Annotated in this window: 51 protein-coding genes, 1 tRNA gene and 1 pseudogene (2 of these 53 running past the window's edge); 31 read left to right on the forward strand and 22 right to left on the reverse strand. The window is 56.0% G+C overall.

What is annotated here, in order from left to right; translation table 11 throughout:
* Positions 1-173: the end of a Fe2+-dependent dioxygenase gene (locus tag FTW19_RS08840; protein ID WP_147647276.1), read on the forward strand. Its footprint begins 508 nt before the window's first position; only the last 173 of its 681 coding nucleotides appear in the window; its start codon lies off the left edge, out of view; its stop codon occupies positions 171-173.
* 161 nt (positions 174-334) lie between these two features.
* On the opposite strand, the gene FTW19_RS08845 is transcribed toward FTW19_RS08840, so the two are convergent.
* Positions 335-889: a fasciclin domain-containing protein gene (locus FTW19_RS08845; RefSeq protein ID WP_147647278.1), complete on the reverse strand. Its 555-nt coding sequence runs from the start codon at positions 887-889 to the stop codon at positions 335-337.
* Between the two features lie 281 nt (positions 890-1,170).
* Between FTW19_RS08845 and FTW19_RS08850 the strand changes: the two genes are divergently transcribed.
* From FTW19_RS08850 to murG, 11 genes are all read left to right on the forward strand, one after another.
* Positions 1,171-1,665 (forward strand): DUF2127 domain-containing protein, encoded by a 495-nt coding sequence (locus FTW19_RS08850; protein WP_147647280.1) that lies wholly within the window; start codon positions 1,171-1,173, stop codon positions 1,663-1,665.
* Positions 1,666-2,026: 361 nt separating this feature from the next.
* Positions 2,027-2,467 carry a division/cell wall cluster transcriptional repressor MraZ gene (locus FTW19_RS08855; protein ID WP_147647281.1) on the forward strand — a complete coding sequence of 147 codons (441 nt, stop codon included), beginning with the start codon at positions 2,027-2,029 and terminating at the stop codon, positions 2,465-2,467.
* A gap of 36 nt (positions 2,468-2,503) precedes the next feature.
* Positions 2,504-3,397 (forward strand): 16S rRNA (cytosine(1402)-N(4))-methyltransferase RsmH, encoded by an 894-nt coding sequence (gene rsmH / locus FTW19_RS08860; protein WP_147647282.1) that lies wholly within the window; start codon positions 2,504-2,506, stop codon positions 3,395-3,397.
* A 15-nt stretch (positions 3,398-3,412) separates the two neighbouring features.
* Positions 3,413-3,907, forward strand: a complete 495-nt coding sequence (locus FTW19_RS08865; RefSeq protein ID WP_147647283.1) for a cell division protein FtsL — start codon at positions 3,413-3,415, stop codon at positions 3,905-3,907.
* Between the two features lie 46 nt (positions 3,908-3,953).
* On the forward strand, positions 3,954-6,278 hold the full coding sequence (locus FTW19_RS08870) for a penicillin-binding protein (protein WP_147647284.1): 2,325 nt from the start codon (positions 3,954-3,956) through the stop codon (positions 6,276-6,278).
* A gap of 38 nt (positions 6,279-6,316) precedes the next feature.
* A complete protein-coding gene (locus FTW19_RS08875; protein WP_147647285.1) occupies positions 6,317-7,807 on the forward strand; it encodes a UDP-N-acetylmuramoyl-L-alanyl-D-glutamate--2,6-diaminopimelate ligase in 1,491 nt (496 codons plus the stop codon).
* Positions 7,804-9,180, forward strand: a complete 1,377-nt coding sequence (locus FTW19_RS08880; RefSeq protein WP_147647286.1) for a UDP-N-acetylmuramoyl-tripeptide--D-alanyl-D-alanine ligase — start codon at positions 7,804-7,806, stop codon at positions 9,178-9,180. Before FTW19_RS08875 ends, FTW19_RS08880 begins: the two co-directional genes overlap by 4 nt.
* Positions 9,181-9,300: 120 nt before the next feature.
* Entirely contained in the window at positions 9,301-10,437 is a 1,137-nt protein-coding gene (mraY, locus tag FTW19_RS08885) for a phospho-N-acetylmuramoyl-pentapeptide-transferase (protein WP_147647287.1), read from the forward strand.
* Positions 10,438-10,755: 318 nt separating this feature from the next.
* Positions 10,756-12,114, forward strand: coding sequence for a UDP-N-acetylmuramoyl-L-alanine--D-glutamate ligase (gene murD, locus FTW19_RS08890; protein WP_147650552.1), 1,359 nt, complete (start codon positions 10,756-10,758; stop codon positions 12,112-12,114).
* Positions 12,115-12,158: 44 nt separating this feature from the next.
* Entirely contained in the window at positions 12,159-13,253 is a 1,095-nt protein-coding gene (ftsW, locus tag FTW19_RS08895; RefSeq protein WP_147647288.1) for a putative lipid II flippase FtsW, read from the forward strand.
* Positions 13,254-13,280: 27 nt separating this feature from the next.
* Entirely contained in the window at positions 13,281-14,360 is a 1,080-nt protein-coding gene (murG, locus tag FTW19_RS08900) for an undecaprenyldiphospho-muramoylpentapeptide beta-N-acetylglucosaminyltransferase (RefSeq protein WP_147647289.1), read from the forward strand.
* Positions 14,361-14,394: 34 nt separating this feature from the next.
* Here murG and FTW19_RS08905 read toward each other — a convergent pair whose 3' ends face one another.
* The 4 genes from FTW19_RS08905 to FTW19_RS08915 form a co-directional block, all read right to left on the reverse strand.
* Complete coding sequence (locus tag FTW19_RS08905; protein ID WP_147647290.1) at positions 14,395-15,399, reverse strand: YXWGXW repeat-containing protein; 1,005 nt, start codon at positions 15,397-15,399, stop codon at positions 14,395-14,397.
* Between the two features lie 183 nt (positions 15,400-15,582).
* On the reverse strand, positions 15,583-15,855 hold the full coding sequence (locus FTW19_RS08910; protein ID WP_147647291.1) for a hypothetical protein: 273 nt from the start codon (positions 15,853-15,855) through the stop codon (positions 15,583-15,585).
* A 149-nt stretch (positions 15,856-16,004) separates the two neighbouring features.
* Positions 16,005-16,169: a hypothetical protein gene (locus tag FTW19_RS25770; RefSeq protein ID WP_187143379.1), complete on the reverse strand. Its 165-nt coding sequence runs from the start codon at positions 16,167-16,169 to the stop codon at positions 16,005-16,007.
* Between the two features lie 107 nt (positions 16,170-16,276).
* Positions 16,277-16,555 (reverse strand): hypothetical protein, encoded by a 279-nt coding sequence (locus tag FTW19_RS08915; RefSeq protein WP_147647292.1) that lies wholly within the window; start codon positions 16,553-16,555, stop codon positions 16,277-16,279.
* A 327-nt stretch (positions 16,556-16,882) separates the two neighbouring features.
* Between FTW19_RS08915 and FTW19_RS08920 the strand changes: the two genes are divergently transcribed.
* From FTW19_RS08920 to FTW19_RS08960, 9 genes are all read left to right on the forward strand, one after another.
* Positions 16,883-17,272 (forward strand): HesB/IscA family protein, encoded by a 390-nt coding sequence (locus tag FTW19_RS08920; protein ID WP_147647293.1) that lies wholly within the window; start codon positions 16,883-16,885, stop codon positions 17,270-17,272.
* Positions 17,273-17,401: 129 nt separating this feature from the next.
* Entirely contained in the window at positions 17,402-18,601 is a 1,200-nt protein-coding gene (locus FTW19_RS08925; RefSeq protein ID WP_147647294.1) for a type II secretion system F family protein, read from the forward strand.
* 31 nt (positions 18,602-18,632) lie between these two features.
* On the forward strand, positions 18,633-20,279 hold the full coding sequence (locus tag FTW19_RS08930) for a GspE/PulE family protein (protein WP_147647295.1): 1,647 nt from the start codon (positions 18,633-18,635) through the stop codon (positions 20,277-20,279).
* An 11-nt stretch (positions 20,280-20,290) separates the two neighbouring features.
* Positions 20,291-21,307, forward strand: a complete 1,017-nt coding sequence (locus tag FTW19_RS08935) for a hypothetical protein (RefSeq protein WP_147647296.1) — start codon at positions 20,291-20,293, stop codon at positions 21,305-21,307.
* Positions 21,307-22,131 carry a PilN domain-containing protein gene (locus FTW19_RS08940; RefSeq protein WP_187143380.1) on the forward strand — a complete coding sequence of 275 codons (825 nt, stop codon included), beginning with the start codon at positions 21,307-21,309 and terminating at the stop codon, positions 22,129-22,131. The genes FTW19_RS08935 and FTW19_RS08940 overlap by 1 nt, the downstream gene beginning before the upstream one ends.
* On the forward strand, positions 22,128-22,823 hold the full coding sequence (locus FTW19_RS08945; protein WP_147647297.1) for a GspMb/PilO family protein: 696 nt from the start codon (positions 22,128-22,130) through the stop codon (positions 22,821-22,823). Before FTW19_RS08940 ends, FTW19_RS08945 begins: the two co-directional genes overlap by 4 nt.
* Positions 22,807-23,454: a hypothetical protein gene (locus tag FTW19_RS08950; protein WP_147647298.1), complete on the forward strand. Its 648-nt coding sequence runs from the start codon at positions 22,807-22,809 to the stop codon at positions 23,452-23,454. Before FTW19_RS08945 ends, FTW19_RS08950 begins: the two co-directional genes overlap by 17 nt.
* On the forward strand, positions 23,451-24,266 hold the full coding sequence (locus FTW19_RS08955) for a type II secretion system protein (RefSeq protein ID WP_147647299.1): 816 nt from the start codon (positions 23,451-23,453) through the stop codon (positions 24,264-24,266). The genes FTW19_RS08950 and FTW19_RS08955 overlap by 4 nt, the downstream gene beginning before the upstream one ends.
* Positions 24,267-24,426: 160 nt before the next feature.
* Complete coding sequence (locus FTW19_RS08960) at positions 24,427-26,013, forward strand: pyrrolo-quinoline quinone (RefSeq protein WP_147647300.1); 1,587 nt, start codon at positions 24,427-24,429, stop codon at positions 26,011-26,013.
* Between the two features lie 51 nt (positions 26,014-26,064).
* Here FTW19_RS08960 and FTW19_RS08965 read toward each other — a convergent pair whose 3' ends face one another.
* Positions 26,065-29,169 (reverse strand): carboxypeptidase-like regulatory domain-containing protein, encoded by a 3,105-nt coding sequence (locus FTW19_RS08965; RefSeq protein WP_187143381.1) that lies wholly within the window; start codon positions 29,167-29,169, stop codon positions 26,065-26,067.
* 83 nt (positions 29,170-29,252) lie between these two features.
* Positions 29,253-32,228, reverse strand: a complete 2,976-nt coding sequence (locus FTW19_RS08970) for a sigma-70 family RNA polymerase sigma factor (RefSeq protein ID WP_147647302.1) — start codon at positions 32,226-32,228, stop codon at positions 29,253-29,255.
* A 263-nt stretch (positions 32,229-32,491) separates the two neighbouring features.
* Here FTW19_RS08970 and FTW19_RS08975 point away from each other — a divergent pair, with 263 nt between their 5' ends.
* A complete protein-coding gene (locus tag FTW19_RS08975) occupies positions 32,492-33,988 on the forward strand; it encodes a hypothetical protein (RefSeq protein WP_147647303.1) in 1,497 nt (498 codons plus the stop codon).
* A gap of 145 nt (positions 33,989-34,133) precedes the next feature.
* Here the strand turns inward: FTW19_RS08975 and FTW19_RS08980 are convergent.
* The 3 genes and pseudogenes from FTW19_RS08980 to FTW19_RS26430 form a co-directional block, all read right to left on the reverse strand.
* A tRNA-Gly gene (locus tag FTW19_RS08980) sits at positions 34,134-34,208 on the reverse strand.
* 58 nt (positions 34,209-34,266) lie between these two features.
* Positions 34,267-34,398 (reverse strand): hypothetical protein, encoded by a 132-nt coding sequence (locus tag FTW19_RS26345; RefSeq protein ID WP_348641847.1) that lies wholly within the window; start codon positions 34,396-34,398, stop codon positions 34,267-34,269.
* A 3-nt stretch (positions 34,399-34,401) separates the two neighbouring features.
* Positions 34,402-34,515: pseudogene (locus FTW19_RS26430) on the reverse strand (winged helix-turn-helix domain-containing protein); the annotation flags it as partial.
* Here FTW19_RS26430 and FTW19_RS08990 point away from each other — a divergent pair.
* Positions 34,498-34,686: a zinc-binding dehydrogenase gene (locus tag FTW19_RS08990; RefSeq protein WP_281292438.1), complete on the forward strand. Its 189-nt coding sequence runs from the start codon at positions 34,498-34,500 to the stop codon at positions 34,684-34,686. The pseudogene FTW19_RS26430 and the gene FTW19_RS08990 sit on opposite strands and share 18 nt — an antisense overlap.
* A 184-nt stretch (positions 34,687-34,870) precedes the next feature.
* Entirely contained in the window at positions 34,871-35,308 is a 438-nt protein-coding gene (locus tag FTW19_RS08995) for a CBS domain-containing protein (RefSeq protein ID WP_187143382.1), read from the forward strand.
* A 128-nt stretch (positions 35,309-35,436) separates the two neighbouring features.
* On the opposite strand, the gene FTW19_RS09000 is transcribed toward FTW19_RS08995, so the two are convergent.
* Positions 35,437-36,090 carry a response regulator transcription factor gene (locus tag FTW19_RS09000; protein ID WP_147647307.1) on the reverse strand — a complete coding sequence of 218 codons (654 nt, stop codon included), beginning with the start codon at positions 36,088-36,090 and terminating at the stop codon, positions 35,437-35,439.
* A gap of 121 nt (positions 36,091-36,211) precedes the next feature.
* On the opposite strand from FTW19_RS09000, the gene FTW19_RS09005 reads away from it, so the two are divergent.
* Entirely contained in the window at positions 36,212-37,576 is a 1,365-nt protein-coding gene (locus FTW19_RS09005) for a hypothetical protein (RefSeq protein ID WP_187143383.1), read from the forward strand.
* Between the two features lie 122 nt (positions 37,577-37,698).
* On the opposite strand, the gene FTW19_RS09010 is transcribed toward FTW19_RS09005, so the two are convergent.
* The 10 genes from FTW19_RS09010 to FTW19_RS09055 form a co-directional block, all read right to left on the reverse strand.
* Complete coding sequence (locus FTW19_RS09010; protein ID WP_187143384.1) at positions 37,699-38,796, reverse strand: GNAT family N-acetyltransferase; 1,098 nt, start codon at positions 38,794-38,796, stop codon at positions 37,699-37,701.
* A gap of 160 nt (positions 38,797-38,956) precedes the next feature.
* Entirely contained in the window at positions 38,957-40,057 is a 1,101-nt protein-coding gene (locus FTW19_RS09015) for a glycosyltransferase family 4 protein (RefSeq protein WP_147647310.1), read from the reverse strand.
* A gap of 8 nt (positions 40,058-40,065) precedes the next feature.
* On the reverse strand, positions 40,066-41,529 hold the full coding sequence (locus FTW19_RS09020) for an O-antigen ligase family protein (RefSeq protein WP_147647311.1): 1,464 nt from the start codon (positions 41,527-41,529) through the stop codon (positions 40,066-40,068).
* Positions 41,526-42,884 carry a polysaccharide biosynthesis C-terminal domain-containing protein gene (locus tag FTW19_RS09025; protein ID WP_147647312.1) on the reverse strand — a complete coding sequence of 453 codons (1,359 nt, stop codon included), beginning with the start codon at positions 42,882-42,884 and terminating at the stop codon, positions 41,526-41,528. Before FTW19_RS09025 ends, FTW19_RS09020 begins: the two co-directional genes overlap by 4 nt.
* A complete protein-coding gene (locus FTW19_RS09030; RefSeq protein WP_147647313.1) occupies positions 42,881-44,005 on the reverse strand; it encodes a glycosyltransferase in 1,125 nt (374 codons plus the stop codon). Before FTW19_RS09030 ends, FTW19_RS09025 begins: the two co-directional genes overlap by 4 nt.
* 26 nt (positions 44,006-44,031) lie before the next feature.
* A complete protein-coding gene (locus FTW19_RS09035; RefSeq protein WP_147647314.1) occupies positions 44,032-45,318 on the reverse strand; it encodes a glycosyltransferase family 4 protein in 1,287 nt (428 codons plus the stop codon).
* Positions 45,315-46,853 (reverse strand): sugar transferase, encoded by a 1,539-nt coding sequence (locus FTW19_RS09040; protein WP_147647315.1) that lies wholly within the window; start codon positions 46,851-46,853, stop codon positions 45,315-45,317. The genes FTW19_RS09035 and FTW19_RS09040 overlap by 4 nt, the downstream gene beginning before the upstream one ends.
* A 96-nt stretch (positions 46,854-46,949) precedes the next feature.
* Positions 46,950-47,597 carry a polysaccharide biosynthesis/export family protein gene (locus FTW19_RS09045; protein ID WP_187143385.1) on the reverse strand — a complete coding sequence of 216 codons (648 nt, stop codon included), beginning with the start codon at positions 47,595-47,597 and terminating at the stop codon, positions 46,950-46,952.
* 35 nt (positions 47,598-47,632) lie between these two features.
* On the reverse strand, positions 47,633-48,298 hold the full coding sequence (locus tag FTW19_RS09050; RefSeq protein WP_147647317.1) for a CpsD/CapB family tyrosine-protein kinase: 666 nt from the start codon (positions 48,296-48,298) through the stop codon (positions 47,633-47,635).
* A 14-nt stretch (positions 48,299-48,312) separates the two neighbouring features.
* Positions 48,313-49,899 carry a GumC family protein gene (locus tag FTW19_RS09055; protein ID WP_147647318.1) on the reverse strand — a complete coding sequence of 529 codons (1,587 nt, stop codon included), beginning with the start codon at positions 49,897-49,899 and terminating at the stop codon, positions 48,313-48,315.
* 536 nt (positions 49,900-50,435) lie between these two features.
* Between FTW19_RS09055 and FTW19_RS09060 the strand changes: the two genes are divergently transcribed.
* From FTW19_RS09060 to FTW19_RS09085, 6 genes are all read left to right on the forward strand, one after another.
* The gene (locus FTW19_RS09060; protein ID WP_147647319.1) at positions 50,436-51,884 is read left to right on the forward strand and encodes a hypothetical protein; all 1,449 of its coding nucleotides are present in this window, start codon (positions 50,436-50,438) and stop codon (positions 51,882-51,884) included.
* A gap of 892 nt (positions 51,885-52,776) precedes the next feature.
* On the forward strand, positions 52,777-53,982 hold the full coding sequence (locus tag FTW19_RS09065; protein ID WP_147647320.1) for a hypothetical protein: 1,206 nt from the start codon (positions 52,777-52,779) through the stop codon (positions 53,980-53,982).
* 67 nt (positions 53,983-54,049) lie between these two features.
* Positions 54,050-54,538, forward strand: coding sequence for a RidA family protein (locus FTW19_RS09070; RefSeq protein ID WP_147647321.1), 489 nt, complete (start codon positions 54,050-54,052; stop codon positions 54,536-54,538).
* Positions 54,539-54,777: 239 nt separating this feature from the next.
* Complete coding sequence (locus FTW19_RS09075; protein WP_187143386.1) at positions 54,778-55,215, forward strand: DUF1772 domain-containing protein; 438 nt, start codon at positions 54,778-54,780, stop codon at positions 55,213-55,215.
* Positions 55,216-55,244: 29 nt separating this feature from the next.
* Complete coding sequence (locus tag FTW19_RS09080; protein WP_147647323.1) at positions 55,245-55,580, forward strand: winged helix-turn-helix transcriptional regulator; 336 nt, start codon at positions 55,245-55,247, stop codon at positions 55,578-55,580.
* A 277-nt stretch (positions 55,581-55,857) separates the two neighbouring features.
* Positions 55,858-56,667 carry a 3-keto-disaccharide hydrolase gene (locus tag FTW19_RS09085; protein WP_147647324.1) on the forward strand — a complete coding sequence of 270 codons (810 nt, stop codon included), beginning with the start codon at positions 55,858-55,860 and terminating at the stop codon, positions 56,665-56,667.
* 54 nt (positions 56,668-56,721) lie between these two features.
* Here the strand turns inward: FTW19_RS09085 and FTW19_RS09090 are convergent, their stop codons facing one another.
* Positions 56,722-57,671: the 3' portion of a VWA domain-containing protein gene (locus FTW19_RS09090; RefSeq protein WP_147647325.1), read on the reverse strand. Its footprint extends 112 nt past the window's final position; 950 of the gene's 1,062 nt are visible here — the last part of the coding sequence; its start codon lies off the right edge, out of view — the gene reads right to left on this strand; the stop codon is at positions 56,722-56,724.

Genomic DNA, 57,671 nt, shown 5'->3' on the forward strand with positions numbered 1-57,671 from the left:
TGAGCTCGTTCTTCTGGCTGCAGAGCATGGTGCGCCAGGATGCGCAGCGCACACTGCTCTTCGACCTCGATACCTCAATCCAGAGGCTGGCTGCCGATCATCCGGAGCATCCTTCAACCGTGCAATTGACCGGTGTGTATCACAACCTGCTGCGGCAGTGGGCTGAGCTGTAGACAGAGTTCAGGATGGGTGCGCCGGCCTTGCCTCGGAACATGGCCCGTGCGCCCGGAAGGGTCCGAAGCAAACACACACGGTGCTTCGGGCAACACGCAGGTGGAGCTGGTCGCCCTCACGACCAGGCTCCATCTGCCGTGGCACGAGTTTGATGACAGGCCTAATTGGGCATCACGACCATGTCGATTACATGGATCACGCCGTTCTTCTGGAAGACATCCGCTGTGGTCACCGTGGCCATGCCTCCCTTTTCATCAGTCAGCATCACCTTGCCGTTGCTCATCCATGCGGTCAGGGTTTCTCCTTGAACGGTCTTCATGGAATACTTCCCGCCGTTCTTCTTGATCCATGCGGTCAGTTCTTTCGCAGTGATCTTTCCAGGGACAACATGGTAGGTCAGGATCTTGACCAGCATGTCTTTGTTCTCTGGCTTCACAAGATGTTCTACTGTGCCGGCAGGAAGTTTGGCGAAGGCATCGTCTGTGGGAGCGAAGACGGTGAAGGGACCGGTGCTGTTGAGTGTGTCTACGAGTCCCGCTGCTTTGACAGCGGCGACCAGCGTCTTGTGAATCGGAGAGTTCATCGCGTTCTCGACGATGGTCTTTGCGGGAAACATCGCAGCTCCGCCGACATCGGGATTCTTCATCTCTCCCTGCATGGAGAAGGTGAGTCCGGCGAGCACCGTGGCAAAACAAGCTTTCAGAAGTGTCTTCATGGGGTGTCCTTTTCTCGAACGGCCTTGATGGCGTGTTCATGCAAAGGACGAGGCAGGAGAACGCGCCAGATTGGTGTTGCCCCTCGGTTGGCTTGCGCAGGATGAAAGGCATATTTGCGCTCTGCGCAATCCAGAACTGGTTGTCGTGCGTAAAGGTCTCTCTAGAAATGGCCGATAACCGGTGCATGAGGACGCGTGCGTATTTATCGTCTGTTCTCTCGCGTGGGTTTGACAGGCCGGTAGTCTTGCCTCGAAGCTGGAAGTCAGGCCTCCTCGCGCGTATGAACGGCACGCAGTCCCATCCTGTAGCAAAACACCATGACTCTGGTCTGCTGGCCATCGGCATCCTGAAGGTGTTGGAAGCGGCACTTTCCGTAGCCGTCGGGCTTGGCGTGCTTCATCTGCTGAATAAGGATCTCAACGACGAGCTCACGAATCTGGTTCGCTATCTCCACCTGAACGAAGATGGCCGGCTGGTCTCGCTCGCCTTCGACAAACTCGACCTGATCGACAACCACCGCCTGAAACAGATCGGCGCCTCCGCTTTTGCGTACGGCGCTCTGAAGCTGGTAGAGGGCGTGGGGCTGGTGCGGGAAAAGGTTTGGGCAGAGTATCTGACTGTGATTGCCAGCCTGGTCTTTCTGCCCTGGGAGATCTATGAGCTGGCACGTCACCCCAACATCTGGAGGCTGGGGATCCTTATAGCAAACCTGCTCATTGTGGCCTATCTGCTGTGGGTTCTGTCGCGGATGAGGCGGCGGAAACATCAGGATTGACGCGGTTCTAGTTCACTTTCGCCTAATTTTCGCTTACCACGGATTTCCTCAGCCGCGCCACCCTCCGGCACCAATCTTCTAAACACTATGGGTAGGGGTATACCCTTTGGTTACCCCCACAGCGTGAGTTTTCCACAGCCCATTTTGGAACTGCCAATGTTTTCCGCAATTTAGGGACTTGTATTAGGGCAACTTATGGGCGATTCTGTGGGTCGAAGTGGTAAGAAGTGGAGCAAAAGGGATGAAGATTGCTCCGATGGCATGATTCTAACCCCGGAACGGAAGCGAACGGCAAGATTCGCACCGTAACCAACTTTGGGCTCCTGGTTAGCTCTTGGGTTCTTGCTGGCAGTGAGGAACGATGTTTCGCGGAAACCATCCAGCGCGTGTTGACGAAAAGGGCAGGCTTAAACTCCCTGCCGAGTTCATGCGCCGTTGCAAGGATGTGTATGGCGATCAGTTCTACATCACCAGCAAGGACGGGAAGCGGGCTGAGATTTATCCGCTGAAGGAGTGGGAAAAGATCGAGGAGAGGCTGGCGCAGATCCCCTCTATGAATCCCCACAAGAAGAAGTTTCTGGACGTAACCAACTATTACGGCCAGATGGCGCAGATGGACGAGCAGGGACGAGTTCTGATTCCGGCCATTCTGCGGCAGGCGGCAAGTGTGAAGGGCGAGGTGGTGGTTCTGGGATCGCAGACCTACCTGGAACTGGTGAACCACGATGCCTTCAAGGCTGAGCTTGAGAGCCAGCCGCTCACTATGGACGACCAGGCTGCACTGGCCGACCTAGGTCTGTAACGGTTTGAGCTCCCAAGGGAGCCACATGGGGGATGAATGATTGCATCGCTTCATGTGCCGGTTCTTTTTGAAGAGGTTTTGAACTTCCTGAATGTGCGGCGCGGCGGTAACTACGCTGACGCAACGCTTGGACTTGCCGGGCATACGAGCGGAATTGCTCGCCGCCTGGGGCCACACGGAACGCTGCATTGTTTCGATCGCGATCCGGACGCCATGAAGCTGGCGAAGGAGCGGCTGGAACATCTGGCAGCGGAGCTGAAAGCGACGATGCCGAAGGTGGAGTTTCATGCACGGGCTTTTAGCGAGGCGGACCAGGTGATTGCCCCTGGAACGCTGGATGGCATCCTGGCTGACTTTGGCGTAAGCAGTCTGCAGTTGGACACACCGCACAGAGGATTCAGTTTCAGGCACGACGGTCCGCTTGATATGCGGATGAACCCAAAGGTAGGGGTGAGTGCCGAACAGGTGGTAAATCAGATCGACGAAAACGAGCTCGCCGACCTGATTTACGAATTCGGAGAGGAAAGGAGTTCGCGGAGAATTGCCAGAGCCATTGTCAGGGCCCGGCCGATTACGACGACGGGGGAATTAGCCCGAGTGGTAGCGGCCGCGGCCCCAGCAATGAAAGGCGAGAAGATTCATCCCGCGACCAAGACCTTTCAGGCGCTCCGGATTTACGTGAATGACGAGCTGGGGGAGATCCGGTCGCTGCTTGGAAGCGCGCCATCTCTTCTAAAGCCCGGTGGCCGGCTGGCGGTGATCAGTTTTCACTCGCTGGAAGACCGGTTGGTGAAAGACGACTTCCGCGAGCGATCGCGGACGGGCGAGTACGAGGTTTTGACGAAGAAGCCGGTAACGGCGACTGAGGACGAGATGGAACGCAATCCGCGGGCACGCAGCGCCAAGCTGCGGGTAGCGGAGAAGAAATAAGAAGGGAGCACGGCAATGGCAAGCGTGGCGCAGACAATTGAAGGAATGGGACGGCGGAAGTGCCGCACCGAGTCGCCGGCCGAGCGGAATCGCCGTGTCTATGAGACACAGCGCGCGGCGCGCCGCGGACCGACGCCCGAGGTTCTCTTCCACAAGTACCTCGACAACTCGCGCATCGTGAAGGCCGATGATCCGGTCCGCAAGCGTGAGATGCGTACCTTCGGCTCCGCCTGCGCGGTGCTGTTCGTGCTGGTGATGGTGTACGTTTGGCAGCACTTCAGCGCGATTGAAGCGGGTTACAAGATCGAGGCCGCCAAGCAGCAGGTTGGGCAGATGCAGGAGCAGAATCGCCAGCTCCGTCTGCAGGAGGCCCAGTTGACCGATCCTGAGCGGATCCACACCATGGCCGCGCAGCTTGGCCTGTCAGCTCCGCTGCCCGGTCAGGTGGTTCGTCCGGATGGTGTGAACGATCCGAACGCTCCGGTCGTGGCGCAGGTTGCTACGCATTAATAGGTTTGTTGTTTTGTTGTTTCTCTGGATGCTGAGGTTGAAGTAGATGCATACTGTGGCGCCCCCACGTCAGACGCTAACCGCACCGATCAAGCGTGTCCGGTTCGTCTACGTGGCGGCGTTCTTTCTTTTCTGGACGGTGGTCATCTCGGGCCGCCTGGCCTGGCTGCAGATCATCCGCCATTCGCACTATGTAGAGAAGGCTGCGAGCCAGCAGGAGCGCAGTGTGACCGTGGCTCCGCGGCGTGGTCTGCTGTATGACCGCAATTTGCGTGAGCTGGCGATGACTGTCTCCGTGGATTCGATCTACGCGGTTCCCAAGGAGCTCGGCAGCAACGCCGGCGATGCCGCCAGTCTGCTGGCCCATGTCGTACACGACGATCCGGAAGACCGCTTCACCTCCGAACAGAGCATCCTGGCGCGTTTCACCGCCTCGCATAACTTCGCCTGGGTTGCGCATCGTGTGACACCTGAGATCGCTGAGCGGGTTAAGGATCTCAACCTCAAAGGCGTCTACTTCCAGAAGGAGTTCAAGCGCTTCTATCCGAACAACGATCTGGCTTCGCAGGTACTGGGCTATGTCGGTGCTGAGGATATTGGTCTGGGCGGTCTGGAGCGTGAGTTCGAGGAAGATATGCACGGCACGCCGGGTAAGGTGCGCACTGCGCTCGATGCGCGTCGCAAGGTGCTGGGCAGCATTGAGCAGGAGCCTCTTCCGGGTGAGAACCTGGTCTTGAGCATCGACGCTAACATCCAGCACATCGCCGAGCGTGCCTTGGATGAGCAGGTGGAGAAGACCAAGGCGCTGCATGGTGTTGTCGTAGTGCAGGATCCACGTTCGGGGCAGATTCTGGCACTGGCGGTGGCGCCGCGCTTCAATCCGAATGAGACCCGGCATCTCGATCCGAAGGCTTTGTCGAACCTGGCAGTGAGCGATGTCTATGAGCCGGGCTCGACCTTCAAGCTGGTGACGTATGCCTCGGCGCTCGATGGCGCCAACGTAAAGCCGGAAGACCTGGTGGACTGCCAGGGCGGCGCGATTACGATCTTTGGCCGCACGATTCATGACGACATCTCCGATCGCGGCATGGGCGTGGTTACGGTGCAGCGTGCTCTGGAGAAGTCCAGCGACGTCGCCGCGGTAAAGCTTGCCATGAAGCTCGGCAACGAGCGCTTCTATAAATACATGCGCGACTTCGGTTTCGGCGATCGCTCCGGTATCGAGCTGCCGAGCGAGACTCGTGGCCTGTTGCGTCCGGTCCGTAAGTGGGACCCGGCATCGATCGGTTCACTGGCCATCGGTCAGGAGGTGGGTGTGACGCCGATTCAGCTGGTCACCATGGTCTCTACGATTGCCAACGGCGGCATGTATCTGCCGCCGCACATCATCCTCTCCGAGACGGAGAAGATGAAGGGCGATGCTGAGCTGAAAGCGACCCCATTCCGTCCCCAGAATGAGCTTCCGAAGAACCTGCCGGATGGCTCGCATCGTGTGATCAGTGAACTGACCGCTGCGAAGATGCGCAGCATGATGCAGGCCGTCGTGGTGAGTGGAACTGGAGGGTCGGCTGCGCTGAACGGATATTCCAGCGGCGGCAAGACGGGAACGGCGCAGAAGATCGATACGGCAACGCATACCTATTCCAAGACCAAGCACGTCGCCAGCTTTGCCGGCATTGCTCCGGTGAGTACGCCGGCGATCGCGGTCGCGGTGGTGATCGATACTCCTACAGCAGGGCCTTCTTACTACGGTGGTTCGGTCTCCGCGCCGGTCTTCGCCGAAGTGGCTCAGCAGGTGCTGGAGTACCTGGGCATACCGCACGATCAGCCCTTCAACCCGAAGAAGCGCGTCGAGCAGATGAACGTGGCTAAGGTCGAGCACGACGATCATCCCGAGGACAGCAATGCCGATTTGAATGCCATGTTTGCTGAGGCCAATGCGCTTCCGGATGATGACCCGCTGAAGGGCACGGCTAACGCCGGTCCTGCCAAGCCCGAGCCTGAGCCCGTGGCGTTGCAGCCGGCAAAGAAGTCTGTGCTGAACCTGTTACCGGAGAAGGTGCTGGCAGCCTTCCGCGCCAACGGAGGAGCGAACACCATGGCCGACGCGGCGGATAATAAACCGCTGACTGCGCCGAAGGTTGCTCCACTGTCACAGCGTAAAGAAGATGGCGGCGTGATTGTCGACGCGACCAAACGCGTGGCGGTGCCGGCGTTCAATGGCGCTGCGCTGCGTCAGGTCGTGCAGCAGGCGAACTCGGTAGGTTTGCGTGTTCAGCCGGTCGGCAGCGGTCTGGCAAGGGAGCAGGTGCCGTCTGCAGGTACCATGGTTCCTGTGGGGACGCAGGTGGTTGTGCGCTTCCTGCGCTAGGCCGTACATCGCTAAGATCCTTTTCTCAGTCTCTCTATATGCTTTTTTCCGAAGTAGTTGCAGGTATCGAACTCGACGAGCAGACGCATGGCTCGTGCGAGATTACGGGTGTCGAATATGACTCGCGCCGTGTGCGCGAAGGCTCGCTGTTTGTGGCGATGCGCGGCGGCACGACCGACGGCAATAAATTCATCCGCCAGGCAATGGATAAAGGCGCGGGCGGAGTTATCACCGACTCCCGGGAGAGCTTCACCAACGCGTTGTCGCGCTGGCCACATCTTTGCATCGGATTGATGGAGCATGGACGTCGCGCTCTGGCAACGGCAAGCGCCAACTTCTTCGGGCATCCCGAACAAAAATTGAAGCTTACAGCCGTTACCGGGACGAACGGAAAGACGACAACCACTTTCCTGGTAGAGGCGATGCTGCAGGCTGCGGCGCGCAAGAGCGTTCTCGTTGGCACGATCGAAGTGCATCTGGCAGGCGAGGTGCGTGAGTCTCCTCACACCACTCCCGAAGCGCGCGATCTGTTGGCGCTGTTTACCGAGGGTGTTCAGGCGGGAGCAAGCGAGGCTGTGATGGAGATGAGCTCTCACGCGCTCGATCAGGAGCGCGTGTGGGGCATGCCCGTGGATGTGGCCATCTTCACCAACCTGACGCAGGACCATCTGGACTATCACGGCACGATGGAGAAGTACTTCGCCGCCAAGCAACGCCTGTTCGCGGGCGTGGGTGCGCCGCCACCGCGTGTTGCTGTTATCAATGCGGATGACGAGTATGGTCATCGTCTGGAGAAGTTCGCTCTGCGGGAAGGGGCGGTCGTAGCCACCTACGGCATGACAAAGGGCGAGTGGCGTGCGGAAGAGGTTGTATTGCGTGCCGGCGAGACGAGCTTTTTGCTGAAGTCGCCTGCAGGAGAGATTCTGCTGCGGACGAGTCTGACCGGACGTGTGAATGTCTTGAATACCCTGGCTGCCTCTGCTGCGGCGTATTCACGCGGTATTTCGCTGGAGCAGATTGCCGCGGGCGTGGCGGAACTGCCGTTTGTCCCGGGCCGCTTCCAGACGGTGCCTAACGATCGAGGCGTTACGGTGGCAGTGGACTATGCACACACCGATGATGCACTGCTGAACCTGATCAGGCTGGCGAGGGAGCTGGCCGGAAAAGACCATCGTGTGATCACGCTCTTCGGCTGCGGCGGCGATCGCGACCGCACGAAACGGCCGAAGATGGGGCGTGCCGCCGGCCGGGGGAGCGACCTGGTGGTGCTGACCAGCGATAATCCACGGACGGAAGATCCCGGCATCATCATCGAGCAGGCGCTTCGTGGTGTGGAAGAGACGGGAACAGACTGCATCGTTGAGGCCGATCGCGAGCAGGCCATTCGCCGGGCGCTGGCGACAGCGAAGACAGGTGACATTGTGCTGCTGGCAGGCAAAGGACACGAGAAGACCCAGGTGCTGGCCGACCGCACGATTCCGTTCGATGATGCCGAAGTGGCTGCACGCGTACTGAAGGAGATGGCATGAAGCTGACGCTCGGCCAGATTGCGGATTGGATTCACGCCGAAGGCGACTTCGATGACGATGCCGTGGCCTACGGCTATTCCATCGACTCGCGCACCATCGCCGCCGGCGACCTCTTCTTTGCGGTCAAGGGAGAACGGCTGGATGGTCACGACTTCGTAGAGACGGCGTTGAAGGATGGCGCCGTAGCTGCCGTGGTGAGTATGCACTGGGTCGTTCCCTCGACTGTCGAGGAAGGTAAGCTGCTTCGCGTGCCCGAAGGCGAAGACTGTGTGCTGGCAGCGATGCAGAAGCTTGCAACCGCTGTCCGGCGACACTGGGGCAAACGGGTCATCGGCGTTACCGGCTCAGCGGGCAAGACAACCACTAAGGAAGCCGTGGCTGCCGTTTTGGGAGCGAAATTCAAGGTGCTGAAATCCGCGGGCAACCTCAACAATAACTTCGGCGTGCCGCTGCAGGTGCTGCGCCTTGAGCCGGAGCATGAGATGGCCGTCCTTGAGATGGGCATGAATCATACCGGTGAGATCGCCCTGCTGGCTAAGATTGCTGAGCCCGATTGGGCCGTGGTGTCGAATGTAGCTCCGGTGCACCTGGAGTACTTCCCGGATGGAATTGCCGGCATTGCCCGCGCCAAGTACGAGCTAGTGGAGGCATTGCCTGCAGACGGCATTGCGATTCTGAACGCCGACGACGAGTATGTCGGCACCTTCGGTAAAGGGATGGGCGGCCGCGCCGTCTTTTATGGCCTGGGTGAAACAGCGACGGTACGGGCAGAGAATGTGCACGAAGCCGGCGAAGAGGGCATGACCTTCACCGTGGTTGCCGGAGGAGAGCGTGCCGAGGCCAAGCTGGCGCTTTTGGGACGACACAACGTCTACAACGCACTGGCCGGTATCGCCGCCGGACTGCAGTGCGGTATGACTCTGGCGGAATGCGTGGAAGGGCTGCGCGAGCTGCAGCCATCGGACAAGCGCGGCGAGGTTTTGCACTGGCGTGAAGCGACGCTGATCAACGATTGCTACAACTCCAATCCGCGGGCTCTTGACGCGATGGTGGAAGCGCTGCTGGCGGTAACGGCTGAGCGATATATCGTAATCGCCGGCGAGATGCTGGAGCTGGGGCCGGATGGCCCGGCACTGCATGAAGCCAGTGGACGGACGATGGCGAAGCTCGGTATCCGGCATGTGATTGGAGTGCGTGGTCTGGCCGAGCACCTGGTTGCCGGGGCAAAGGCGAACGGCGCAGAAGCGACTTTTGTCGCCACGCCGGAAGAGGCGGGCCAATGGCTGCAGGCCAATCTGCGAGCCGGTGACGCTGTGTTGTTGAAGGCATCACGCGGGGTACGTCTGGAACGTGCATTGGCGGGGATACACTAGAGCAATTCTCCCAATACTGTGGTGTTGGAGAAATCTGCGAATGCCGTTTTCTTCGAAGGAAAACGGCGCAAACTGCAAACGCTTCGCTCTACACCTTTAGGAGAACTGCTCTAGGCGCACATGCTTTACTGGCTGCTCTATCAGAAGTTATTCCCGTATTTCCGGCTGTTCCGGATCTTCCGTTACCTTACGTTCCGGACGGTCTTTGCCTCCCTGACCGCCCTGTTGATCGGCCTGATCATCGGCCCCTATGTCATCGAGCGGCTGCGCGAGTTCCAGATCGGCCAGTACATCCGAGAAGAAGGGCCGCAGAGCCACCAGAAGAAGAAGGGCACTCCGACGATGGGAGGCGTGCTGATCTGCATCTCCATCCTGGTGCCGACACTGCTGTGGAGCGATCTGTCGAATCCGCTGGTCTGGATCACCATTCTTTCGACGTTTTTCTTTGCGGCGATCGGGTTTGCGGATGACTACATTAAGGTTGTCCATAAGCGGAACCTTGGCCTCACCTCGAAGCAGAAGTTTGCGCTGCAGTTGCTGGTCAGCCTGGGAGTCGCGCTGGCGCTGTGCGTGCTGCAGCATAAGGGTTTCTACTCCACCCGGCTGGTAGTTCCGTTCATCAAACGCTGGAGGCCCGACCTGATTATCGGAGCCTTGATGCACAACCATTCGTTGTGGTGGCTGGGGTTTGCTCCGTTCGTGATCTTTGTCATGCTTGTCCTCACCTTCAGCTCTAACGCGGTGAATCTGACGGACGGCCTGGACGGTCTGGCGATCGGGTGCACGATCATTGCCGCCGGGGCGCTGACGGTGCTGACGTATGTCAGCGGTCATGCAGTGTTTTCGGACTATCTGGAGCTCTCACGTATGCCGCTGGCCGGAGAGCTGAGTATCTTCTGCGGCTCCATGGTGGGCGCATCAATCGGATTTCTTTGGTACAACGCGCACCCAGCCGAGGTCTTCATGGGCGACGTGGGTTCGCTGGCGCTTGGAGGGGCCATCGGGACGGTCGCAGTACTCATCAAGCAGGAGCTGCTGCTTCCCTTTATTGGTGGTGTCTTCATCCTGGAGGCACTAAGTGTCATGCTGCAGGTGGGCAGCTATAAGCTGCGTAACGGAAAACGCATCTTCAAAATGGCTCCGCTGCACCATCATTTCGAGCTGCTGGGGTGGAGCGAGAGCAAGGTGATTGCCCGGTTCTGGATCGCAGCCCTGGTCTTTGCTCTATTCGCTCTTACGACCCTGAAATTACGATAGAGCATTTTTTCCTGTCGATGTGATGTAGGGTTTCCGCATTATGGGCGTTTTCCGCAATGAAAACGCTGCTGCACGGCGCCTTCCGGGAAACCCAGCAACAGGGAAAATGCTCTAGTGTGCTCTCCGGGACGGGAGTTCATCGTCCATTCTTTTGGCAGCCGGTAAATGAGGCGGCCGGATGTCCCTTTCGTCTTTGATACCCGAGGCTTAGGTGAGGTGGTAGCCTTGATTGCATCTCCCGACAGACCGCACAAGGAGCGGATTTTTGCTTCATTGCGGAATGACAGACAAGAAGAGCGAGCTTACGTAGAAACGATGATCGAGCTGAAGAATAAACGTGTCCTCGTGGTTGGTCTTGGGAAGTCAGGCCTGGCCGCTGCTCACTTTCTAAAGGAGCAGGGAGCTCTTGTCACCGTCTCGGACTCGCAGTCCGCGTCGGCGTTGTCGGCCGAGCTGCCGGCGCTGCTGGAGGCAGGGATTGCGGTAGAGACGGGCGGGCATGGAGTGCTGACCTTCCGGCGGCAGGATCTGCTGGTAGTTTCGCCCGGTGTCCCGCTGAATACTGAAGAGATCGCATACGCCATGGCTGCCGGCGTGCCGGTGATTGGTGAGGTAGAGCTTGCCTCGTACTTCCTGAAAGGGCAGATCATCGCTGTTACCGGGTCGAATGGGAAGACGACCACCACCTCGCTGATCGGTCACATTCTGAAGACCGCCGGTCTGCCGACTCTGGTGGGCGGTAATATCGGAACGCCGGTCCTGAACCTTCGCCGCGTCTCCACGCACAAGCACTGGGTGGTTTTGGAGGTATCGAGCTTCCAGTTGGAGACGGTGACCCACTTCCATCCGAAGATCGCCGTGGTGCTGAACATCACGCCGGACCATCTGGACCGCCATGGCACCTTTGAGGCCTATGCCGCGGCAAAATACCGCATCACCATCGCGCAGGACCCCTCGGACTGCCTGGTGCTGAACGCCGAAGATGTTCCTACGCAGCTGACTGCATCGCACACCAAGGCCGGTATTTATTGGTTCTCGCCCTCGCGGCCGATCAAGCAGGGAGCGTTTGTCCACGGCGACGGTATCTACTTCAAACAGAAGGAAGGTCATCGGCCTGAGCCGATCATGCCGATCAGCGAGATTCCTCTCAAGGGCGCGCACAATATCGAGAATGTCCTTGCCGCCATTACCGCGGCGAGGCTCGCGGGTGTTCCCAAGGAACAGGTCCGTGCCGGTGTAGCCAGCTTCAAGGCGGTAGAACACCGCCTGGAGTTTGTGCGCAAGGTGAACGGCGTGGACTACTACAACGACTCAAAGGCCACAAATGTAGATGCGACCGTGAAGGCGCTGGAGTCCTTTCCAAAGGGAATCCACCTGATTCTCGGAGGCAAGGACAAGGATTCGGACTACCGTACGCTCGTGCCCCTGCTGAAAGACCGGGCTGTCGCTGTTTACACCATTGGTTCAGCCGCGGAAAAGATCGAGTCGCACCTTAACAAAGTAGTCAACATAGTTTCAGCGGGAACTTTGGAAAACGCGCTTGTACAGGCGAAAGAAGTGGCCCAACCGGGTGAGGTTGTCCTGTTGGCGCCGGCATGTGCCAGCTTCGATCAGTTCCAGAGTTACGAACACCGCGGCCGCGTCTTCAAGGAGACGGTAAACGGCTGGGCGGAGTAGGCCGGCACGACGGCGAGCCTGCCTGCTCCGGATGAAGGCAGGAAATGGCAAAGCGCGTCGGTGTCGATAAATGGTTGTTCTTTGTGGTGGTGCTGCTGGTCCTAATCGGGCTGGTGATGGTCTTTTCTGCTTCGGCTGTGATGGCCAAGGAGCGCTACGGCTCACCTTATACCTTCGTCAGCAAACAGGCGATGTGGGCCTTAACAGGCCTGGGCGCGCTGCTGGTACTGATGCGCGTGGACTACCGCAAGTTCAATAACCCCAAGATTGTTCTGCCGTCGGTCGCGATCACGATGCTGTTGTTGATCGGCGTCTTTGCGATGCGCGACTCGCACAACACGCATCGCTGGTTCAAGATCGGTCCGTTCTTTGGCTTTCAGCCCTCTGAGATCGCCAAGCCCGTGCTGGTGCTATTTCTGGCGTGGTTTTTGCAGAACCGCATGCATTGCATGGACGACCTGAAAGGGACCATTCTGCGGGCGGTGACGCCTCCGCTGTTGATGATTGCTCTCGTCCTGAAGGAGCCGGATCTTGGTACAGCCATGGTGTGTGCCGCGGTGCTCGCGCTGATGCTGTATCTCGCCGGCGCGCAGATGCGCTACTTTGCCATTGGAGCAGCGCTGGCTTCGCCGGTACTGTACTTCATGCTCTTTCATGTTGCCTGGCGCCGCGCCCGCATGCTGGCGTATATGGATCCGGAGAAGGATCCGCGCGGAACAGGATTCCACATTCTGCAGTCGCTCATTGCCGTGGGCACCGGCGGCTTCCATGGACTTGGCCTGATGGAGGGCCGGCAGAAGCTCTTCTATCTGCCCGAGCCGCACACTGACTTTATCTACGCCAATGTCTGTGAAGAGTTAGGGCTGCTGGGGGCGTTGTTTGTGGTCGCGCTCTTTGTTGTCCTTGGGTATCGCGGACTGCGTACGGCGTTTCTCTCAACCGATCCGTTCGCCCGGTTCCTGGCGTTCGGGATTACCTGCGCGATCATCATCCAGGCCTTCTTCAATATCAGCGTGGTGCTGGCGCTGCTGCCTACCAAGGGCATTCCGCTGCCGTTTATCTCCTCGGGAGGCACGAGCGTGTTTATCACGCTGGCCAGTATGGGCGTGCTGCTGAACATCTCCCGTGAGACGGATTAGTACCGATATAGGGATATAAGGATAGGAATGAGAGTATTGATTGCCGGTGGCGGCACGGGCGGACACGTTGTTCCGGCGCTCGCCATCGGGCGTAAGTTACGTGATTCGTTTGGAGCTGACGTGCGTTTTGTCGGCACCGAGCGTGGGCTTGAGACAAAGCTGATTCCGGAGGCTGGCTTTCCGCTGGAATTGGTGAAGTCTGGCCAGTTGAAGAATGTCAGCGTGATGACTCGTCTGAAGACCTTTACGGATCTTCCCCTTGGAGTGCTGCATTGCATTCGGCTCATACGGAATTTCCGGCCAGTTGTCGTCGTGGGTGTCGGCGGCTACGCCAGTGGCCCGGCGATGGCGGCAGCGGTCTTGTTGAGGGTTCCCACGCTGGCCTATGAGCCAAATGCCTTGCCCGGCATGACCAACCGCCTGGTGGGCAAATACGTCAGCGCAGCGGCCGTTGCCTACGAGCAGACGACACACTATTTCCGCAACGCAACTGTGACCGGAGTGCCAGTCAGGCCGGAGATCTTCGACCTTCCGCGGAAGCCGGAAGGAGCTGCGCCACGGCTGCTGGTAACGGCTGGAAGCCAGGGAGCCGCAGTCTTCAATGAGTTCGTTCCTAAGATTGCTGCACGCCTACTGGGCGCGGTCTCTGGGCTGACGATTGTGCATCAGGCCGGTGCTCGGAACCTGGAGAAGACACGAGAGGCTTTTACGGCGAGCGGAGCGGATAGTTCACGCATCGCCGTGGAGGCTTTTCTGAACGATATGCCACAGCAGTATGCGGCAGCGGATGTAGTCCTGGCCCGTTCGGGGAGTACGGTTTCGGAATTGTGCGCGGCGGGCAAGCCGTCGTTACTGGTGCCTTTTCCGCAAGCGGCTGACGATCACCAGAGGAAGAATGCCGAAGTGCTTGGAAATGCCGGCGCCGCAGTCGTGTTGTTGCAGAAGGATGTTACCGAACAGAGCCTGCTGGAGGCTCTGACGGGGTTGCTCTCCGATCGGGAAAGGCGAGAGAGGATGAGTGCAGCAGCGCGATCGCTGGCAAAGCCGGGAGCGCTGGAACGAATTGTCGGGATGATACGAGGACTGGCGGACAGCAAAAAGGGCTGAGACGTTGTGTCTCAGCCCTTCGGTCTTGTAGGGATTAGCGATGTCCGCCACCGCCGTGGAAGCCGCCACCGCCTCCACCACCATGGAAGCCGCCACCACCGCCGCCGGAGAAGCCACGGCCACCGCCGAAGCCTCCACCGCCACCGAAGTTACCGCCGCTGCTACGGGGAGCGCTGAAGCCGCCGCCGCCAAAGCCTCCGCGATTGCCGCCGAAGCTCGGCTGGCTGCCGCCGAAGCTGCCACGGTTTCCGCCAAAGCTGGGCTGGTTTCCACCAAAGCCGCCGCGGTTTACGTTGCCTCCGAAGTTCTGGCCGCCGTTGAAGGCCTGACGGTTTCCGTCAAAGCGCTGCGCTCCACTACCGAAGTTGCCACGGTTCTGGCTGAAGTCGCGGTTGCTGTTGAAGGACTGACGGCCACCATTGAAGTTCTGGTTGCCATTGAAGCGCTGCGCTCCGCCATTGAAGCCACCGCGGTTCACCGAGACATTGGTCCGGTTGAAGTTGTTCACCGTCGTACCGCCGTGGAAGTTGGCGTACCGCGCGGGCGGATTGCGCTGGAAGCTGGCGCCACCGGGATGGACGGGAACTCCACGATAAGGCTGGTTATAGAACGAGCCGCGGAAGCCGGGCCTGAAGTTGCAATAGGCGCGGTTGTACCAGAAACGGCCGCCATTCCAATAACCGCCATAGAAGCCGGTGCCAAAGTAGCCGAAGCCGTAGTTAATGCCGCCGTAGTAGCCAATTGTGGATCCCCAGTAACCGGGATGCCAGAAGTAAGCGCTGTCACCCCAGCCCCACCAGCCGGGAGTCCAAAGGGCGCCCGCATAAGGAGGAAGCACCCAGGCGCCGTCGACCCAGTAATAACCATCCGGACCGTAAGCCCAGTAACCGGGAGTCCAGATATAACCATCACCCGGAGCTACAGGCTGCGCATACACAGGGATAGGAGGTGGGGCAATGCCCACAGAGACAAATACGGCAGCGTGCACCGCCGTTGGAACGATCGCCGCTCCGAGGGCAAGGGCCGAGCCTAAGATCATCTTTCCAAACGACTTACGAATTGTACTTGCTACATCCATCGGGTCACCTTGCCGCTGTTCACGCCTTCGCTGCTTCATCCTTGCGCGGTGTGTGCGGCGAGCTTCCGGCCTAAAGGGAAAGGTCCGGGACTCGTTTTAAGAGACACCGGACCCTGGGGAAAGTTGCTTGTTGGCGGGGAGCTGCTAGTGCGTTAGGGCCTGCCAGGCGCTATATACATAGACGCCGATGATGCCTGCGGTCGCCAGACCGGCGGCGCCACCCAGGACACGCAACATGGGTTGCAACCTATTGACTTTCCGAACGATTTCCATTTGTTCGGTCTTTTCGACAGTGTTGGAGTCGCTGAGAAAGAGCTGGTCCTCCTCATAACGGGTAAGCGTTCCGCGATATGCCAGAAGCGCGAGAAAACAGGCGGTGAGCGCCGCCCATATGATCAGCATCAGTTGCATGGACATGTTGAAACCCTCCGAAAGGCTGCAATAGCCGGCTCGGGATACCGGGCGGGTCCGCTTTTATTTCGCGGGCTCTCGGGGTAGGCAGGGCCGTTCGCGCGGAATGATACTCCTGCCGATAACGGACGCACTATAGCTTTCAGAAAATAAATTTATGGGCGAACCAGATAGAAAAGCACGGTGGCGATCCCACCGAGGACGGCCAGAGTGGCTGTCATCAACCCGACAATGAACCAGGCTGCCATGCGTTTCTGCCGTTCAGTCGGGTGGGTAATCCCGAAGAAGTCGATAAACCAGTTGGCGATGAAGCTGATCACGATGTCACCGCCCTCTCATTATGGAAGATGCTGGGCTAAGCAGAAAGGGTTCGCAAACGAACACCGGCCGCCAATTCTGGCGGCCGGCTTTGTACCAAAGCGCGATCTCATCCACGCAGAACCTGGATGGCATTTACGACATAAATTCCCAGCAGCGCGGCAGAGAGGGCAATAGTGGTTCCACCGGCGAAGGCAACAAAGGGTTTAAGGAACTGGATTCTCCGCTGGATGTCGTCCTGACGGCGTTTTTCTTCGCCGAGGATATTTTCATCCAGGAAGATCTGATCTTCTTCCCCGCGGGTAAGAAGACCGCGATAGACCATAAGGGCAGTCGTAGAAAGAAATAGGAAGGCCCAAACGGTCCAGAGCAGGGTTATGGTGCTCATGGGGGTTACACCTCCTGAGAGAAATCACTGCAGGCGTAACTAAGCTGCCGCCGTCTGTGCGGGATATTTGATTTCGCAGCAGTCCACACGAAACGACGGTCAGGCCTACCGGCGGGTCTGCGAAAAGCGCAGTATGCAGGCTCGGACGGTAGAAAAGGCCGCCCACACGAAAATATACGCCGGTTTTTGGAGCACTGGTGCAAAATGCATCCATTTGGGTACGACGGCATCCATTACTTGTGTAGCGGGCGCGAAAATCGCCCCTTGCCCGGCCTTCCGAGGGGGCATACACTTAGATAGAGATCGACTGAATAGGAGTTTCTTACCATGGCCACTACTGCCGCTACCCCCGAGGTTGTTGAGGTTGTTTCCTCGCCGATGCCCTCGTCGCAGCCCGTCAACCTGACACCGGCGGCGATTGCCAAGGTGAAGGAGATCATGGCTACCCAGGATCCAGTGCCGGCTGGTCTGCGCATCGGTGTTGTGGGCGGCGGGTGCTCCGGCTTTCAGTACTCCATGAGCTTTGAGAACCAGCAGGGCATGATGGACAAGGTTGTCCGCTACGACGACCTGAAGGTCTTCATTGATGCCACCAGCGCCATGTATCTGAATGGCTGCATCGTGGACTACGTTGAGACGCTGGAGGCTGCCGGCTTCAAGTTCGACAATCCCCAGGTGAAGAGCACCTGCGGCTGCGGATCGAGCTTCAGCGTGTAAGTTTCTGATTTCCGGTGAAAAGACCTCGCTTCGGGCGAGGTCTTTTCTTTTGTATGAGTTTGATGGAAATGGACCTCCGAAAAGGGGTACGCGGCGTCTAAACTCATACAGGGTTACCCCGCCGGATTCATGACTGAGTTTGTCATCAAGTTGGCCGATGAGCGCGGCCGTATACAGGAGCAAATCCACGCCGCTGCCACGGCCGAGGAGCTACGTCTGCGTTTCACGCAGGCGGGCTACCTGGTCTACTCGGTCAAGCCCCGCTCGGTGCTGGCAAGCGGGCGCAAGAAGAAGATCAAGCTCGACACCTTTCTCATCTTCAACCAACAGTTCTTGACCTTGATACGAGCCGGTCTGCCAATCCTGAGCGGGCTGGATCTGCTGACAGCCGGTCAGAAAGACCTGAATCTGAAGGCGCAACTGGAGGATGTCGGAACGCGCGTACGGACGGGTGAGTCGCTGTCGTCGGCGTTCGATGCGCAGAGCGGCGTGCCGATCATCTATACAACGACGCTTCTGGCTGGCGAGCGGTCGGGCAACCTGGAAGAGGTGTTACAGCGGTTTGTCGACTTTCAACGGATGTCGTTGAGCTTTACGAAAAAATTGAAGTCGGCGATGGTGTACCCCATCGTTCTGGTGCTGATGGTGATCGCCATCATGATCTTTCTGCTGACCTTTGTGATCCCTCGATTTGCAGAGCTGTATGAGCAATTGAATACGCCGCTGCCCGCAATTACGGTCTTTCTGCTGAATCTCGGGAAACAGGCGCAGCACTATGGCATTTACGCCGCCGCGGTATTCGCGGTTGCGATCTATATCTTCTTTCGCTGGCTGAAGACGGATACCGGGAACCAGTTGGTCGACCGCATCCGGATCAGGCTGCCCCTGATTGGGCCGGTGTGGCTGAAGTACCAGGTAGCGCTGTTTTCCCGCACGTTGTCGACGCTGCTGACCGGCGGTCTGCCGCTGGTGCCGTCACTGGAGACGGCCGCAAAATCGATTAACAGTCGGCAGACGGCGTTGGCCGTGTATGCTTCGGTGGGCTCGGTCCGCGAAGGTAAAGGATTGGCGTATTCTCTGCGACAGACCAAGATCTTTCCGAACCTGGCGACAGAGATGATTGAGGTCGGTGAGTCCACCGGCGCCTTGCCGGCGATGTTGAACTCGGTGGCCGAGTTCTTTGAGGAGGACGTACAGCTTTCCCTTGCGGCAGCCATGAGCCTGATTGAGCCAATCCTGCTCGTTTTTATGGGCATTGTGATTGCCGTTATTCTTATCTCTCTCTATCTACCGATTTTCTCGCTGGGCGCTGGCGGGCTCGGTCAGTAAACCCTTGGCGCAAACCGGAGTCCAATAAACCATGGCACAAGCTCCCATCGCGATCCCGATTCCCTCGACCAACGGCCTTGAGCTGAACGAGGTAGAGCGCGCGCAGATGCTGGCGCGCCGCTATCACTCTGAGTTTGTTGACCTGAAGAACTTCAAGATTCAGCATGAGCTGTTCCGGACAGTGCCGGTGGAGCTGATGTTCCGCTATAACTTCGTCCCGCTCGAACAGAAGCCCGATGGCCGCCTGGTGATTGCGGTAAGCGATCCATCGAAGCTGATGGTTCTGGATGAGATTGCTTCTTTGTTGTCGGCGCGGCTGGTGACGCGGGTGGCGACGCTATCGCAGATCACGGACCTGCTGAAGAAGAATGAACAGTCGCAGCGTGTCCTGGAAGAGGCGAGCGAAGGGCTGACCTTCGATGTGGTGTCGTTGGACGAGAATGCGGACGAGAACATCTCGATTGAGAAGCTGACCAGCGAAGAAGATATCTCGCCGATTATTCGTTTGGTCGACACGACGATCTTTACGGCGCTGGAGCGTCGGGCTTCGGATATCCACCTTGAAACCTACGACGACTCTCTACTGGTGAAGTACCGTATCGATGGTGTGCTGACGCAGGCCATGGCGCCAATTGCGCGTGAGCATCATCAGACGATCCTGTCGCGTATCAAGGTCATGAGCGAACTCGATATTGCCGAGCGGCGTGTACCGCAGGACGGACGTTTCCGCGTGCGGTACAAAGGACGTCTTATCGATTTCCGTGTCTCGATCATGCCGACCGTTCATGGTGAGAATGCTGTGCTCCGTGTGCTCGATAAGGAGTCGATGAGCGAGAAGTTCACCAAGCTCTCGCTGGACGTGGTGGGCTTTGCGGATGATGATCTGCGCAGGTTCCGGCGTTACATCAAGGAGCCATACGGCATGGTGCTGGTTACAGGACCTACGGGTTCCGGTAAGACGACCACGCTGTACGCCGCGTTGAATGAGATTAAGAGCGAAGAAGATAAGATCATCACGATCGAAGATCCGGTCGAGTACCAGATTCGCGGCATCACCCAGATTCCGGTCAATGAGAAAAAGGGCCTGACCTTTGCCCGCGGTCTGCGTTCGATTCTGCGTCACGATCCCGACAAGATTCTGGTCGGTGAGATTCGCGATGCTGAGACCGCACAGATCGCCATTAATTCGGCGCTGACGGGTCACCTTGTCTTTACGACCGTGCACGCGAATAACGTTGTCGATGTGCTTGGCCGGTTCCTGAATATGGGAGTGGAGCCGTACAATTTTGTCTCTGCCTTGAACTGTATTCTGGCGCAGCGGCTGGTACGCCAGATCTGTGATTTTTGCGCGCACTACGTTACGTACGACGATGAGACGCTGCTGCAGAGCGGTCTCGAGCTCGAGGATTGGCGAGGTTTCAAATTCCGCGAAGGCGCCGGCTGCATGGAGTGTGGCGGTACCGGATATCGCGGACGTTCGGCCATTCATGAGTTGCTGGAGCTGGATGATGAGATTCGCGAGATGCTGCTGGCCAAGAAGCCGGGCTCGGAGATTCGGCGTGTGGCGCGTGAAAAGGGAATGGCATTTCTACGCGACTCGGCGCTGCAGCGTGTGCGCGCCGGTGTGACTACCTTGAAGGAGATCAACAAGGTAACCTTTATCGAGGCGACCCGGTAACAAATCAACACATGTCCTTTCTTTCCAAGTTGAGCGGCACACATCAACGTCCCCGCCTGGCGGCAGAGTTACGTGGCGAACTGGTGGTGGCCGCAGCGGCTGATGCAACCACGGCACCGGTGCGTGCAGTCGCGCAGGTATCGCTGCGCGCGGGCGCTTTGCAGCCTTCGCTGAAGGTTCCTAACCTCGTAGACCGTGTTGCGGTTGCCACCGCACTACGTTCGGCGCTGGAACGGGTAGCGGCACAGAGTCGTGATGTCACGCTTGTTCTTCCGGATGCGGCGGTCCGCGTCGTGCTTCTGGACTTCGACACTATGCCTTCTCGGGAAGACGACGCCGAGAGCGTGGTGCGGTTCCGTCTGAAGCGCATGCTGCCCTTTGATTCTGATACCGCTGCGGTCAGCTACCAGGTGATGAGCGAGGCCAGGGGGAGCGTGAGTGTCCTGGCTGTCGCCATGCCCGCGGACTTGCGCAGCGAGTATGAGCAGGCTGTGCGCGAGGCAGGATACGAGCCCGGCGCGGTGGTGCCGTCGACGCTGGCTGCCGTGGCAGCGCTCGACCCCGCGGAGCCAAAGGCGCAACTGCTCTTGAATATCGATGAAGCCAGCATGACCACCGCGATCGTGCGCGGCGGCAACCTGGTGCTGTACCGTACAGTAGAGTTTGCCCACGAGACGGTTAATGCGGAGCCGCCGGAACCAGCGCCTGTAGCCAGTGATTCGACATCGGCTCTAGCCATGGAGCAGGCAGACGTCCTGTTGGCTGAGGTGGAGCATTTGAGCCATGCCGATGAGATTGCCCGCGCCATCTCGGTTGCTACGGCCTATTTTGAAGATACGCTGGGTGCACTGCCGGAGGAGATTCTGGTCGCCGGGACGTGGCCTTCGAACGAACTGCAGCGAATCGCATCGGAGACGATTGGAGAAGGGGTGCGACTGCGTGAGATTGTACGTGCCGAGGACCTGCTGACCGGATCGACGGTGTCGCGCAATCTGCTGGCTGGTGTGAGAGGAGCGTTGAAAGGCTGATGCGTATCCAGATCAATCTCGCGTCGAAGCCTTTTGTCGAACTTGGGCAGGTCTTCAAGCGGCTGCGTGTTGCCATGGCTGCCCTGGGGGTAACGGCAGCTGCATTGGGTGGTTTGCTGTATATGGAGTCGTCCAAGGCCGATGTCGCACAGGGACAATTAGCAACGTTGCGGAACAAGACTTCAGATCTGCAGCGAGAGCGCTCCCGGAATGAGGCACGTATGCATCAGCCGGTGAATGCGGCGGCGCTGGAGCGCTCCCGGTTTTTGAACGAGCTGTTCCTGCGCAAGAGCTTCAGTTGGACCGCTGTGATGATGGACCTGGAAAATGTGCTTCCGGCAGGAGTACAGGTGTCATCGATCGAACCTCAAATCGGAAGCGACGGCGAGGTGCATATTCGCCTGCGCGTGATGGGAGACCGCGACAAAGCGGTAGAACTGATCCGTAACCTGGAGCATTCGCGGAGGTTTGCCGCGCCACGTCTGGCCAGTGAATCGTTGCAGACGTCAGGCAATCAGCCTGCCTATCAGCTGGCAGCGATGGGCAATGTAGAGTTCGATATCCTCTCCGGCTATAACCCGCTGGCTCCGCGTACCGAAGCGAAGAAGGAAGCAGAGAAGGAAGATAAGGCGAATTCGAAGAAGGACGCTATCACTCCGGTGAAGCCGGTAGTTCGCACTCCTGGAAAACTTCCCGCAAAGCCTATGAATGCGCCGGGCGGGCCGGGGATGCCGATCAGGTCAGGTCCACCTGCTGGGCCGGGTACAGCGATGCCGCCGAAAGCAGCTACGCCGGGAATCAACCAGGGAGGGGTGAAGCGATGAGTACCTCCACCGTGACTCCCAGCATGAATTCGCGCCGCGTTGCGGCGGCCCTGTCTCCTGTGAATCTCCATATTGCAGGTGTGATGGTGCTGCTGGCTCTGAATATCTATCTTGCTGTGCATCTCTTCCTGGCATGGAACAAGCTGCGTCAGAGCGGCAGCGAGGCAGTGAGTCAGCAACAGGTGGCGTTGAAGACTGCCGATATTGCGGCGCAACCGCTACGCGGGCTGGATGACAAACTGAGCACTGCGCGTGCCGATGCTGACAAGTTTACGGAGCAGCGCTTGTCCTATGCGTGGTCTCAGGTATTGGCGGAGCTGGGGGCACTCGCGAAGAAGCAGAATGTCCGTCTGACGCGGGTACAGTACACCGAGACTGCTGCGGAAGATTCGCCTGATCCTGATCTGGTCGAGATCAGGATGGATATGACGCTCTCAGGAGACTATCGTCCTCTGATGCAGTTCCTGAATTCAGTGGAGCGCGACAAGACTTTCTTCGTGATCGGTGCAGTGACGTTTACAGGACAGGCGGGCGGAGGGAATAACAACAATGCGCTGGCAACCTCTGTGGTTAACCTGCGCCTGCGCTTGACGACGTATCTACGCAAGCCACTGCCGTCCGATTCCAAACAGGAGACAAGTACGAAAGAGGTTAGCACCAGGCAGGAGGCAGGCCATGAAGTCCGGCGCTGAGGATAAGAAGAAGGTCGCCATTGCCGGAACGCTGGGCGCGGTTGCGGTGATTTGCCTGGGCTATATCATCTGGGACAACTTTCTTAGTTCGCCGGCAACTACTGCCGCCCCACCTGCCGCTCCGGTAATTCGTGATCTGACGCCTAACGGCGGTACAGCTGCGAATACAGGCCGTAAAGGTGGAGGAGCCACAGGCGGTTCTACCGCGAAGAAGGTTGGTACCACGGCGGCGCAGCTTGATCCCACGCTTCATATGGAAGCGATGAAGGTGGCGGAGTCCCTGGAGTACTCGGGCTCTGGGCGAAATATCTTTTCGATGACGTCAGCGCCTCCACCGATGGCGAACATTCCAAAGCCCATTGCTCCGCCGCGTCCCATAACGCAGCCGGTGAATGTTGTTCCTGTTGGGCCACCGCCGCCTCCGCCGATCAACCTGCGTTTCTTCGGAGTAGCGACACGGTCAAATGGGCAGCGTCAGGCATTCCTGTTGCAGGGGGATGATGTTTTTCTGGCGGGATCCGGCGATGTGGTTGCGCGTCGTTATAAAGTCGTGACGGTCAATGCCACCTCTGCGGTGGTGATGGACATGACCAACAATAACCAGCAGACTCTTCCTCTGGTGACGCAATGACGAAGCGGCGGACCAATGAAGACGGTTATCTTCTGGTTGGTCTGCTGGTGATCATCTTTATTGTGCTGCTGACGCTCGGGGTGGCCGCGCCCACGATGCTGAAATCATTGCGGCGCGATCAAGAGCTTGAGTCCATGCATCGCGCGCAGCAATACCAGCGTGCGATTCGGCTGTACTACCTTAAGCTCGGACATTATCCGGCCTCGATCGATCAGCTTGAGAATACAAATAATCAGCGCTTTCTGCGGCGGCGTTATGTCGATCCGCTGACAGGTAAGGATGATTGGCGTCTGATCCACTTCGGTCAGGCGAAGGCGCAGATCAAGGGCTTCTTCGGCAAGCCGCTTGCGCCTACAGGTGGTGGTCTGGGGGCAGCCTCAGGAATGGGCTCGAATATCGGGGGCATCAACACCACTGCCAATCCAGGAATTGGTGGAAGTCCAGGACTTGGCGCGACGGGATCGAGTGGAGCCACTGGGAGTACGGGAAGCACAAGCCCGTTCGGTGGTATCGGCAGCCAGAGCGCATCTAGCCTGCAGGGAACCGGCGGTGTGATCGTCGGTGTAGGGACCTCAAAGACCGGACCGTCGCTACTGGCGATCAACGGGGATGAGGTGAAATACGAGGACTGGGAGTTTACCTACGATCCCAGGCTGGAACAGCTGCGGGCGCAGGCAAGCCTTCTGGGAGGCGCGCCGAGTAGCGGCTCCTTGGGAAGCCTGGGTTCTTCCGGGGCCACCGGTAGTACGGGAAGCAGTGGGTCTAGTGGAAGCAGCGGCGCGACCGGAACCTCAACGACGCCGCAACCGTAACAAGTGTCCCGACAGATCTTCTTGGACTCGCTTACATCTCGTTATGTTCATACCCTATGTAGTATATTACTTATTGGGACATCAAGTTCGCCTACTCTGCAGATGCGTCGATCGCGGTAAACGCTAAAACTACAACGCTTGATCCTGGAGAAAGTTGCTTATGGCGAAGCGTCGTTTCATCCTTTCCTTGCTCATGCTGGTTGGTTTGCAATCGGCAAATCATGCGCAGGTTCTGACTGCGCAGTACGACAATTTCCGAACCAGCGCAGACCTCCACGAGACAATTCTGAAACCATCGAATGTGAACTCTCGCGAGTTCGGGAAACTATTTTCCAGGACCGTGGATGGGGATGTTTTTGCCCAGCCTCTGTACATGCCCTCGCTTGCGATTCCTGGAAAGGGAAAGCGCGATGTGGTCTTTGCCGCGACGGCGCACGATAGCGTCTATGCGTTTGACGTTAACGGTAAGAACGATGCTCCTTTGTGGAAGACCACGTTTATCAACCCACAGCGTGACATTACCGCACTGAGCGAAGGAGATGCGTCCTGCCCGTTCATTACCCCGGAGGTGGGAATCACTCCAACTCCTGTCATCGATGCAGGAAGCAAGACAATGTATGTACTCGCGCGGACGAAGGAGCATGGCGCGTTCGTACAAAAGCTGCATGCGCTGGACATCACCAACGGAAAGGAAAGAGCGGGCAGCCCGGTAGTGATCTCGGCAACAGTGCAGGGCTCGGGCGATGGCGCCGTGAATGGGAGGGTTAGCTTCGATCCGCTCAAAGAGAATCCCCGCGCCGCGCTGCTGCTTGTCGGTGGCGAGGTGTATGTGACCTGGGCTTCATCCTGCGACGTCGGCCCCTATCACGGCTGGATTATGGCGTACGACGGCCACACCCTAAGACAGCGCGCCGTGCTGAATACCTCTCCGGACGGCGCGAAGGCTGGAATCTGGCAGTCCGATGCAGGACCTGCGGCTGATGAGGAAGGCAATATCTATGTTGCTACCGGCAACGGTGACTTCAACGCGGCGAACGCGAATGGCAGAAACTTCGGCGATAGCCTCTTGAAGCTGCGCCTGGAAGGTCCGAACTTTGTGGTGCGTGATTTCTTCACACCCTTCAATCAGAAGATTCTGGATTCTAAGGATCAGGATCTCGGAAGTCAGGGACCTGTCCTGCTTCCGGCGCAAACTGGAGCTCATCCGCATCTGCTCGTAATCGCCGGAAAGGAGGGCAAACTCTACATGCTCAATCGTGACAAACTTGGAAAGTTTCACGAAGGTTCCGACACCGACGTTGTGCAAGCCATCATCAATGAGAAGGGCGCGTATGGAGCCGCGGCATACTGGAACGGCCACATCTTTTTGACAGATCGAAGCTACATAACCCGCGACTTTGCGCTCCAAGCGGGCCAACTCGTTCTGAAGGGAGCGACGACCAAAATGCCCTCACCGGCGGCGACACCAATCATCTCGGCCGATGGAACGAAGAATGCAATTTTATGGGTCGTCTCCACAAAGGAGTGGAACGAGGCACACACGGACAGGGCCGCGGTTCTGCATGCATACGATGCGAATGATATTTCGCATGAGCTCTACAATAGCGAACAAAACAGCAACCGCGACCGTGCCGATATGACCGTTCGTTTCTGCATACCTACGGTTGCGGATGGCCACATATTTATCGGAGCTCGCGGCCGATTAGATGTTTATGGGTTGCTCAACACAACTACTTCTCGGAGGTAAGCTCGGCATGCTGGTCGCTTTGACCTGGTCGCGTCTCGCATTCGTCATAGGTTAAAAGTGAAGCCGGAGTGATATCTGAAGGGACCGTGGTCCGCCCGGTTCATAGAGAGAACCTGTGGAGCCGAAGCTCTGATTCAGCATCAGCGTCGCCTGTCCGAATAGGGTGTCCGTCAGCGTCGGATCGATATACCCGAATTCGGGATGATTGAAGATGTTGAAAGCGTCGAGCCGTACCTGCAGCTTTGCCTTCGTTCGGAGAGCGAATTCTCTTCGAAGAGCGAGATTGGTTTGATAGGCTCCGAAGCCTCGTAAGAGATTGCGCGGAGCAGTTCCGCCACGAGCACCGTCGGGAAGTGCAAACGCCGGCGCCGCGACGTTGGGACCACCATTGATCATGCGCCCTCCGGGATACTGCGTTCCATATAGATAAAGCTGACGGCCGGGGATGAGGTCTACTCCACTGTAGTAGCGATTTCCGGATGCCGGATCGGAAAAGATATTTCCGAGCGGTTGGATTGGAAAGGCGGTTCGAATAGCCAGCCGCGCGTCTACACCCCACCCGCCGATCAAAGCCTGAGACATCTTTCCACCTGGGCGAAGATTTTCGTCCCACGAGAGAGCTGTTTGAAAGTTTTGACGAACATCAAGATCAGAGTTTCCGCGCGTGAGCGGAAAAGCCGGATCTGTTGAGCCGTAATCGAGTGTATGTGACCATCCGTAATTTCCAAGTACCTGCAGTCCGTGGGAAATAGCGCGTTGAAACTTTATCTGTAATGCCTGGTAGCTGGAGGTGAGATGCCCCGGGAAGAAATAAACCTCCCCGAACATAGGATTCTCGCTGCTGATGTTTGTGCGCTGCTTTTGAAGCAATCTGCGACCGTTGGTGCCGACCCAGGAGATATTGAGTGTCTGGCGCTTTCCCAAGGACTTCTCTATCCCAATATTCCATTGAAGTGCATAGGGCAACTGCAGGTGCGGAGGAAATGCGAAGGCAGCCGTATTTATATAGGGCCCGGGGGGCGTGGCGGAGAAATCAAGTTGCGCGGGCGTGACGGGGACTGGAACGTTTATTGGATGGTTTGTTGCTGAAAAACCCAATGCGGAGAAAGCTTCCGCGGCCGGCCGATTAGCGGTAGCGAAAAAGATACCGGCTCCTGCACGTATCAATAGTTCACCGCCCGGTGTGCTTTTCAAAGCCCACACACCGCCAACACTGGGTGCGATATTAAACTTCGCCGTATGCCAGAGGGGAGTGCCGCGAGGCGCCAACGTTAGCCTCGATGGATCCGCTATATCTCCTAATAGGGTGTAGGCATCCAAGCCATTTTTGCCGTGCGGTGGAGGGGAGGCCTCCCACCGTAGACCAGAGGTGATTGTGAATGACTGGGATACTCGCCATTGGTCCTGAAGAAAGGCGGCGAATTGCTGGAATATGGGTGTCGCAGGGACGCTTCGGGTAATTGAGATGGCTGAGGCTCGGTTCTGCAACAACGAGTCCGTCGAGAAGAAATCTGCTTCGATACTCAGCGCCGGTGGCTTGATCGTGGAGACGATCTGTCTTTGATCAATCCCAAATCGCAATAGGCGCCGGCCTGCCTGCGCGTTGAAGGTATCGCGGATATTCCATTGCCGAAGAGCGCTCGAAGCCCGATCCGTTTTAATTTCGGATGGACCGGCACCTGGAATCTGAATGAAGACAGCTGCGCTAGCCGATTCCGAAGAGGGAGGAATTCCGATCAAAGGGTTTAAACGAGTTCCAAAATTCAGATCCAAAGAATAGTAATAATTGTCCAGCGTGGTGGTTAACGACGAGTGGCTTGCTGCATACCCAATTCGAAGCTCATTGTTGATACGGGAAGCGAGCTGTGCGGTAGCACCGAGAGTGAAGGTGCGTGTATCAGCATGGACTTGAGTGAGCGATGAGAGATTGCCGGCTTCACTTCGGCTCGGGGTTTCACCATACCGCAGAAATCCGGAGAGCTTCGACGAAAGAGTGTGGTCGAGACGGACACTCGTCGCGTTGACAATCCCTGGGTAAGAAGTTGCGCCACCCGGGTAGGGAGCCAGCCCCGTGGAGATTGCCGAAGGAAGACTAAAGGCGTGATTGACCTGCGGAAATAGATTGAGTACTGCCTGCAGTGGCAACGCGTCTCCGTGCAGTGTTACGTCTGGGACGAATTGTACTTGTGGAGCGGATGGTTGCCGAACATTGAGGCCCTCATACGAGAGGAAGATGAACGTCTTATCTATTCCGCGATAGATGCCTGGAAGGATTATCGGTACACCGAGTGTGCCTCCGAAATCATCCTGATGATAAGCGGTCCGTCTATCCGCCTTGTTGAAGCTGGTGTACCAGTCGGTCGCGTCAGCCGCGTCCGTCCGGACATAGTTAAATAGGCTGCCATGCGCCGTGTTAGTTCCAGAGTGTGTGAGGAACGTGAATTGTCCGCCGGGCAGACGACCGTATTCCGGCGGATAGGTTGAAGTCATCACCCGGAACTCCTGGAGCGCATCGACCGCCACAAGGCTCTGCGTGGTGCCGAGTGCTGTAAGCGCTGCAAGACTCCCATCACTCGGAATTTTCTGGTGTCCTGTGAGTAGACCTGCGCCGACATTCGCGGAGACGCCGTCTACGAAGTATCCATTCCCGTCGATTCGCTGGCCATTCACGCTGAATGATCCACGAGCTCCAAAGGACTCACCTGTGGTTTGTGGACTCTGTGTAGTGACGCCTGGAGTCATCGCGATGAGATCCTGAAAGCTTCTCCCATTCAATGGCATGTTTGCTACGAAACCTCTGTCGACTACGGTACCGACCGATATGTTTCCGGTATCGAAGGAGGCTTCGCTCTGATTTACATCCACTGTCTGGGCTACAGGCCCCACCGGCATCCGGATGAGGAAGTTCTTAGTATCGCCGACGTGAAGAGTAAGCCCTGTGATCTGTATGGCGGCGAAACCACTCCGGTCGATCTCAAGCGTGTAGTCTCCTGGGATCACACCAGGCAAGAAGAACATGCCGAAGTGGTTGGTTCTGGAGTTGCTTTCTGCACCGGTCAAGATGTTCAGAAGCTTGACGTTCGCATCCGGAATTCGTGCAGTGGTCACATCGACCACCGTTCCGGTCACGTTCGCCGTGCTGGTTTGAGCAAACATACGAAGTCCCGCAAACAAGCAGAGACTGAATATGCGTCGAAGCAACGGGTCACAGCCTCTTCGAGGTATTTGCTTTAGACAGCTCATTGCTCATCGCGATGCCGCAACGGGCCTTTAGAGTCACTGGGTCTGACTTCGTGTGCATCGAGATGAGAAAGGCGTTGAGTAAAGCTAACGATTGCTGCGGCCTCCCGCAACGGAATGGAATTTCTTGCGTGAGTTAGAAGTGGTTCACCATTCCGATCAGCACTCTTTACTACGCCAGATGCAAACGCACCGCCGATAATACGACTCAACTCCTGTGTCTTGTGCAGTAGTCGCTCGGTGGCACGTGCCAAAGTTGCCGGATCGTCGATATTCGCATACTCTCCGCCGTGCGCCGGGAGCGATTCGTGATCATCCGGTATTATTCTGCTCAGCTGATCATTGAGTGCACTTAGCTCAATTTCCAGCGCGAATGCATGCGCTGAAGCCATCCTGGCCCATTGTCGCTGGTACGCCGGGTTTGCTGCGCTCAATTCACGCGCAGTGAAGCTTGTTCCGAGACGATTCAAGGCATAGGCACGCTGTAATGCACGCTGAGCGTGTTCGCGAGCTTCTTGCGAAAACTGCGAAACGGCAGACTTTTCGCGATCTCCCGTCCAACCTTTGGATTCGAAGTATTGCTTCAGAACAACCTCTGATGGCGCCTCGGTACGCGTGACGCTATATACGCTTGTGGTGGGAACTGTGCTTTTTGGCGCCGAAGGAGCTGCGCTGCGTAAAGAGCTCTGTGAATTTAATTGAATGGTCAGAAGTTGCTGATTCGGCAATGTCTCCAATCGCGCCAGCAACTGCGACCTACGCGCATTGTCCGCAACCGTTCCATAGATGCGTATCCGCCCATCCGGTGCGCGGACAACGTCGATGGGATCACCGATGTCGGCTCCCATCTGGTTGAGCTCATAGAGTGCTCCAATCTCCAATTGCACCAACTGCGTGTTAGTGTTTGGCTTCGATCGGTCGCGCATGGAAGCATCACCCTTGTCGACCGGGCTTCCTCCCATACCCTCTTCCTCGTTAGAGAAGACGGAGTCTGGAACGTTGGAAGATGGTTGGTAGTCTTGACCTGTTTGTAGCAGCTGCAGCTCACGGATCGGCGAATCCTTATGGAGGTATAACTCTTCACCGACCGCATTCAGGTGACTATCGAGCACAAGTACTGCTGATAACAGACGAGGCTTATTGTCGTCTTCCATTGTTGCGGATAGCTTGTATTCCCCGTTGACCACGGATACTCGTATGGATTTTCCGCCGAGTGCACGGAAGTCCGCGGAAGAGAGGTCTTGTTTCCATAGATCATTCATGGCCAGCTGACGAGCGGGAGCGTCGATCTCCGTATTTGACGGGGCGATCGATACTCCGGATCTTCCGTTCTTATCTTTCCATTCGGACGCGATGACATGGTGGTGCAAATCATAGAGCCGCCGGATGTGGCGCCCCGTCTGGCCTTCCTGCCAAGTCTCAACGATACCCCGAAGGACGAGTCCGTCTGAAGTTGTCTCGATCAGGTTCATCGTCTGATGTCTTGTCGCCCCGGCCATCTTGGCCGCTTCCATTGCAACGGCCTGGTTCAAAACAGCGGAGGCATCAAGTCGCGGTTGATGGATATAGCTCATAAAATATGCACCTGCACACGCTACGAACGCGAGGGCAAGACCCCATGCCATCGCCGGCGATGGCACCAGCGTGGAAATTAGCTTTTTGATCCACGATGGTTGATCCGTGCCAACGAGCGCCTGAAGCGTAGAAGGCCGCAACTCTTCCATCGCATCCTGTATGCCTGTCGAGGCCTCCGGATCGGAATACACAACCTCACACTGTAGGCCGAGACCATCAAAGGAAAGATTCAATTCCAGTCTTCTCGTATCACTAAGAAGGGTTTGCTGCGTAAGCCGCTCGGGGCCATCAGGAGGCAGACTGTCGATCGCGATCATGGCGAGACGAATCTGTTGCTCGCTGAATACCTCAACACAATTTGGCTGTTCGGAATATTCAAGGCGAATCGACAACGCGCTTTGTATCCCCTGAACGTCGTGGAAGGCTACTACCCGTGTATTTACTGCAATGAATAGGCTTTGCGGCCGATGATGATAGATGCGCTCTTTCTCTCTGCGCATCGTCTCAAACATGACCTTGACGCTCTTTCGATCTGTACCGCCCTGCGCCAGGTGCTGCATATTGAGGACTCGGTCAAAACCATCAAGCGCATCGCGATCTTTCAATGTCGGCCGTCGGAAGTGACGATCGATGAGTGCGAGACACCGTTGGCAGCTGACGATGTGGGAGAGCAGCTCACAAGGGATTGGGACGGGGGCATCAATTTCGTAATATGCCAACAAGTCTTCTTCCGGCAGGCAGGCCCCTCTTCTTGCTTGAAGGATCGTCTCGCGGAGCTCTTGGAAGAGCTCCGGCGTGGGCACGACAATTGGTGACTGGCGGGGTAAGGGCAAGGAGCCCTGCTTGATTGGACGCACTTTGTCCGGTGCAGAAAGATGTTCCTTCAGCTCCGTACGAGCACTTTTCAGTTTGTTGTAGATGGCAGACACCGGCAAGCAGGCAATCTCCGCGATTTCCCGAGGGAAGTATCCATGGAAAAAGTGAAGGATGAAGTAGCTGAAGCCTTTCGATGCCTCCTTTCTCCAAACCGAGTAGCCACAGATTGTGCGGAGATCGTTCTGGATTAGGACTGATCCGCTACGGTCTCGTCCTGAAAGGGCGAAGTGCACATTGTCGAAGTCTCCAATACTCACAAAACGCAAAGCCTCGCGAGAGGCTCGAGTCATGCGTGATAAATAAACGTGGCGAAGTGAGGTGTAGAGGTACCCGTCCTGATTGGAGATCCGGTTGAAATCCGTCTTTGTCAGGATGAGGTAGAGACACAGGTCGTGAACAATTTCGCGTGCCTCGCCTGCATCGCCGCGGGTCAGTAGAATCCCCCAATGCAGGAGCTGATCGTAGCGGCTCTCGAGGACGGCCTCTGTCTCGAAGGCCCTCCAGCTTGTCTTCTTTTGCTCCATTAAACAGTAAAGAGAGAACCTGGCTGTGAATCTACCCTCGGGCTCAATTTTTATTTTCTCATCCTAAGAATCGCAAATTCGACCATATTTCTTTCGCTCGTCATGGGTAGATTGCAAGGCGGGAAACGCTCTTTCAATGCAGAATGCGGCAACACTTTTTCGGATCACGCTCCATCGCAATAGCGCACCGCCTGACTCCTGTTCCTATTTCTCTCGGCACTAGCTCACAGACTCTGCGGGATTTTGTTCCGCAGACAAGCGCAATGCTTCTGGTGTCCTCTTGTTTTTTGATCGTTTGTGTGGTTTTCTTTGCAATCGCTACTATTCACTGGCCGTTAGCGGGCGACGCTTCGCTCATGCACTATATCGCTTTTCTGATGGACAACGGCCGCGTGCCATATCGCGATATCGCAGATATGAATCTGCCTGGCGCCTATTCAATCGACTACGCCGTTATGCATGTGCTGGGGGGAGGATCGTTGGCATGGAGGTCCTTCGATCTTGGCCTGACGCTTGCGGGCGCATTGGCGATGATTTGTATTTCGCGTCCGTGTGGATGGTACCCCGGAATTTTTTCCGGTGCGCTCCTGGCCCTCATTCATGGCCAGGACGGCATCTTTGAACCTGGGCAACGCGATTTTGTCATTGCGGTTCTCCTCCTTATCGCGTACGCCGCGTTCTTTCAAGCATTTAGGAAGAATTTTCCGCCTTGGATGTTTCTCTTTGGTCTATGCGTGAGTATGACAGGAACGATCAAGCCTGTCTTTCTTCCGTTCGGAGCTGTGCTGCTTGGTTGCGCGACCATTATGCGCAGAACGAAATGCCAACCAGTCTCATGGTTCATACTTTGGGGCGCAGGCGGTTTGTTCGTTCCGATCGTGGCTATGTATTCGTTTCTGAGAGTCATGCATTGTACGGAGGAGTTTTTCACAGTAGTGCGGGGATTGATGCCGTATCACGCGTCATTAGCGCGAAAGCCCCTGGGCTTTCTGCTTGTGCATTCGATCTCTCCACTGTTGCCACTAGCTACCGTCTGGGGCTGTTGCCTGTTCTCCCAATGGAGGCAATGGAAAAATTGGGAAGGCGTCACTTTACTGATTGGACTGTTTTTCGGATTGGGGTCTTACGTCATACAGGGGAAGGGGTACTCCTACCATCGCTACCCATTTATCGCACTCTTCCTTTTGGTTATGGCCATTGACTTTCAACGTTGCCTTACGGGCAATCGATGGACGCGAAGGCTGGGATGGGCCGGCATAGCCTTTGGAACCCTGTTTGTAGCACCTGTCTCTACACTCAAGGCCAGTCAATATGACTGGCGCAACGTCGAGTTCTCAACGATGTTGCAGAGCGATCTGCGTCGGCTTGGCGGTGAAGAGCTTTCGGGACAGGTGCAATGTATCGATACGGTTGGTGGCTGTTTTGACGTTCTTTATGAAATGAGACTTCTTCAAAGGGATCGTTTTGTTTACGATGAGTTTCTCTTCGCTCCCGCTCGGGATGAATCAGTGATCAATAGCCGTGAGGAATTCTTAGCTGAGATCTATGAGAAGCCCCCTCGCGTTGTTGTCATCACGGATGATCTTTTCCCCTCGGGGCCAGCGGGGTTTCAAAAGCTGGAAAGGTGGCCGCAGTTCGCGAGCTACCTTCAAGCGAATTACCGTCTTTGCGCTGAGGGAACGCCCCTTAGTGATCTCAGGTGGTGGAGCCGCAAGCAGCCGCCTCATTCCTACAGAATTTTCTGCAGCCTTCGCCCCTGACTAGAGCATTTTCGCCGTTGCTGGGTATCCGAGAAAGCGGCGTGCAGCGGCAAGACCACGCAGAAGTGCTTAGGATCAGGAGGGAAGTGGGAAGCATGCCCGTAGGATTCCACTATGGCACACTACAGCGATAACCGAGTGGTCCTGGAGCGGGAGACCGGGATCGAACCGGCGACATTCAGCTTGGGAAGCTGACGTTCTGCCACTGAACTACTCCCGCTCGTGGAACCGATTATAGACTGCAGCAGCATTTCTGCGAAACACCACCTGATCAGGTGTTAGCGTACCTTCTTCTTTGCTGTGCTCGCAGGGCGCTCCAGAACCGCATCGAGAAGGTTAGGGAAGCGCGCATCCAGATCGTTGCGGCGAAGGGTATTTAGCAGCGCTGTCCCCTGCCGCATGGTTGCCACGATCCCCGACTCACGCAGAACACGGAAGTGATGCGATAGGGAAGATTTGGGGCGATCTACCTCGAAGACACCGCACGTGGCAGGGCCGTCCTCGTCGAGTTGACGGACGATACTCAGCCCGGGGTATGGTCACCGGCCCGCGGCTTCGAGGAGATGAATGAGGCTCTCGAGAGCCTGAAAATACGTCCTGTGATCGATGCGGTGTATGCATTCGACGACGCTCAAAAAGCGTATGAGCATCTGTACCGTGGAGCGTTCGGGAAGATCGTGATCCGGGTCAGTAAATAGAGCGCATGGGAGAACAAGAAGGCAGCCACAGGCATTTTTTAAGGCTTTGCCATGACTGCCCGAAACTTCGCAAAAACTCTGTTCGTAACAAAACTCGATCCATTCCAGGTGCATCAGAGTAACCTACGCACCTGCGAGTCAAATTCCATGGATTTCCCGAGGACTCATGGAATCGGAGGAAGTTATGAAGGTGAGAGAAGTGATGACATCCAATCCCATCTGTTGTGTTCCGGAGGATACCGCACAACATGTGGCGAAGTTGATGTGCGAACAGAATGTTGGAGCACTCCCTGTAGTTGCAGATCAGCAATCCCGCACGCTGACAGGGATCATTACCGATCGCGATCTCTGTTGTTCGGTCATTGCTCAGGGCCTCGATCCTAAAAACACGACCATCCAGAGATATATGCGTCAAAATCCAGTAGCCTGCCGCGACGGCGAGAACCTGGAGCACTGCGAAGATGCGATGCAAAAGCATCAGATTCGCCGCGTTCCTATCGTTGATGGCGAGGGCCGTTGTATCGGCATCGTCGCGCAGGCCGATCTGGCCCTCAAAGATAGATCAGAGAGAGTATCGAAGACGGTAGCGGAGATCTCCAGGAGCCGGTCTGTAGCGGCATGATGAAGAAATCCACCGTGCGATGAATTGGACCGAACGTTTAAATAAAGCGACAACAAATCTACATAAGACCTGACGCCAGCCGGCTGGTGTCAGGTCTTATGCCGTCAACGAGTAATAGCAAGAATATGCTAGAAGATCACGAGGCGCTGCTTGGCTGCGTAAATTACGAGAGAGGTTCTATCGTCCACCTCGAGCTTGCGAAAAATAGAAGTCAGGTGATGCGAAACAGTAGCAAGGCTGATATGGAGCCGATCTGCTATCTCCTTGTTGCGCAGACCCTGGCAGATCAGTTCGACGACTTCACGCTCTCGTGGGGTGAGAGACGCGACCTTGCATTCGTCGGCATCGGGGGCCTGACGCCTTGTAAGAACCTGCTCAAGCATGCGTTCTGCCGCGGCCTGCTCCAGCCAGACCCCGCCATTGATGACCTTACGGATGGCCATTGGGATCTGCTGGACGGGCCATTCGCGCTGAAAGACACCCTTGGCTCCGCATCGCAAGGCGCCTTCAAGAAAGGCCATATCCTTTCGATTCGTGACCACAATGACTCGGGTCTCCTCGATTTCGCTGACGAGGAGCTCCAACTCTTTCAGTTCTTCGCGAAGAATCTCTGCACTTACCAGCAACACATCCGGTGAGTAATTTCGTACTGCATCAAGGAGCCGCTCTGGGTTTTGACATTCTGCAAGAATCCTTATATCGGATTGGTCGGCTACTGCACTTCTCAGACCTGAAAGAGACATTGGTTGATTATCAGCAATGACTACATCGATCGCTGCCATATTCCTCCCCGCCCTGATTGGGCAAACCGAGGCAGCTAAGTGGTGCTCGTGCGTGTGATTCACGCATCTAAAAATTTAGACATGGCCCACTCTTACTTTCGCGGTTAGATGCTGTGAGGGGATGATCGGTTGGACACGGAGATCTTTACTAGATATGCGCTTTAGATATCGTTGGAAAGTCATTGCAATTTCAGTCATTTGTGCTGGCACCATGATCGCGGTCTTCGATCACTGGCGCGAATCGGCGCACACTTTTGCGGCCTCGTCGCCTGCGACTAACCCGCAATCGGCAGAACAAGCGCGCAGTGCGTACGACTTCGTCAACAGTATTGGCGTGAATACACACTTGAACTATTTCGACCGGGAATATGGCAATTTTTCTTTTGTCAAAAATGAATTGCAAATGAGCGGTATCCGACATTTACGTGACGGCGTACATTTTCAGGATCCTGGCTATAACCGCCTTATGTATGGCCGCTGGGCGGAGCTTGGCGCTCTCGGCATTCGATTCGATGCGGTTGTGGACCCGCGGAGCGGTCTTGGTCCAATGAGGCCAGAGATACTGGAAGAGGCGGACAAATTATCGAATCACTCGATTGAAGCGTTCGAAGGGCCGAACGAGATGGATATCAGTGGACAGTCCGATTGGACTTCTACAGACCGCGACTACATCAAAGCCCTTTTTCGTTCAGCAAGGGCACTCGGCGGCGGCAATCGTTTCCAGATTATCGGCCCATCGCTGGCCTTCGCAAAACGCGGTTCAGAGCTCGGGAACCTCGCTGATTCTATTGATGCTGGGAATCTTCACCCATATCCCGCGGGGAAGATGCCGTCTCACGTCTTTCCAGAACAGACGGACTTTGCAAAAAATGTGTCGGGAGCGAAGAGCATTGTCGTTACAGAGAGCGGCTACCACAATGCCCTGAACGACCACACGGATCAGCCTGCTGTTTCGGAGCTGGCCTCATCGAAATACATTCCACGGCTGTTCCTTGAGAACTTCTCGCGAGGAATTCAACGTACATATCTCTATGAATTGCTGGATGAGACGGCCGACCCCGGTCTCACGAACAATCAACTGCATTGGGGGCTGATTCGCGCTGACAGGTCTGAGAAGCCTGCATTCATCGCAGTAAAGAGGCTTATCGAAGAGCTGAACGATACGGCCGCACCCGCCCGCCTCCATTCGTTAGCCTGGTCGCTCGAATCGAAAGACTCTCGCATCCATCATGTGCTGCTCGAGAAATCGAGCGGGGAGTTCGATCTTGTGCTCTGGCAGGAGACACCAAGCTACGACACCTTCTGGCAGAAGGACATCTCGAATTCGCCCATTGCGACAACGTTGACGCTGGTGAGTCCCGGTCGCCGCGTCGTTCTCTACGAGCCCTCAGTACAGGGTGAGCCGCTGAAGGAATGGAAGGATACTGCGAAGATTCCTTTGGCCATTCCGGACCATCCGCTCGTTATCAACATCGTTACGCGATAGAGCGTTTTCCCTGTTGCTGGGTATCCCGGAAGAGGAGTGCAGCGGCGTTTTCATTGCGGAAAACGCCCATAGATACGGAAGCCCTACAGGGAAAATGCTCTAGCATCGCGTAACGATGTGCATCAGAAGAAAAAGTGATCTTCCGTAAGCAATGACCGTACGCCGGCTATGACACGTCCAAGGCGAGTAGACCTGACGGCCGCAAACCTGGGACTAATAACTCCTCCGAAGCCAGTGTAGTGAAGAATGCTGCCCGAGGTTCCCAGGCCCGCGAAGTCGAAGATCAGCCCTTTGTTTGCAGCATGCTGGATGGCCTTCCATACCAGCATGCTTGCGGCTCCGTTTCCCGCAGCATCACTGCGAGTACAGGAGATGTAATAGGACGTCTTGTGATCCCATGCACAGAAATTCGCTGCGACGAGTTCTCCCGTGCGGTTTCTGGCGGTAATCACGCGTCCCTGGTTGTGTTGGAGCGCAGCTTCGATAAGCCTTTTACAGGCCGAGAGGTCCAGCTTATTGCGCACGCTTTTTGATGAGAGGTTGTTCTCATACAGCCGGATAAATGCATTGGCGTCTGGGATCTCAACCGTCTCAAACTGTTCTTCTGCCCGGCGGATTACATTGCGCGTTTTGTCGCGCATGCGCTGCCAGATCTCTTTCTCCGAGGCCGGCAGCACCTCATAGGTAAATTGCACATAGGTGCGAAAGGCCTGCTCTTGAAAGGGAATGACGTCGGGCGTTCCCCCATGACAGCGGATGCATTGCCATGATGACGGCGGTAGCTTGTGGATGAGCTCCCGGGTAATTTCCAGCCTGCGAAGATAGCGTGTGTTTGCACTGCCTTCTCCCTCATCAATTCCTGGTCCGAGAAAGTAGGTAAAGGGTGGAGTCCAGATTCCTTTGAGGCCCAGACGGTTTCTCATCATAAACGGAAGCCGGCCGACGATCTGGTTATTCGCCGAGATCTCCAGGGTTGTATGGCGTCCTTCGGTGGCAGCCTCCATCCACCAGTCTTCGTGGAAGACCGTGGGAATAAGACTTGTCCGCGATGAAGAGATGCTGGTTTTGGGCGCAGGATCATTAGCGTCCGGGGAATGGGCGAGTCTGGTTCCGTTGCGGGGAGAAGTTACCTGGAGAAGAGTAGTGTCGTACAACGGTTTTCGCGTACTTTTCGGTTTCTGCGACTCTTCCGTGCTGGTCGCCTCAGTCGTTATCTTCATAGGGGGAGTACTCCTCGCATGGCGCGCCGCCTTTCTTTCCAGCGTCGCGTATGACCGAGCAGGCAAGGCATGCTGCATTCTTATCGCGGCGTGCGAAGATTGCATTCGTCTTTCGATATGGATTCGATGGGAACATGCTGTGAGCTGCAAACACCCTTATTTATTTCTGCCAAACTACGTTGGTCTCTGTGTCGATGTTCGGCGATAAGGAGATCTCCTCATAAACGCTCTGAACTTCGCCGGCCATCACACTGACCCGATAATCTTCAATTCCGTTGAGTGCCTGTTTCCTCCACGCATCGCGCTCGTCCGCGGATCCAATCAAGGACGATATGGCTCTGGCGAGTGCTTCCGGAGATTGGGGCGGCACCATGACTCCGGAACGCCCATCATCCAGAGCTTCAGAGATGCCGTCGACATTGGTTGCGACAATGGCGCAACCCGCCTGGCGAGCCTCAATCAGTACCAGTCCAAACGACTCTCGCCTGGAAGCCAGAACGAACACATCCGCGCTCAGCATGTATGCCTGGGGTACTGCCTGAAACCCCTCGAAATGAATGCGTTCGTGGAAGAGGGACTGCTGTGCTCGCTGTTCGAAGATATTCCGTTCTGGCCCATCGCCGACGAGGTAAAGATGCGCCGTCGGGAATTTGCGTCCGATAGACTCAAATGCCTCGATGAGTTCTGCAATGCCTTTGCGGCTTGTCATGCCCGCGACAGTAACAATTGCTGGATGCTGCAATTGCACAGGCTGGATCTCGTCGAGTTGCGGTTGACGCTGATTTTGCAGCGTTCTGTTCAGGACAACCCTGATCTTGTGCGGGGCGATTCCCTGGCCCTCCATCGTTGCGGCAACCGATTGACTCACGACAATAATGCGGTCAGCAAGCCCCATCAGGATGGAGCTTCGATCATGGACATTGTGAACGTGGCCGACTAGAACGAATCGCCGGAACCTGCGCCAAACCCATGCAAGCAGCAGTCCGGTGCGCATGTGTGCGTGAACGACATCCGGCTGAAACTCCTGTAGGATCTTTCCAAATCGAATGACGGCGCGCAATAACTGCAGCGGACGGCGGGCCTGATTGAGGGTAATGTGGGTCGCGCCGGCTCTCTCCAGTAGTGGCTGGTATCCTCCACCGTCTGAGACAACGGCGACGGGAACACCTGTTCGCGCCTGCTCTGTCGCGAGATCGACCGCGGTATTGACGATGCCATTACCCTGATCGGTTACGTCGTTGAGGATATGGAGAACTCGCATGTCCCCTCCTAGGTGGTTGCGTAGCTGGCGGTTGGGTTGGGTTGATAGTCCATTGCTCTTTCGCGTATCTCTGGACTGGAAGCTGCAGCGAGGCTCATGGATGCAAATGTCCACACCATGAAGCCCAGAACACCCAGCATGACGCTGTTCAGCATGGACTGTGCAACAAAGCCAATCAGGATCGCATGCGACGAGAGGACAAAAGGATCCCGCTGGCTATGGCGGATCACTTGAAAGAGAAGATAACCAAGTCCCAGCAGATAAATGAACGTGCCGACCCATCCGAGGGAATAGAGAAACTCAAGCAAGGTACTGTCGTGAGGGCCGATCATATCGTCGTCACCTTCAGTGTTGTGGAGGGTGTCAGTGCTCCCGATACCCTCGCCCCAGGGCTCCTGAGCAATCTCGCGAAGAGCTCGTTGGTGGCCTTCAATACGGGCAAGATAGCTCACGTCCTGTGATGGCTGCGAGAATGTGCGCATGCGCGTTTCAACAACTTCATCAACACCAGGAACCTGTGTGGCGGCCAGCATGAATGCGATGCAAGCGAGCGAGGCAATCGCGAAATTGACGCGTGCACGCATTCCGAGGCGGAAGAGGAGATATGCGCCGCCGGCTACCAGGCTGAGCCACGACGAACGGCTGAGGGTCATGATCAGGCTAACGAATCCGCATGCCGCAGCCAGCATGCGGAGCTTCTGCTTCGAGTTGAATAACAGCAGAAGACCAGTGGCCATCGCCGCGGCGAAGATGGCCGGGGCATTCATGGTGCTGAACGCACGGGTCTTCATCGGATCGATTTCGCCGAAGGAATTCATCTGGACGTGCAGCATCCAGCCGCGATCCCATTCTGGAAGAACAAAAAACTGATAGATACCGTAAGCTCCCAGGATCAGTACGCCGTAGAGAAATGCCTTTTCAATCACCCTGCGGAACTCTGGGTAGAATTCCCGATTCTGATAAATAAATAGACCGAAGATGACCGGTACCAGCCAGTTCAACAGTGCGCGTAATACGTTGAACAGCGGAAGGGTCACAAGGCCGAAGACGGCGCCATAGAAGATTGCCGCCAATGCGCAGGCATAGGGAACGGTCCCCCGGTCGGTAAGGCAACTCAGGTTTGCCAGCAGGGGAATTACTGCAAGGCCCGCAACAAGGTAAGGGGCAATTTCAACCGGGTTCGCAGGCGTGTATCCCGATTGATAGTCCGCCATGCGGCCGAGAAACGGAGTTACAAACCATAGCCAGAACGTAAGGCCAACATAGTGCGGTTTCGAACGCCATAGGAGAAACGCACCTATGGCCAGGCTGAGGGCAGGGAATGCAAGCCGCAAAAGTCCGGCCTGATGGCCAAGAATCAAAACCGTGGGAAGTCCCGCGAGGATCAGGATGGCGCATAGAACCTGCCCGCGATGCAGCGTGGGATGGATGGGGCCGAGGGGATACTGCTGTACACCTGTGAGAACAGTCATGCGGCACGCTCCATGCGCCAGCCAGAGACCATACTCCACAAGAGGCGGATATCTGCGCCTTCAGGGACCAGGCTCGGTGGCTTGGTTTTGAGGAACCAGCGGAAGCCGACATAGACGAAGATCAGTCTTGCGATCGTCGAGGTAAGAAGCGACACTGCCGCTCCGTAGATTCCATAGCGCGGGATCAGCAGGAGCATCATCGGAATACTGAATGAAAGTCCAACCGCCTGAAGAATGGTGACCACGCCTGGCCGATCGAGAGCCATGAAGGGCTGAGCCAGAATAAAGACAGCTCCGGAGAGCACGACTTCCAGAACCAGGATACGGAGCACGCCGGCGGCTTCAACGTATTCACGCCCATAAAGCAGGCGCAACAGGAGCGGGCCGGCGAGACAGACGAAGATGCCGCATGCAGCCGTCACAAGTCCGCTCACGCGTACGGCATCGCCTGTCATAGCGATGACTTCGTCTGCAGAACGGCCCGCGGCTTTGGGGAAGAGCACCATGACTACTGAATTTTGGAAGAGGTTGAGCATCCGGGACAGACTCAACACAACTACATACGATCCCATCGCGCTGGGGCTCAGCATGCCTACTACCAATACCTGATCGACTTGTAGTGTCAGTGTTCCTAATACGTCGATTCCGTACGAACGAATTCCATAGCTCAGGATCTGCTTCACGACCGCCATTCGCGCGGGTGCAACTTTTGCGGAAGCTCGCCGCAAGCGCGTGGCCATATACCAGAACGCCGGGCCGGACGCGGCGATGTATGCGATCGCGGCGGTGAGCGGCGTAAGGTGGTGGACGACCACAAAACATAACAGACCGATCAGCGTTGCAAGGGGTGTGATGATCTGGATTGCATTCGAACCGGAGAAGTCATGCGAAGCCTCAAGCACCGCACGGCCGACGAGAGTGACCGAGCAGAGCGGCACCGTGATGAGAAACCATTGCGCGGCATGTACGGTCGACGGCGAGTATTGATGCAGCCAATGAGGAAGCAGGAACACGGTGACTGCAGTGGCAAGCATGCCCAGGATTGTCGCCATGAAAAAGCCATTTGCAATAAGCTCTTCTCGGTCTTCAGGGCGAAAACGCAGATAGTAGATGAGAGAACTGGGAACGCCCAGTGTCGTAACGCTGGCAATAAAGAGAGGCCACAAGATCATAGCCGCCAGTTCGCCGCGGCCCCAGGGTAAGAGCATTCGAGCGGTAAGTATCCCTGTGGAGGCCTGAAGCGCAAGAATGAGAACCTTGCTGGCGATGGAATGAACGACCGCACGCGCACCGTGTCCAGCCCTGGTTGCGGCTGACTTTGGTGGTGAGATCGATTCTGTGGACGATACGCTCATCCAGCCCTCCGCTGTAGCAATTTCAAGCTATGAACCGCAGGCGATACGCTGTCGAGAAAGCCCAACAGGCGCTCCTGAAAGACGTTGATGTCATAACGCTGCGCATTTCTCCGGATAGCCGCTGGGTCCCATTCCTGGCTTTCCAGTCTTTCCAACCCTTCAATCAGTGAGTCGACGGTTTGTTCGCCAAAGCGGACGCCATTCATGCCTTCTACGACGGTCTCCGTTGCTCCTCCGGCATCGTATGCCACCACAGGCCGACCCGCCGCATTGATCTCAAGCGGAGCCATCCCGAAATCTTCCTCGCCTGGAAAGATCAGAGCGCGGCAACGGCTCGCATAGCGATTGACGTCGGCATCGGACTGACGCCCAAGGAAGGTAACGGTTGGTCCTGCCATCGCCTCGAGCGATTCGCGGGCTGGACCATCACCGATAACAATCAGCCGCCGATTGGTTCGCGTGCATGCTTCGACCGCGAGGTCGATTCGTTTGTAGGCGTTCAAACGAGAGAGAATCAGGTAATAATCCTCGGTTTCTTTGCTCACCCAGAACCGCGACGTAACGATCGGAGGTTCGATGACAATTGCGTTCACGCCAAAGGCTTCTTTTAGACGGTTTGCCACAATATGCGAGTTTGCGATAAAGAAATCGGGCCGCGTGGCTGCCTGCATCTCCCACTTCTTCAAGGCCTGGACCATAAGATGCAGTAGCATCTTGGTCGGTTTATTGAAGTGTTCGCGCGCAATGTATTCGGGAAACCGCCAAACCCAGCGCATCGGGTTATGACAGTAGCAGACGTGAATCGCGTCTTTGCTGCGTTTCACTCCTTTTGCATATCCACAGCAGCTACTGACGATCAGGTCGTATGCTGTCAGGTTCGCCGACTCTACACCGAATGGATACAAAAGGAAATATTGCCGGTACCACTTGGCCTTGGCAGGCAGTGCCTGCATCCAGGTCGTCGTGGCATCTGCGTCGCGAAGATATGGGGGCAGCCGCTCGGGCACCGCCATTGTGGTGTGAAGATCTGCGCCGGGTAACGTTCGGAGGATCGCTTCGGTTACCCGTTCTGCACCGCCGTTCTGTGCAAGATAGTCCTGGAAGAGAGCAATTCTGGGCATAGAACCCCTTGTTCCTCGAGATCTGGCTAATCGAGGAACTTCGTTTTGAAATCGTGTTCTGTACTGCTTTTCGCGTTCATCTGGCAGCTGACAAGAGGACCGAGCTCATGGGGGTTGGGAGCATGTCGCCGCCGTGTTGTTGTGGGAACTACTCGTTCATAAAGTTTCTTTAGCTCCTCCCGAAATCTCTCCGAGGAGAATCGCGGGCAGGTTTCAAGCCGCGCTGTCATGGCTACAGCGTCGAGCAGCGGGCGGTTTTGGGATAACTGAAGCAATCTACCGGCCAGGCCGGCAGTGTCTCCCGGCTCGACAAGCCATCCACTTCGCGCGTCCTCAACGATCTCCGGAATTCCTCCCGTGCGTGTTGTAAGCACAGGCGTACCGCTGGACATCGCTTCTATGAGGACAAGGCCAAAAGGTTCATCCAAGGAGTTCAATACAAGCAGGTCGGCTGCTCGCAGGAGTGCCGACGTATTGCGGATTTCACCAATGAGGTGCACCCGGTCCCTGAGTTCCGGTGTGGCTGCAACATGGCGAAGGGTCTCAAAGTACTCCTGCTCATGCTCGAAGACGACCTTTCCCGCGATGACGAGATGCATCGTCGGGGCCAGTTGATGTATTCCCTGGAAGGCTCGGACGAGCTCCACAAGCCCCTTGCGCGCGCAGATCTGTCCTACAGCGCAAACCAGAAATGCATTGTCTGGAACTCCGATCGTCGACCGGAAATCACGATCGCCGTAGGCCTTCAATGGAAACTGGGTCAGATCGGTTCCGTTATAGATGGTGTTCACCTTCCTGCCGAAGGGAAGCCGGCCGCGGAAAGCCTTGGCTACGGCATCGGAGACGGTGACGATCTGAGTGCGACGAGAAAGAAAGGCGAGGACACGGATTGCGCTGCTGAAAGGATGTCGCGGGAGCGTGTCATGCACGTGCCAGATTGCCGGACGCGACATACCTGCAGTCGCCAGGGAAACGACGATTCCCGCGCGCAATGTATTCGCATGAACAATGTCGGGTTTGAGATAGTCGACCGTCCGGCGAACGGCAACTACGGCTTGGCTCATTGTTCGGGCAGCTTGCCATAGCTGGCTTAGTCGCCATCCAAAGCGGGCTTGTACCTGCGGAATTTCGACGCATGGAACGTCTTCCGCCGTTACCGCTCTGGTAAGGCGACCATCTGCGGGGCATGCAACGAAGGGTTCGTAGTATCTGCGGTCGAGCCCTTTGATCATGTCCAGAAGGACTCTCTCCGCGCCGCTCACCTGGCCCGTATGGTTGATATAGAGGACTCGCATTCGGCCGGAGGAGTTCATGCCGCCCCCGTCTCACGCAGGACGACAGGCACAGTCCGGGCGAGGATCTTCATATCGAGTTCAAGTGACCAGTTGTCGATATATTGCAGGTCGAGCTCGATCCAGCGATCGAAGCTCACATTACTGCGTCCGCCAATCTGCCACAGGCATGTGAGTCCGGGTTTGACGCTGAAGCGGCGCATGAGCCACGCCTCAGAGAACAAGCCTACGTCGCGCAGGTTCAGAGGACGCGGGCCAACAAAGGACATCTCTCCCTTGAGGATGTTGATGAGTTGCGGTATCTCATCAATAGAGGTCCTGCGAAGGAAGGCTCCGATCTTCGTTACACGAGGATCTTTGAAGATCTTGAACACCGGCCCGCTATTCTCATTGAGATGTTCGAGCGATGCCTGGGCAGCTTCAGCATTGACGACCATCGTGCGGAACTTGTAGATCCGGAAGATGCGGCGCCCAAGGCCATAACGCTGCTGCAGAAAGAACACGGGACCGGGGCTGGTGCTCTTGATAAGAATGGCTACGACAAGAAACACTGGCGCGCAGAGAATCAGGCCAAAGAGTGCGCCCACAATGTCGATTCCTCTTTTAATGCGATGACGGTAGTCATCCTCAACCATCTTGAGAATGACTTTGCGGTCGTCGTAACGTTCCCGATAGCAGCGGCCTCGGCGGGAAGCATCGAAGAAGAGGTCATCGCGATACTGTACCTGGACACCCACTCGCTCGCAGACCGAGATCGTGTGTTCGATCGCGGCATAATCCGATTTCGCCGGCAGAGCGACGATGACCTCATCAACGACCTGCTTCAGCAGGATGTCCTCAAGATCTCCAATTTGTCCCAGACAGCCGGCCGGAGTTTTCGACTGAGATACGACGCTGTCTACGCGACCCAGGATCTTGTAGTCCCATTTCGGGTGTGCTTTGAGCTCCTCGGCGATGCGGCCAGCGCGCGCGCGTTTGCCAACGATCACGGCATATCTGCTTTTCCGGAAGTGGGGTTGCACATAACGGTGGAAGAGGCCGATTGCGATTCGCGACAACATGACGCCGCTACCGGAGATGACCCAGAAGAGCAGTGCTTCTCTCACAAAGTGGCCATGGTGCCAGATCGTGGAGATCGTCCTTCCTGCGATCAGTGAAGAAAGGAAGGTTGCCAGGGCGACCCTACCCGGAAGGCCCTTCATCGACTGCACATGCTGCCAGGTATAAAGTCCGCAGTAGGAGAAGATGGTATGCCATAGCATCAGACACACTGCCAGTACGGCAAAATGTCCGATAGAAATTCGCATGGATAGAAAATCAAGGACGTTGCTGGAGATCCCAGGTCGTCCACCTCCGGCCCACAGAGCCAGATAGATAAGAGCCGCACTCATGCATGTGAGATCGGCTATACGGCCCGCAGGTCCAGCTATGGCTCTCGCTAACGACGGTTGCAGGCGAAGTGCCGACTCTGTCGGCATAGACGCAACGAGCGGCGTGCTGAACGACTCAAAGCGGGTTGCCGAGCGATCGTCGAACTGCGAATTCTTCTGCTGCATCGCAAACCTCCATCGATGAAATGAAAAAGAGCATAGGATTCCTGTGGGCTGTGCGAGGCAGGGCGCAGCCAGCCGTTATCGTTCAGGAAGAGATGCCTATGGCATCTGGGTTGGGTTGAAAAATATGCCGAGGTTGCTCGCCTTCATGAAGCGGGCGAGGTGTTCCATCTTGTTTCGAGTAACCAGCAACATATCTCCCGGCTGTAACTCGGTATCTTTTTCCAGCTCGGCCTTGGTTTTCACGTTGTGCAGGTTGAGTCTGCGCACTTCAGCGTCATCGGCGTTGATCTTCCGAAAGAGAATGACCTGCGTGTCGCGCGCAGAGTCTTTGAAGCCGCCGGCCAGCATGACTGCCTGCAGTGCTGTTGTGTCATCTCGCAACTCAAACTTTCCGGGATGCTCCACCTCACCGGCAATGACGACATAGGGATGTTCGAACTCCTGCAGCGTGATTGTCAGCTCAGGATTGTTGAGCCGCACCGAAGCTTTCTGCACGATTTGGTTATGGGCGTCATCGATGGAAAGTCCCGCCACCTTGATATTGCCCACGATGTTCAGGTTGACGCACCCATCGGGCTGAACCTTGATGGTCTGATTGAACTCCGGAGTGTAGCGATAGTTGAGGACGATGACGTCGCCAACATGCAAGGTATATACAGGCCGATGGTGCAGTTGCTGGTCAGCACCCAGCAAACGATGGCTCGGCGCCACCAGGAGAATGGCCAGTGCAATGGCCAGCTTCACTGCGTTCCATTGTTTTCCGGAAACCTGCTTATGTTCTATGCACGGGGGGATAACCATCGGGGCACCTCGCTAGTCTGCTTGTTGAGGATGTAACCAAGGACGGTTCCACCGGCAGCGGTGATCGCCTGCTCGGCCTGGCGCGGCTGGTGCCGGAGCGTTCGGTTAGCCTCTGCCACCAGAATGACGCCATCGACAAATGGGGCAATGCTGAACAGATCACCGGATTGATCCAGGGAAGGGCAGTCGATGATCGTGTAGTCAAATTCAGAGCGCAGGAGCTCGATACAGTCGCGCCGGTAGCGCCAACTGCAATCCCATGGGCTACGCCGTTCCGACAGCACGAGCGGCCGGGGACTATCTACCGTATCATCTCCATAGTCTTCCTTAGAGTGGTTTCCCGATCTCGCAACCGAGCTGCGAATGGCTTCGACCGTCGGTTCATGCAGCTTGCGCAGGAAGCTAAGATTGATTCCAGCTACTGACGAGAGGTCAGAACTGGAGAGCTCCTGGAGCAAGGCCCGGGCTACGTACGTCACACCTCCGCCGGTGTTACTTGAGCTAAGGGCGATGACCACTCCGGAGTCCTGCTCTCGCGGCTTCTGCAGGATTGTATAGAGGAGTGTTTGATATACCGAGCGTGATACACCATCTGCTGATGCTGCCCATTCGGCTGTCTCCGGATGATCGAGAATTATCTTCATATCAGGTACCCTTCCTAGCGATATCGAACTAGACTTGCCCTCTGCATCTTTTGTGGTTCTGAGTTGGCAGTAAGTCCAATCAAGACCGGACCAAAGTCCGGAAGCCGTTCTTTCTTTCTCTTACGGTCTTTATCCAGCGGCACTGTAGCCAGGACTGGATAGCGCGCGTATTTGTCCAACTCGTACGAGTTGGCAATGGTTTCTCTTCCCATCTCGGCGAGGAAGACCAGAAAGCTGGCCAGGAAGATCGCAGTGAGACCACCCAGGATCGAGTCCACGACTGGCTTTGGACGAAATGGCATCGCAGAGTAGGTCGGATTTTGTTGTATTGCAACATTGAGAAGGCGGTTTTCATTCATGGAGTCCGCCATCTGTGCTTCATCGCGCTTTTGCGTATAAAGCTGATAGTTATTGGTCAGGTCGGCAACTTTCTGCCGTAGCGTCGTGTAGTCGACCGTAGAGTCTTCAGCGCGCGAGAGATTCCTGCGGAGCTCGCTAACCTGTTGGGACAGTGCATCGCGTTTGGCCTGTAAGGCCTTACGATTAGTCTGGTTCTGGATGATGGAACCGGTCATGGACTGCCAGACAGGGTTTACGTCCGTCGAGCTCTCCTGCGAGGTCATCTGTTGCGCATTCTTCAGGGCAGATTTCGTGTTCGAAATCTTCGTTTCAATCTCTTGCACAATGCGGTCCTGCGGAGTGAACTTCGTCAGCAATGAGGTGCGCTCATTCTGCAACTCGGCAAGCAGGGTATTCAGTCGCTCCACGGAGTAGTCGTTGGGAATGGTGCGCTGCTGCGTCATCTGCCGGGGAGCGATGCCGGACAGTTGATGTGTGTCACTCGCGATGCGCTGTGTCATCTCTCCGATTTGAGCGTCCATGCTTCTCATTTCAGCCTGGGCGTCATTAATCTGGCGATCGATATTCTGCTCTGTCTCGGGAAGCGATACGATATTGTGCTGCTGTTGATACTGCGCCAGTTCCAGCTGCGCTTTGTCGAGATCGGTTTTGTAGTGTGCGGCTTCGTTGGCGAAGAATTGAGAGGTGCCTGGCGGCTGTGCAATCTCACGATGTTTCGCAAGGAAGGCATTCAACAGCCGGTTGAGTGCGTCGGCGGCTTCCTTGGGATCGGACGCGACGTACGTTGCGTGAATCACATTCGATTTACGCACGAGGTCGACATTGAGCCCCTTTTCGAATTTATCGACTGCCTTGTCATGGGCTTTCTGCTCGGCCTGCGACATGCTTCCGATTGGCCGGTTCTTCCATTCGGGATCGACCACACTACTGGCGAGGCTTCGGCTTTGGAGTAGTTGGATCTCGGAGTTGATCTGCTCTTCCGTAACTCCGTTGATCTCGATCGTGCCATTTACCCGGCTGGGGGTGATCTGTTGATCAGCTCGAGTGTTCTGTACGAGAATGTCCATCTCTGAGCGATACTGACGCGGCCGGAGAATGGTATACGTCACAGAGAGAGAGAAGACGACGAAGACGACAAGAAGCCACAATCGGCGATGCCGAAACACGGCTTCGAGGATATGGCGCGACGAGAAACTTTCCTGCTGCGTCGCTAGTGCTGCGTTACCTGGAAGGCTGTGCATGATTACAAATCACCTCTGCGCAATAGAAGTACCTTTCGATCACGTGGTGCCTACGCTTGCACGCGGACCCAGGAATTGGACAATGCCGCGCGCACGCCGATCAGACGTGCGGATTGCAAAATCGACCTGCCCTTACAGGATTGTCTGAACGTAACTAGTTGCACATCGGAGGAATATCTATTTTTGGGTCATGTGATCGTGCTCGTAAAAATAGGAGGCAAATGCCAAGAAAGACAGGCACAAAATCACGGCGAAAACACGTACGGCGTTTCGGCGCGGAACTGCATCGAATATTGGTTGTTCAAACTATCAGAACGAAATGTCCGATTCCCGACATTAGTTTTCCGAAAATTTACAGCCGGAAAATATTTGGACCAGATCGGTTTTTTGTGTGTTTTCCAATCCAATCTGGGAATTATTTCCGATTAGTATGAAGACACCGAGCACGTCAATTTCAATCAAGCAGACGACGCAACTGTGAGCGTTCGTTCTCCGCTTTGTGCGCGTTAGCGGTGGTGTCTCTGAAGGATGGTAGTTTGGGTTTTCTTTCGTTTGGGAGGATTCTGGCCGCAAGCCAGCAGTCTCTAGTTATCTCTGAGTCATCGGATACAACCTGCAAGACGATTATTCGGAAACCGGTCTCACGACGCACCAATCACTTCAACAAGTGGATGCTGCGCACATCGTTCGCGTGCGCCTTCGTCTTTTACCTGGGATGCGGCTCTGCCAAGCAGGCACTGGCGGCTGATGGGCAGGCAACAACAGACGCAGTGACGTTGCCCCAAGTGCAGGCCTCTCCCGCCGACACCTTTGTCGACTCGATGGGCGTGGTTACGCACATAACCTATGGCAACACGCCTTATTACACCAACTGGCCTCAGACGCTGAAGTTCCTTCAGGATCTTGGTATCCGTCATATCCGTGATGGATATTTCGATTCGAGCTGGACGCCGTTTGTCGCGAAGCACCAGCAGTTGGCACAATCGGGAATCCGTACGAACTATGTGATTCCTTACGATCCCTCGATCACATCCCAGAGTATCCAGCAGCTTGCGGCTGTCAGCAATGACATGGAGCTTCTCGAAATTCCGAATGAGTGTGACCTCGCGGGAAGCTGCGGCATTTCTTTGGATTCAAGCATGGCTAATATGCTCTCGTTCTCGCCGGTTGTGAAGGCAGCAGGAACGGCGATGAATATTCCTGTGCTTGGGCCGGCCTTTGCCGCGTACGAAACCTATGGGCAAGTGGGGAATCTCACTTCGCTCATGAACTATAACAACCTGCACGTATACTTCGGCGGCCGTAATCCTGGTGCGGAAGGATGGGGTGCTCCGGATGCACAAGGAAATGCATACGGAACATTTAAGTTCTGGCTCGACCAGGCAAATCTCGACGGACCAGGACTGCCCTCGCAGATCACAGAGGCGGGTTACATGACCTTCCCCGGTAATCCGACTCCCTACACCATTCCTCCAGATGTTGAAGAGTCTTATATTCCACGAACGTACGCCCTTGCTTATCTAAACGGCATTGGCCGGACCTATATGTACGAACTCCTCGATGAGATCAACTCCCCTGGCTTCGGACTGGTCGACGGCAATATGAATCCGCGGCCGGCATATTATGCGATTCGGAACCTGATCGGGGCTCTCGCTGATCCAGGACCGAGCTTTAACGCTGGAACGTTGCCCTATGCCGTCACTGGAGATTCGACGCTACGCAAGTTGCTATTCCAAAAACGCGATGGCAGCTTCTGGCTCATCCTCTGGTCAGAACAAAGCAGCTACGACACTGTGCATAGCCTCTATACGCCGGTGACTCCGCAGCAGGTAACACTCTCGCTTGGAGGAACCTACTACACTCCCAGTCTCGCTACGTTCGATACAAATGGCAATCTGAACTGGACCAACACCGATACAGCAAGCCAGACAGTGCCGCTCACGATCTCAGACCAAATGACGATTGTGAAGATACTTCCGCGGTAAGGTCTTCCTCGTTAAACATCTCTGATGGATCAGAGTTCCCTTGAGGAACGCTCCGCGGAGGTTGCTGGATGAATGCTTTGAATTTCGAGAGGGGGCAACCCCTCTCTTCTTTTTTGTCTTGCGCTTTCGGTGTCCGCTGCTCCATTGGTGGCCAATCTATAGATATCCGGTACCCACCCATGAGCACGCTCGCCGGAGTGAACGATCTCTTCAGCGGAGAATGCTTGGTTGAGATCGAGGCCGTTGCGATCATTCCCTCGGCTGTGACGGATTTGTCAGCGCCATTCTTCAAGGCAAAGGTTTTGTATTAATCAGGTTTAATGTCGCCTTCTCGACTTTTCGATGAGTATGGCGATCCCTCGTGTTCCCAGTAAGGATCCATCTCTCAAAAATTTACGGGCAGTTATAGAAGAACGCGCTTTCGTATACGGTTGGCGCGGAGTTTGGAGCCCTTTGGACCAAAATGGGTCTGGAAGCCGTTTTGTATAGCATCCCGAAACTTGCGTTGGAATGGTTCCCGCTTAGGATGAAAACACCGAGCACGTAAATTTCAATCGTAAGTAGACGCCGCCTCTGTTGTGTGAGCTCTATGCCCGCTTCTGCGCGTTAGCGGTGGTGTGTCTGAAGGATGGTTAGTTTGAGTTTTCTTTCGTTTGGGAGGGTGCTGGCAGCGAGTCAGCAGTCACTAATTAGTTCGAAGCCCTTGGATGCAACTTGCAAGAAGGTTTTTCGGAAGCTGGCTTTACGACACGGCAGACGATCCAGAAGACAAACATTACAGGCATTGTTCGTGTGCGCCTGTGCCGTTTCTTTGGGATGTGGTTCTGCGAAAGAGGTACTGGCGGCCGGAGGGCAGCAATATACAACCTCAAATTCAGTAACCCTGCCTCAGGTGCAGGCTTCGTCCGCCGATGCGTTTGTTGACTCGATGGGTGTGGTCACGCACATGACCTACGACAACACGCCGTACTACACCAACTGGCCGAAGGTGCTCACGTACCTTCAGAATCTTGGTATCCGTCATGTCCGTGATGGATACTTCAATCCTAACTGGGGCGCACCGCTGACCACGCGGCATCAGCAGTTGGCTCAATCCGGAATCCGCACGAACTATGTTGTGCCGTACGATCCCGCAATCACGTCACAGAGCATCCAGAAACTTGCATCTGTGAACAAGGATATGGAACTCCTTGAGGCTCCAAATGAGTGTGATGTCGCGGGGAATTGCGGCGCCTCCGTAACCACAAGCATGGCCAATATGATTGCGTTTACTCCGGTAGTGCGTTCAGCAGGAACTGCGCTGAATATACCTGTGCTGGGGCCGTCGTTTGCTGCATACGAAACCTATGGGACGGTTGGTAACATCAGCTCTCTGATGACGCACAACAATCTGCATATCTACTTCGGCGGGCGTAACCCAGGCAGCGCCGGATGGGGTGGCCTGGACGCGCAGGGAAATGCTTATGGATCCATCCCGTTCTGGCTTGACCAGGCGAACCTCGACGCGCCTGGACTGCCTTCGCTGGTCAGCGAGACAGGGTACTTGAGCTTCCCCGGCAATCCAACACCGTATACGATCCCAACAGATGTAGAGGAGTCCTACATCCCACGGACGTATGCTCTCTCATTTCTTAATGGCGTTCACCGGACCTATGTGTATGAACTTCTCGAAGAGGTCAATTCGCCTGGTTACGGACTGATTGACGGCAATATGAATCCGCGGCCGGCGTATTACGCAATCCAAAACCTGATTGCGAATCTCTCCGATCCGGGACCGAGCTTTACTCCAGGAACCTTGCCCTATGCCATCACTGGGGGAGATGCGAACGTACGTAAGCTACTGCTCCAGAAGCACGATGGGAGCTTCTGGCTGCTCCTCTGGTCAGAACAGAGCAGCTATGATCCGGTGAACTGCTTGTATCTGCCGGTGACCCCGCAGCAGGTGACTCTCTCTCTGGGTGGAACTTACTACACCCCCAATATCGGTACGTTCGATACGACGGGACATCTGAATTGGAGCAGCACCCGCACGACAAATCAGACAGTGCCGCTCACGATCTCAGACCAAATTACGATTGTGAAGATCCTTCCGCTGTAAGGTCTTCCTCGTTATGATCTCTGATGAATGAGTGTTCCTTTGAGGAACGCTCCGCGGAGGTTACTGCATGAATGCTGTGAATTTCCTGAGGGGGGCAACCCCCTCACTTCTTTTTTGTCTTGCGCTTTCGTCGTCTGCTTCCGGACAAGCGAAGACCAAATCTCCTGTTGAGTTCCACAACTCTCCAGCGCTGGCGCCATCACCTGGTTACAGTCAGTCGGCGGTTGTCACGAGCGGAAAGCTCATCTTTCTTTCGGGCCAGGTCGGCGCCGATAAAAGCGGCCATATCGCGAAAGATGATTTCAATGCACAGGCAAAGCAGGCCTTTGAGAATCTGAAGACCATTCTTGCTGAAAATGGAGCAGCACCGGCCAATCTGGTGAAGGTTAACTATTACGTGGTTGGGCTGAATACAGATCGTCTGAAGTCGTTGCGGGCCATTCGCGATCAGTACATCGACGTTCAACACCCGCCTGTGAGTACACTTGCCGGCGTAAAGGATCTTTTTCGCGAAGAGTGTCTGATTGAGATCGAGGCTGTTGCGGTCGTTCCCTAGTGTCGCGACATAAAATCATGAAGAGCTTTGCCATCCGAAGCGTTGAAAAAGCAGGTATTACTAGTCACCCCAGCGAACAAGTTCGCTGGGGACCCCGAACGCTCAGATGACAACATTTATGACAAGAACTTCCGGGACACGCTCTAGGCACTGACAGATTTGTCAGTGCCATTCTTCGAATCAAGATGGAATGCTTTCGCGTCTCTATTGCAGCAAGATCAGTGACCGGAGGCATTATCGTGGAGATACTCACCATCATCTGTATTGGGCTCATGACAGGCGTCGAGTTTTGCATTGCTGCTTTTATTAATCCAATCTTTGCTCAGCTTCCCGAGGCTGCGAGAAATACTGCGATCTCTTTGGGTGCGAAGCAGTTGGGGAGGGTTATGCCATTCTGGTACATAGGCGGTCTGCTGCTCCTGGTGACGGAGAGTGTCGTAAAGCGTCATTCTTCTCATATTGAGTTGCTTTGGTCGGCCTGCCTCACCTGGGTAGCGGCAATCGTATTGTCGATTTTCTTTCTTGTTCCGATCAATAATCGTATCGTGGCTGCAGGGCCATCGGCGTTTTCCGAGGAGTTACGCCGGCAGCATGATCGTTGGCATCTGCTTCACCGGTGGCGTGTTGCCGCCCTGGTGATTGCTGTGACGATGTTTCTCTTGGGAGTACAAGCATAGGGTTTGAGATGCCCTGGCATTGGAGGACGATGGCGGTATCGAAGAAAGAAGCCGGTGAATGCCCTGTCGATGCCATGATGCGTGTGCTCGACGGGCGCTGGAAGGGAACGATTCTCTGGTGTCTGCAGGACGGTCCCAAACGAACGAGTGAACTCAAGCGGGCTGTTCCGGAGATCGCCGAGCGCGTCCTGATTCGGCAATTGCAGGAACTTGTCAGCGATGGCATTCTGCAACGAGCCGAAAGCGATGAGGGTGCGACCCGCGTGTACTACTCCTTCTCCGAGTACGGAAAAACACTGATCCCGATTGTGCAGATGATGTGTGAATGGGGACGTAAGCACCTGGTGCGAGAAGCAAGTCTGTGAGATGAGCCGTCGTCCGGCATCTCGTTTCGAATGATGACGAGGTTGTCAGTGGTCAGACCTTGCACTTGTTCTTACGGAGCACCTTGCGTTTTCTCCGTTCCTGCTCTCGCCAGTTGTGTTCGTGCCACGATAGGATGCCAGCGGTCCCTGAAAAACTCTCCTTTAGAAGGAAGGAAACTGTATGGCTCCTATGCCGTATCGGCCGTCTCGCACTCTTCGTTCACATGTCATTGGTTTCTTGTGCTTTTCTTCACTCGCGTGCGCTTCAGCAGGCCTGATGGCGCAAGCGCCTGCTGCGGCGGATACGGCACAGACGCCACGACGTCCCCAGATCGGGCCTGATGGTAAACCGCTGCCGGGCATGCCGAGGTTTCATGAACCTGATCCGTACGACATCAATGAACATACTGGCTTCAAGGAGATCTTCGACGGCAAGACATTCAGCGGATGGGATGCCGATACAACGATCTGGCGCGTGGAAGACGGCGTGATGATCGGTGAAACCCTCGAAGGAAAGCCGCGTGGGAACAACTACATCGTTTATCGCGGAGATTCGACGAAAGACTTCGATCTGAAGTTGCAGATCAAGGTCGAGAAAGGCGGCGGTGGCGGCATTCAGTATCGCAGCCAAACCGGAGTCCCGTGGACGCGTGCACAACCCGCGGGTTTGCCTCCCTATGATCTGCGCTACATGATGACGGGGCCACAGGCCGACTTCTGGTTTCCGGTAAGGCCGCAGGCATTTACCTACACCGGGCAGTGGTACTCGGAGAATACGATGCAGGGCATCCTGGCGTGGCGTGGGCAGGTGACGCAGACGATTCCGGGAAAGCCGAATCGTCTGGTTGCAGACATCGGCGACCGTCAGGCGCTCGGTGGTTATGTGAAGATCAACGACTGGAACGACTATGAGGTAATTGCGCGCGGTGGCGTGATGATGCACATCATCAACGGACACCTGATGGCGGTCTATATTGACGACGATCCTAAGTCAGTCAACAATCAGGCCGGTCTGATCGGATTTGAGATCGAGAGCCAGCCATGCAAGATCTCGGTCAAGAATATCTGGTTGCGTAAGCTGGACTAGTCAGGAAATGCAAAAGAGCCGGGGAGAGGATCCCCGGCTCTTTGTCGTTGATGGCTACTGTGGCGTTGGCACGCCCGGCCATTCGCGTCCTGGAGGAGCGATCGGTGCAACCTGCGAGGTTTGCTGAAGCCGGTAACCTTCGCGGGTGCGAATCTTGTATTTCTGCATACTCTTGTCGGCTAGCTTTACGGTAATGGTGCGCCAGCCCTGGTTGGGATTGGGGGCAGGGTAATAGCTGAGTGAGTAGAGGTGCGCCAGATCTTCGCGGATGGACTCGAAGGCCATCTTCTCGTCCTTCCAGCTCTTGGAGAAGTAAGCCTTACCTCCGGTGGCTTTGCTAATGCGTTCGAAGACGGTCGTCGAGGCCTCGTCGTTGAGCGCCTCACGGGTACTGATCATGTAGATGATGGTGCCCGTGGATTGCGCCAACTCGGCTACGTCTTCCGGGGGAACCATGCTGGCGTTATCCGGGCCGTTGGAGAAGACGACGATAGCCTTGCGGCCATGCAGCGGAGCGGCGTCTTTCAAGGTAAGCAGGAGGCTGTTGTATAGCGCCTCATCGTCGCCGGCGACAGTATTGCGGACGCCGCGGATTACGGCGCTGCGGTCGGCGGTGAGCGGAGTGATCTTCGAGAGATTGCGGCTATAGGAGTAGAAGGCCACCTTGCTGACGCCTTCGAGTGAACGGATGAAATCAGCGATCGCATCCTGCGCAAAGACGAAGCCGCGGTACATGTAGTTGCTGCTGTCAAACAGAATAAAGACGCTGGCCCCGGCAGTCTGGGGACCACCGGTTGCAGATGGAAGAGCAGGGTCCCCGGGTATGGGTGGCGGTGCGGTAGCGGGCACTGGAAGGCCTGTATCGTCAGACGTACGGGTGAGCGTGACACCTTCTTCAAAGCCCGCGAGCTTTTCGGGGATCTTATCCTCGGTGACGACAAAGTCATCAGGCTTCAGGCCGCCGATGTAATTGCCCTTGCCGTCTGTAACGGCAACGCTCAATT

It is taken from the genome of Terriglobus albidus (assembly GCF_008000815.1).
Lineage (GTDB): Bacteria > Acidobacteriota > Terriglobia > Terriglobales > Acidobacteriaceae > Terriglobus > Terriglobus albidus_A.

Excerpts from the sequence above, each read along its gene's own strand:
- FTW19_RS08975 (WP_147647303.1), top strand. The coding sequence starts at position 32,492 with ATGCTTCTGGTGTCCTCTTGTTTTTTGATCGTTTGTGTGGTTTTCTTT.
- murG (WP_147647289.1), top strand. The coding sequence starts at position 13,281 with ATGAGAGTATTGATTGCCGGTGGCGGCACGGGCGGACACGTTGTTCCG.
- FTW19_RS08950 (WP_147647298.1), top strand. The coding sequence starts at position 22,807 with ATGAAGTCCGGCGCTGAGGATAAGAAGAAGGTCGCCATTGCCGGAACG.
- FTW19_RS09050 (WP_147647317.1), bottom strand. The coding sequence starts at position 48,298 with ATGAAGATAATTCTCGATCATCCGGAGACAGCCGAATGGGCAGCATCA.
- FTW19_RS08875 (WP_147647285.1), top strand. The coding sequence starts at position 6,317 with ATGCTTTTTTCCGAAGTAGTTGCAGGTATCGAACTCGACGAGCAGACG.
- FTW19_RS08855 (WP_147647281.1), top strand. The coding sequence starts at position 2,027 with ATGTTTCGCGGAAACCATCCAGCGCGTGTTGACGAAAAGGGCAGGCTT.
- FTW19_RS08960 (WP_147647300.1), top strand. The coding sequence starts at position 24,427 with ATGGCGAAGCGTCGTTTCATCCTTTCCTTGCTCATGCTGGTTGGTTTG.
- FTW19_RS08940 (WP_187143380.1), top strand. The coding sequence starts at position 21,307 with ATGCGTATCCAGATCAATCTCGCGTCGAAGCCTTTTGTCGAACTTGGG.
- FTW19_RS09005 (WP_187143383.1), top strand. The coding sequence starts at position 36,212 with ATGATCGGTTGGACACGGAGATCTTTACTAGATATGCGCTTTAGATAT.
- FTW19_RS08930 (WP_147647295.1), top strand. The coding sequence starts at position 18,633 with ATGGCACAAGCTCCCATCGCGATCCCGATTCCCTCGACCAACGGCCTT.
- FTW19_RS09020 (WP_147647311.1), bottom strand. The coding sequence starts at position 41,529 with ATGACTGTTCTCACAGGTGTACAGCAGTATCCCCTCGGCCCCATCCAT.
- ftsW (WP_147647288.1), top strand. The coding sequence starts at position 12,159 with ATGGCAAAGCGCGTCGGTGTCGATAAATGGTTGTTCTTTGTGGTGGTG.
- FTW19_RS08970 (WP_147647302.1), bottom strand. The coding sequence starts at position 32,228 with ATGGAGCAAAAGAAGACAAGCTGGAGGGCCTTCGAGACAGAGGCCGTC.
- FTW19_RS08935 (WP_147647296.1), top strand. The coding sequence starts at position 20,291 with ATGTCCTTTCTTTCCAAGTTGAGCGGCACACATCAACGTCCCCGCCTG.
- FTW19_RS08870 (WP_147647284.1), top strand. The coding sequence starts at position 3,954 with ATGCATACTGTGGCGCCCCCACGTCAGACGCTAACCGCACCGATCAAG.
- FTW19_RS08920 (WP_147647293.1), top strand. The coding sequence starts at position 16,883 with ATGGCCACTACTGCCGCTACCCCCGAGGTTGTTGAGGTTGTTTCCTCG.
- FTW19_RS09010 (WP_187143384.1), bottom strand. The coding sequence starts at position 38,796 with ATGAAGATAACGACTGAGGCGACCAGCACGGAAGAGTCGCAGAAACCG.
- FTW19_RS08995 (WP_187143382.1), top strand. The coding sequence starts at position 34,871 with ATGAAGGTGAGAGAAGTGATGACATCCAATCCCATCTGTTGTGTTCCG.
- FTW19_RS09040 (WP_147647315.1), bottom strand. The coding sequence starts at position 46,853 with ATGCAGCAGAAGAATTCGCAGTTCGACGATCGCTCGGCAACCCGCTTT.
- FTW19_RS09025 (WP_147647312.1), bottom strand. The coding sequence starts at position 42,884 with ATGAGCGTATCGTCCACAGAATCGATCTCACCACCAAAGTCAGCCGCA.
- FTW19_RS08905 (WP_147647290.1), bottom strand. The coding sequence starts at position 15,399 with ATGATCTTAGGCTCGGCCCTTGCCCTCGGAGCGGCGATCGTTCCAACG.
- FTW19_RS09055 (WP_147647318.1), bottom strand. The coding sequence starts at position 49,899 with ATGCACAGCCTTCCAGGTAACGCAGCACTAGCGACGCAGCAGGAAAGT.
- FTW19_RS09030 (WP_147647313.1), bottom strand. The coding sequence starts at position 44,005 with ATGCCCAGAATTGCTCTCTTCCAGGACTATCTTGCACAGAACGGCGGT.
- FTW19_RS08965 (WP_187143381.1), bottom strand. The coding sequence starts at position 29,169 with ATGTTTGCTCAAACCAGCACGGCGAACGTGACCGGAACGGTGGTCGAT.
- FTW19_RS09070 (WP_147647321.1), top strand. The coding sequence starts at position 54,050 with ATGAATGCTGTGAATTTCCTGAGGGGGGCAACCCCCTCACTTCTTTTT.
- FTW19_RS08880 (WP_147647286.1), top strand. The coding sequence starts at position 7,804 with ATGAAGCTGACGCTCGGCCAGATTGCGGATTGGATTCACGCCGAAGGC.
- mraY (WP_147647287.1), top strand. The coding sequence starts at position 9,301 with ATGCTTTACTGGCTGCTCTATCAGAAGTTATTCCCGTATTTCCGGCTG.
- FTW19_RS09035 (WP_147647314.1), bottom strand. The coding sequence starts at position 45,318 with ATGAACTCCTCCGGCCGAATGCGAGTCCTCTATATCAACCATACGGGC.
- FTW19_RS08850 (WP_147647280.1), top strand. The coding sequence starts at position 1,171 with ATGAACGGCACGCAGTCCCATCCTGTAGCAAAACACCATGACTCTGGT.
- FTW19_RS08915 (WP_147647292.1), bottom strand. The coding sequence starts at position 16,555 with ATGAGCACCATAACCCTGCTCTGGACCGTTTGGGCCTTCCTATTTCTT.
- FTW19_RS09000 (WP_147647307.1), bottom strand. The coding sequence starts at position 36,090 with ATGGCAGCGATCGATGTAGTCATTGCTGATAATCAACCAATGTCTCTT.
- FTW19_RS09015 (WP_147647310.1), bottom strand. The coding sequence starts at position 40,057 with ATGCGAGTTCTCCATATCCTCAACGACGTAACCGATCAGGGTAATGGC.
- rsmH (WP_147647282.1), top strand. The coding sequence starts at position 2,504 with ATGATTGCATCGCTTCATGTGCCGGTTCTTTTTGAAGAGGTTTTGAAC.
- FTW19_RS08910 (WP_147647291.1), bottom strand. The coding sequence starts at position 15,855 with ATGTCCATGCAACTGATGCTGATCATATGGGCGGCGCTCACCGCCTGT.
- FTW19_RS09080 (WP_147647323.1), top strand. The coding sequence starts at position 55,245 with ATGGCGGTATCGAAGAAAGAAGCCGGTGAATGCCCTGTCGATGCCATG.
- FTW19_RS08845 (WP_147647278.1), bottom strand. The coding sequence starts at position 889 with ATGAAGACACTTCTGAAAGCTTGTTTTGCCACGGTGCTCGCCGGACTC.
- FTW19_RS08865 (WP_147647283.1), top strand. The coding sequence starts at position 3,413 with ATGGCAAGCGTGGCGCAGACAATTGAAGGAATGGGACGGCGGAAGTGC.
- FTW19_RS08945 (WP_147647297.1), top strand. The coding sequence starts at position 22,128 with ATGAGTACCTCCACCGTGACTCCCAGCATGAATTCGCGCCGCGTTGCG.
- FTW19_RS08955 (WP_147647299.1), top strand. The coding sequence starts at position 23,451 with ATGACGAAGCGGCGGACCAATGAAGACGGTTATCTTCTGGTTGGTCTG.
- FTW19_RS08925 (WP_147647294.1), top strand. The coding sequence starts at position 17,402 with ATGACTGAGTTTGTCATCAAGTTGGCCGATGAGCGCGGCCGTATACAG.
- FTW19_RS09085 (WP_147647324.1), top strand. The coding sequence starts at position 55,858 with ATGGCGCAAGCGCCTGCTGCGGCGGATACGGCACAGACGCCACGACGT.